Here is a 57,671-nt window from a genome sequence, read left to right on the forward strand (position 1 = left end):
GCGAAACTCAAGACAGATGAGTAGGATGCCATCGATCGCCCAGAAACAGTATTAGGACTTTCACTCAAGACCACTAGCGACCCATGCCATTGGACAGCGGTATCACTGCGATGCCAGCTCAATAATCAGGCTGGTCAGCTCATCGCCCTTCTGGGAGATCTTGTTGAGTTCTACCTGACGTGCTTCTGGCGACAGATCGCGGATCTTGGAGCGCAACGTCTGTGCTGCCCCATGGATCTCCTTATGAAGGAGATCAATTGCCCCAAAGGTCGCGCGGTTGTGGTACCGGGCCGCACCAATACCCTGGTACCAACGGGCAAACTGGCGCTGTCTGACATCGATCTCAGGTGCCAATGAGTCACTAGCGGTCTTGCAGAAACGGCTGAGCTTATCCATCCAAAGCCGATGGCTGAGTATGGCGACATTGAGGTCATAGCGGGCTGTTGGCCCGTTTTGCATGTCGCCTAACCGATGCCAGTCTTGGTTATGTCGCCATTGCTTTAGCCACGACGGAACCCTGTCTGGCGGCATCGGCATAGCGATACCATAACCCTGTGCATATTGGCAGCCCATCTGCAGCAGCATGATAGCGAGTTCAATGCTTTCGACCCCCTCCGCGACCACGGGGCGTCCCAATGCGTCAGCGAGGCGAGTGACCCCTTCGACGATGTCCTGATCGCGGGGATCATCCAGCATCTTGCAGACAAATGTCCGATCGATCTTGAGCAAGTCTATGGGTAGGCGATGGAAATAAGTCAGCGAGGAATAGCCTGTACCGAAGTCGTCAAGGGAGAACTTCACACCTTGGTCAATGCAGGCATACATCGTCTTACCGGTCTCGTCGGTATCCCCCAGGGCGCCGGTCTCGAGAATCTCGAACTCGATAAACTCTGGCACGTCGTCCGGGCAATCCGACAGCAACTCGGCCAGGTACGCAGGGAATGTCGCATCCTGGATCATCTCGGGACTGAGGTTGATGCTGATCGGCACGATAATCTGGTTAGAGCGCCACGCGAGATGTTGCTCAATGGCGGACTTGACTACCCAGCGGTCGAGTGAGATCGCGAGTTCCCGTGTCTCGATGAGCGGAAGAAACTGAGCCGGCAACGCCAGTCCGTTTCGTGGAAGTGGCCAACGCACCAGGGCCTCAAAACCCGCCGGATGTCCATTACGCAGATCAATGCGTGGCTGGTAAAGCAAGACCAGCTCATTGTTCTTCAGAGACGCCTCGAACCGAGTGAGAGCCGCACGGGTAGTCCGCACCTTCAGGTTCTGTGTATGGTCATGCAGCTCGAACGTACTCTTGCCGCGTTTCTTGGCTTTGTACATCGCGTGGTCGGCATGACGGAGCAAGCTGTCCGCGTCAGCGGCATCGAGCGGATAGATGGTCACACCGATACTTGCTGAGACCTTTAGCGATAAGCCCTCAACAAAGTAAGGCTCGCTCATGATGCGCATCAGCCGCTGCAAGATCTGCTCGCATTGCATGCTGCTGCTGAGCCCGTTCAGCGTGATGACAAACTCGTCGCCGCCAAGACGAGCCAGCGTATCTCCCTCGCGTAATTCCTGTTTCACGCGGTTGGCGAAAGCGATCAGCAGAAGATCGCCGGTCGCATGACCAAAGTTGTCATTAATCGGCTTGAAGCCGTCTAGATCGAGATAGCAAACGGCAAGGAGTTGCGACGTACGCCGAGCATGGGCAATCGCTTGATCCAGCCGATCTGCGAGTAGACTGCGGTTCGGAAGCCCGGTCAGAGCGTCGTGTGATGCAAGGCGCTCGATCGCATCCTGAGCTTCGATAATTTCTGAGATGTCCTGGGCAGTGCCGATAGACCTTTCAGGATTTCCCGCGCTGTCGTAGTAGGTGACGCCGCGTGCTTCTATCCACCTGATTGATTCGCCCGCCTTGATCCGGTAGCGGATGTTGTACTCCTGATGGGATTCGACAGAGTCCAGGTATGCGGCTTTAACCTGTTCTCGATCATCATCATGGATCAATCTAACGAAGGTCTCGTAATTGGGCTCTATCGTGCCAGCTTCCAGCGAATAGATTGCGAAGATCTCTTCCGACCAATAAAGGGTTTGTGCTTTGTGATTGAGTTCCCAGAAACCGACGCCCGATAGCCGCTGGGCATCGCGGCGGCGACGCTCCGAGAGGGCTAATGAGGTTGCCAGTTCAGTAGGTTGGTCGTCGCGGACATCAGCAGGGTTCATGAAACTAGAGGATTCAATCAAAGAAATCGCTAAACGAACATGGTGACGATATCGCTGGAATCTGGAATAGAGCGATAATCCAGGTGGGCTTTCCGGGACTTACAGATGAATTGGCAAGAAGATTGGGAGTGGGGCGCATTCGCTTGCCGACGCTAAAATCCTGAAGTCTGGTGTTCGCTGCTGGCCGATTGCTCCCGTTGGGGACGCTTGAACCGACCCAAGACCGTCATCGCTCGCGGGCAACTGCAAGCGCGGTGGGTGAATCCGGCAGAAAAACGTGGCCGACAACAATGCGCCTCACGGTAGTCGCCTATCCTGGCCTGCATGGGTTTACTAAAGTGCGGTCCCGCAGGAATGGCGGAGAAGTCGTACAGCGGGGGTAACTCAGCGAGGTAAGCCCCCCGGCTTTGCAGGGGGTCATCTAACCTTTACGCAAATGAAGCAATCGGAGCCCGTCCTAAGCCCCCCCCCGCAACCGCCTACTGCGAAAAGAGGCTCGGCGAGAACGCCAAACTAGAACAGAAATTTCCCTTTGAAAACATGGAGCTGGCGGACGGATTCGAACCCCCGACCTGCTGATTACAAAACAAAGCTGCAAACTTGCAGTTATTTCAAATCAATAAGTTACGCAAGCCAGTCCCACGCTAACGTGACTAAAACAGACTCTCGCTGACCCAACGTGACTCGCCCGAGTCACGTTTTCGTCACGCCCAAAACCTCGGAACTAACACTGACTCTTTCAGACTCACAGGCATCTACGCCCTTCGCAGATGCGTTCCCCGCGTGTTCTTCGGAGCCTGGCGTCTCAGCATCACTTTACCTGCGCATAACCGACACGTCCAGTCGCGAGAGTCTACCTGAAAATGAGCCCCTGCGCCTGCTTTCGTCGAGCGCGTGTTCGCGGTATCGTCATTGTAGATGAAAGAAGCCGGCTGAGCAGTGCTCAACACATAATTGTCGCATCGGTGTCGCATGGTTGGCACCAGAATGTCGTAACCGAATTTTCGAGAACCCGTCAGAATGTCGTTGCACTTCAACTACAACTCGGATGTCGGGTATGGAAATGAAACTGAATGCTGAATTGATTAAGAGTTTGCGTGGCAAGAAAGCATGGTCACAAGATCAACTCGCCGATATTGCCGGCGTGAGTCTTCGTACAATTCAGAGGATTGAAAAGACTGGAATCGCGTCATTAGAATCAAAGAAAGCCATAGCTTCTGCATTCGAAATGAATTCCACAGATCTTGATGCTAACGATAATGAACCAGATTTCAGGGATGAAGACGAGAAAGTCTACTTTCGCGTCGAAGAGGGATCAAAGCTTGCCGAGCTTGTAGGCGGCGCATACGCATATCGTTTTAACCACGACAATCCGGAAAGTGAGGAGGAAGCCGATCTATTGGCTTCCTCCGCTCAGTCACTCCAAGACTGGGGTGAAATCTGGTCTGATTTAGACGCTGGGCAAAAAATCAAAGTCACGTTCGAGCTGTCGCAACTCATTAAAGAGCTTGAAACTCTTGGTTTCTGGGTGTTTGCTTTGAGAACCTTCGAGGAATACCCTGGCATTAAAGGTGGAAAATGGCCCGTAGCAAGTATTTTTTTAATGCGCTCGGATAATCCAAAGATCATTAAATTAAATATAGGTGAAAAGGACTGACGCTTGGCACAGGGGCTTGGCACAGGGCGCTTCAATCCTAGGCAGTTTCGAAGGAGAGTATTTTAATGTGAGCATGCAACAATTCACATCGGAAGTTATTACACCAAAAACACACAAAGTCGTTTTGTATTTTGTAAACGAAACAGAGCTGAAAATATTGGAACGTGGCAGTACGTCTTCTCTCTACCTGACCTTTGGCTTGGCCTTGCTCTCGACATTTGTTTCGTTTGCCATCGTTTTGTCTTCAACTCCAATTCAATCGGACCGCGTTTTTTATGTCTTCTTTATCATTGCATCAGTTTCATTTGTGTCTAGCTTTGTCTTGCTGGCATTGTGGCGCAGAACCGAGAATGAAACCGCAAGCACAATCAAGGCCATAAGGGATAGATTTCCAGAGGGCGAGCGGTCAGAATCAACCTCTAGGTATGATGTTGAGATCGATGGTGGTACTTTTGATGGAATTACAGGAGAGTAGTTAAATATGAAATTTATCCACACAGATTTGGGGAATAGAAAAGGTGGGGAAATAGTCCAAGTAACTCTATCTGGAAATTCGGCAAATGTTCGCTTGATGGATAGTTCCAATTTTCAGAGCTATAAAAGTGGAAGAAAACACACATACTATGGCGGGCACGCTACAAAATCCCCTGTTCGGCTTAAAATTCCGCGCGCCGGTCACTGGCATGTGGCGGTTGACACTGGCGGATACCCCGGTCAAGTAAGCGCGTCTGTGAATGTCTTGCCAGGGCCGTTACCAGCATTTACAGAAGCCCCTTTATCCTCTATACCGAGTCTCTATCAAGACCACCATAGTCCTAACATCCCAATCGCTGATGATATAGATAAAGAATTTGATGTTTTTATTTCTCACGCATCAGAAGACAAAGATGAAGTTGTTCGCCCATTAGCCACGGCACTAAAAGAGAAAGGATTGTCCGTTTGGTATGACGAATTCGAGCTTAGAATTGGCGACAGTCTGAGGCGAAAGATTGATAGAGGAGTCGCGACTAGTAAGTTTGGCGTGATTGTTTTGTCCGAAATGTTCTTAAGAAAGGGATGGACAAATTATGAGCTAGACGGGTTAGTGACCAGGCAAAACACCGGGGAACAAATATTGTTGCCAATTTGGCATAACATCACCAAGAAGCAGGTAATAGAATACAGTCCATCGCTCGCAGATAAGCTTGCCCGGAGCACGGCTACTCACACAGTAGAAGAAATTGCAGCAGAGATTGCGGAGTTAATTCATAGCAAAGAGTGAATACTCTATGCGACGAAATATTCAGGCCCGAAGCACCTCCTTCAACAGCGTCTCGATATACGTATCCTTGTCCTCTTGCTGAAACAGCACATGATTGCTCGTGAAGTCTTGCTCTGTCGCGCCGCCATCCGCCCACCAGGCAATCTCGTTGCGGTAGGTGTTGGAGACGATGAACGAGCTGAGAACCATGTTCGGATCGCCGAGGCGCTGCTCGATCTCTTTGACCTTGGCATGGAACTGAATCTTGGGGTCATCGAAGCCATGCACGCGCCCTAGACCCTTGGGATCGACGAACGCGACGTATTGCTTCGATCCGACGATGAGCCAGAGGATGAAGTCGGGGAAGAAGTTGCCGGCCTCGAAGAAACCGATGCCCTTGCCCCGGCTTTGATTGCGCAGCAGATAGAGTTCCTTGTCAGCGAAGAAATCGCTGTGCTTGCCGTGGTACTGCTTGAGATCCTGAACGAAGTCGCGCTCGCCCTCGTTCAACGCGACTGGGGAGAGCTTCACCACGTCGTTTTTGCCGAGATAGATCAGCGGCTGGTAGAGATGACGTGAGAAGTCGAAGGCTTCGAATTGGCCGTAAGCCCAACGATCCCGGAAGGTCTGATCCTCCAGCTTCTCGCGCAGCTCGTTGAGCTTCGTGATCCACACGGTCTCGGTCAGATCGACCGTCGCCTTGTATTCGCTGATGAAGTTGTCGTCGGTCTCGTCGAGCGGGTAATACTCCAGGTGGGGCCCCTCGTACTCGGCCTTGCGAAAGGCGACGTATCGCTCGACGTACTTCTTGAGCAGCGCGAGCGCGATCTCTTGCCAAACACGAATGCGCTCGAAGTCGCGCACGTCGAGCAGGTCGGCGGGGATCAGCAGTCGATACCAGCTCGGGTCCGCGAGCAGCGTGGGGATGAGCTGACGATCGAGCCGGAGGTTGTACCAGGCTTTCTCGTTCTTGTACTGCGCGAGCGCGAAGTAGAGTGCTTCGACATCGAGAAACGCGAGATGTCGGCTCTCCAGGCTACCCTCGTGCAGCTCCACGTTCGCCACGCCGGCCGCAGCGCCGGCCGAGCGTCGCGCCTGGATCTTGGGATACCAATTCAGCGTCACGCGCCCCATCGTCGCTGGAGGGGTCTCTAGCGTCGGTCGCTGCGCTTTGCGGAACGACGGAATCTCTTTGTTGGGCCGGATGAGTCGCAGATCGTTGCGCGTCAGCCGTTTCAGCACCGGCAGCACGATCTGCTCGCTCGTCGGATCGCCCACCCCCTCCTCTTCGAGATACTCCTCGAATTCCTTCATATAGTCCGAGCGAATGCCGAAGACGTTCAGCGTCTCCAGCAGCTCGATATGCTTGGGGTGCTTGAGCGCATGCAGATGACGACTGCGCTTGAGACTGAAGTCGTAGCCCTTGAGACGCACTCCGCGCCCGAACAACTGAATGATCTCGGAGCCCTCGGAGCGTCCGACGTTCATCAGCCCCATGGTGCTGACGCGCCATGAACTCCAGCCCTCGGTGAACTTCTTCGCGCCGACGAGTAGATTGATCGTCGAGTCCGGCTTGTTGATGCGCTCGAACAGCGACGCCGCGTAGTTCTGCTCTGTCACGGTGAGATTGTGGTCATGATCGGTGTCGATCTGCTTGACGAGCTTCGCCGCGTCACCGACGTTGATCACCCCGAAGAAGTCGTTCTCGCCGACGCGCAAGCCGATCTCGCCGCCGCTGCCCTTGAGATGCACGACATGCAGCAGCCCCGCCCCAGTTGCGCGAAAAACGACACGCATCAAGTCGTGAAACAGCTCTGCCGCTTCAGTTGTCTGCCAGCGGGTTTGCACGTAGGGAAACGCCTTGCCGAAGATCAGATTGTTGCGCTGATCGCGCAGATCGTCTTGCTGCGTCAGCAGCAACTCCAGGGCTTGCACGGACTCGCCCTGACGGTTCGCGACGAAGCGCCCGATGAATTGCAGGATCGCGTGAATGTCGCTGACGGTGTCGGCATTGGCTTCGTTCTGCGCCGTCACCTTGCCGCCGACGAAGATCCACAGCGGATCAGCGAGCAGATAGGGTTTCAGCGTCTGGGGCTCGTCGGCGAACAGGCGTTTCTGCTGATAGAACGCCAGCAAGCACGCGCTCAGATACAACTGACGCTGGGCTTGTAGCCGCTCCTCGCTCAGATTCAGGATCAGATGATCCTTGCCGTAGCCGTCGGCGTGGAAGAACTTGTAGGAGTAATCGAACAGGATGCAGCGTGCGTACTGCTGCACCAGGCGATAACGCTTCGAGGGCTCTTTCCCGGCCTTTGTGGGCGCGAGATCGCTTCCCGACGCGGCTTTGATCGCTTGCCCGAACGTCGCTGAATACTCGAACGAGAAGCCGTTCTCGCAGAGCTGATTGCGCTTCGCCAGCCAGTCTTCGCCGCCGGCGCCCCGGTGGCCTTCGTCGACGAGCACCAGGTTGTTCGACTCGAACGCATCGACCGCCACCGTGACCTCGCCCGACTTCTCCTTGAGCTTGTGAATGTCGATGATCTCAACCGCGCCCTGCGTCAACAAACTGCCGCCGTCTTTCGTGAACAGATCGCCGTGGATGCCCGCGAGATCCAGCTCGGCTTTATGCTGAAGCGACAAGCCTTCGTTCGGGGTAAGCAGGATCGTCTTGTTGAACTCCCGGGCGCGATTGACGCGCGCAAGGTAGTGCTGAAACTGCAAGATGTTGACTTGCATGATCAGCGTCTTGCCGCCACTGGTCGCGATCCAGATCGCTAGCTTGTTGAGATCCTGCTCGCGAAAGGGCTCGATGCGCTCGCGCACTGGCAGATTCGCGTTGAACGTCTCTAGAAAGGCGTTGAGATCGGCGCATAACGCTGCTCGATCGCTGAAATAGCGATCAAGATAATGCTCGGTGAACAGCAGGGTCAGATACTGGAAATAGAGCGGATAGAGCGTACTTCCCGACTGATTGCGACGCTCGGTGATGCGTCGCCAGTGACGAACGATGTTCTCGTCGTAGAGCCGTAGCCTGTCGTCGCTCACCGAGCGCTCGCGAAACGGCTTGTTGATCAGCTCGTGATGAAAGTACGACGTGTTCTCTTCGTCGAAGCCCACCAGATTAGCGTCCGACAACAACCCCTTGAACGTCTCCAGGGTCTCGACGCCGAATTGCTCTAGCATCCAGCGCCCGAGAACGAGCTTCTCCGTGAAATGCGCCATGGGAATCCTATCGTGTCATTGCCCGTTCGCCGTGGGGCGGTTGTCTGATTGCGCGTCTGCGCTGTGCGTCGGACGTCCGATGCTCGGTTTTGCTGTTGACGCGACGACGCGGCGGCCCTGCTGTCGGCGCAAGGACTCCACCAGACGATCCGGATCGTAATCATGCTCCCTGGCGATCTGATCCTTCGTTTCCCAAAGCTCTTTCAGTGTGGAATCAATCATGATCTTCGACTCCCATCAGTTCGAGTCACTGGCCTGCGCTTCCTGTCTTGTCGGCTTGCTGCAACGCACGCACGGGACGCGCCGGAAACGAGACCAGGCGCTTGCCGGCTTGACCTTGACGCGAACGGATATCCTCGAATATGGCGTCGATGTCATGCGCGAGCGTCCCTGCATACTGCTCACGCAGTTGGCGGGTTTCAGTCACGATCGGATCTTGCCACATGGTCTCACTCCTCCATCAATTCCAAAGGGGTACAGATGATCGGCGGCTCGATCCTTGAGCGTCGGCAGGTGTCTTCGATCTTTGAACGGATCGCGGCGTTGGCGATGTGGGTACAGTTCCAGGTCAGCAGATAATCCATGCCATTGGTGGCCGCCACCGCGATGTGATAGGCATCGACCTCGGCCTTGGTCGGAAGCGGTCCCTCACTGATCAAACGCTTGCCCAATGCTCGTGCGTCCTCGGTTACTTCCAGCTCCGGGACATCGGCAATCGCCGCCAAACGACGCGCGGCGGCGTCCGGGTGTCCGAGTCCAGCCTCAACAATCACGAACTCAGAAACGAAGACATCGAAGCGAGTGCGCCGTGTTTCCCACCATTCGATGGTGGTGTTTTGGTTGGCCGCCGCGCGGAGATCATTGCTCGGCCTGGCGGTCAAGTAACTGATGATGGATGTTTCGACGTACACTTTGGGCTTCACGCATCGTGCTCCAGCTTCTTGACGCGGATCAAAGGTCGCGCACGTCGAACATCAGACGCTTGAACTCGATCTCGGTCATCTTGACCTTCGAGTGCGGGTCTTCGAGGGTGTGATCGCCATTGACGTAGACGTGATCGAACTCGGTGTCGCGGGGGTGGTACTTGCTCTTCTCCATGAAGGCTTCCAGCGTCGTGTTGTCGTGCTCTGCCAGCGTGCGCCAGATCACCAGCACGCTTTCATCCTGGGGATTCGTCCCGGTGACGATCTTGAAGCCTCGAATGGTGTCGATGTGCTTGACGCGCAGGCCGAGCAGATAGTTGAAGGTCTCGACGAGATCGACGCGCGTCGACTTGAAGGCCCCGACACTGCCAGTGGCGATGTTCAGCTTGTAGTCGAAGGGATTTTCGAACTGATCGACGTTCAGCAGCGACGGGCTCTCTGCTGTCTCGACATCGAGCCAGTAGCCGAGCAAGTAGTCCTCGCGTAGCGCCGGGTTGTCGTCGAGCAAGTCAGCTTGCGCCTTGCTGCGGGAGCGAATCAGCAGGTTGTTGAGGGTGTCTTCGTAGGATTCGAGACGCTGATACTTCATTAGCTGCCTCCTTGCCCCAGAACCGTTCGGTTTGCCTTGCTTCCAAGTCGACGAATAGATTGCTTTCTTCATTCGTGGAACAAGCAGATCGTCGAAATGATGGCCCATTTCCACGAGCACCATCTTCCGATTCCCGGAATCCTCACGATTCTGCTGCAAGACAGCATGCCCGCTACTACCTGAGCCACCGAAGAAATCCATGACCCAATCGTCCTTCTTCGCGGCTTGCGCAACAAACTTTTTGACGAACCTTGAGCTTTTCGGAGATAAGAACAAGCCAGACTCGGCGAACATTTCCGTGATTTCACTTTCGCCGTCGTTGTACTCGTAGAAAACGCTTGTTCCAATATTCGTTTCTACTTCGTGCAGAAATCCTTTTGTTCTTGGCAGCTTAGATTCATCGTTTCCCCATGCTATGCGGTCATCCCGGGCGAGCCCTGTAAAACTTTTTCGAGATGGCTTGCTTGGATCTGGCTTGTAAGGAAATTTCCATCCACTTCTCGGGCATGAGCATACTTTCCCTGTAACAGGATGTGGCGGTTTGTAATAACGGAAGTTGAAATGATTTGGATCTTTGGTTGTCGGTGACTGCTTGGAAGCTGGTGCGGCAGCACTGATCTCACTCCATACCCAAATCTCCGCGTTAGCTTCTCTCGCGATCGATTCATCAACAAATGCGCCATTTGAATCCCTGTATTCTGCTTTGTTATATGGATAGATCCCTCTCCAGGGATCTTGTCTCTTTGCTTCGTCATCAAAATTCTTCCCTTCAAGCTCCAGCTCGTTCTTGTATTCTATTATGTGCTCGTTAAAGAGATTCTTAATCTCAACCTGAATCTTGTCGACAGGTGGGTAATCTTTTCCGATGCGCATGATGAGATCCATCATCTCTGCATAGCCAGGTTTTGGCTCGCGAAACATTTCAGCATCACGCTCGACATGAGTTCTGCTGCGCGCATAGACCTCTACATACTCGTGATTAGTCGAATAGTTCGGCAATTGCCCGTTTGCGGTAGCCTGCGTCCAAATGAGTTCTTCGATGTGGTTGTCTTCTCCAAAGACAGCATCAAGCGAGTGCTCCAAGACAGTTCTTTCCGTCTTGTCAATACTGACAAAAATCGCACCATCGAGCTTGAGCGTATGCTTAGCAATTGACAAACGATCTCGCATCATCGTGCACCACGATGAGTGCTTGTAATCGTTTTTGTATAAGATGGCACTCGCGCTGGTATTATACGGTGGATCAATGTAAATGCACTTGACTTGCTTTTGCAGATAGTCAACGAGCAGACCAAGCGCATGGAAATTATCAGATCGAAGAAGAATCCCCGTCAGGCTAGATTCAAAATCTTCGATAGCCGATATTAGCTGATCACGAAAGAAGCTACTAAAATGACTTGTATCTATTGCGATAGTTGGATGAGCCTCCAGAAACGCTTGCGCTTCTGAAGGTGATTGTGTTGAGAGATCGCTAATACCGAAGAGATGCTTCCATTCTGCTAGCTGCTTTTTGTTCTCAAGGATTTCCGACCAGAACTGGTTTGGAACGAGATCCATCGTGACCAAATAATTGGTTTCGACGACGAACTTCTTCTTCAGCCACAGCGTCTTCTGAAAGTCCTCCATCTGCGCCAGCATGCGAATCAGCTTGTGCGCGATGGCGCGCAGCACCTTGATCTTGCGCAGATGCGCTTGCGTGACATCGAAACTCGCGTCGTCGATGTCGTCGAGATACATGACTTCGTTCTTGACGTAGAAATCCAGCTCGCGACGCAGGAAGCCGCCGAGATCCTTGTGAATGAAGTAGTCGAAGGTGTTGCGCGCGGTGTAGTCGCTCAGATGCTTTTCGAGCAGCGTGCGCTTGGGGTTGGCTTCGGTCGGGGCCGGGGTGCGCAGTAAGTCGAGCCAGGCGTCGAAGCCCTTCTGCGCGAAGATCGTCTTCACGGCCTCGGCGTTGAGCGCATCTTGTTTCTTCTTGCCGACGGGGATGTAGTGAAAGCGCACTTGCAGCTCGTCGCTGTCGAGCGCGAGCGGCTGCTCGGCATCGAGTACGAAGCGGCGCTCTTCGTCTTTCTTGGCTTTGACGTTGTCTTTCTCGGTGTCGGCCTCGATCAGCTTGATGCGAACGGTCTTGCCGTCCTTGCCGTGCGCGGTGAAGGCGTAGTCGCGCAGATGCTCGGATGATTTGACGTAATACTGATCGTGATTCGCCCAGTAGAGCTTGACCTCTTCGCCCTCGTAGGGAATCGCGTAAGTGTCTGACTTATAGCGGCGCTGCGAGATGAAGTCGCCCTGGTCGTAGTAACGACTGAAGAAGGTATAGAGGTGCGAGTAGATCTCGTTCTCGACCGCCGTCAAGTCGATGGCGTTCGCGAGCTGCGCTTTGATCGCGAGCACGGCCGGGGTTTGCTCGGGGTTGGGTGCCCCGAACTGCGTCGCCTGCTCGATCGCGTCGTCGAGTTTCGTTTGCAGCTCGGACGTGCCCGAAGTCGCATAGTCGGCGAACGCCGCCTTCACTTGCGGCAACAAATCGTTTTCAAGAAACCGTTCGATCTCGTCGCGCTTCTGATTGAGGATGCGATAGATCCCGAAGTCGAGATCGGCCTTGTCCATCTCGAACAGGGTGCGCAGGGTCTTGATCAGTTTCTTGTAGGCTTCGCTCATGGGGCTTCCTTGTGCGGTCGCGTGATCCTGCTTAGACCACGTTCCAGCGGATGGTGAACAGGCGTTGAATCTCGGTGCGCTGCTGGAGTCGCTGCTCCAGGGCGTCGATGAGCGTGTCGCGCTGATCGTTGATCTCGTCTTCGACATCGAAGATCGCTTGACGTTGACGACGCTGCTCGCGCTCGGTCTCGCGAATGCGAACCTGGAGCGCATGCTGCTCCTCGGTGGAGACCGCCTGGCGTGACTCGCGCTTGAGGGCGCGCAGCTTGGATTTGGTGTCTTGCAGGGCTTGCTCGGCAGCAAAAATCTTGTCCTCGGCCCATTTCTCCAGCTTGTCGCGCTCCTCCTGGAAGAAACGGTTGTTCGCGTCGATGATGCGGCTGATCGTGGCCTCGGCCTGACGACGCGCGTTGTCTTCGAGTGCTCTCGGGGTCGTCATGCCGACGAGCGGGGTCGGGTGATCGGCGGCTTCGCAGTGAAAGAGCTTTTCGCACGTCTCCCGGTCGAGCGATTCGCCGGCATCGGTGGCGGCAGTGAAGACGAGATGCTCTTCGCGTTGCAGCGTCTCGATGGCAAGCAGATCGAGCGCGAGCCAGCCGCGCTCGCCCTTCAACGCCTCGATCACCGAGAGCTTGGTGGGATGACGACTGATGTCGAAGCGCACCTCAGCGAGCGGGGTGATCGCCGACTGACCGGCCGATAGCACATGCTCACCCAAGGGATGCGTGAGTCGATACAGGTGCTCGCTGCCATCGTCGGTGACGTTCGCGGGATCGCGAATGAGCCGATAGCGCCCCTGGGGAATCGCGGGGTCCGGTGGCTCGCGCAGCGTGAAGCGGGGAGCCGTCTCTTCGAAGGTCGCGCGCTCGGCCAGGGCATAGCGTGTCAGTGCCCAGAAGAGCCGGCCGACCGCGTCGAGACGTTCCCGCGCACGATCGAGCTGAAGGCGCAGCAGATCGTGGATGTCTTCGTCGAAGTGCTCGATGAGCAGTTGTCGCGTCTCGTCCATGCGCGCGGCGATATCGGTCTCCATCTCTTGCTGCAAGGCGGCGAACGCTTGCTCGATCTCGGTCTCGGTGCGACAGGATTGATAGATCGAGAGAATGCGACTCTCGAAGTCGATGCCGCTCTCGATGCGTCCTAGCACTTCGTCAGACGCACCGAAGACACCATCGAACAGCTTGAACTTGTCGGTCAGCAGCTCCAGCACGCGCTGATCGGCCTGATTGCGCGTGTTGACGAAGTTGACGACGACCACATCGTGTTTCTGACCATAGCGGTGACAGCGGCCGATGCGCTGCTCGATGCGCTGCGGGTTCCAGGGGAGGTCGTAGTTGATGACCAGGGAGCAGAATTGCAGATTGACACCCTCGGCCGCGGCCTCGGTGGCGATCATGATCTCAGCGGCATCGCGAAAGTGCTCGATCAGTGCCGTGCGCTGATCGACGGGGCGCGAGCCCGTCACTTTGTCGTTACCCTGGTTGTCAGCGAGCCATTGCTGATAGATCGCGGTGGCTTCCGTGTCTTTGTTGTCGCCGTTGAAGGCCACGAGCTTTCCGGCAAACCCGTTCGCGGTCAGGAAGTCACGCAGATAGCTCTGCGTGCGGCGTGACTCGGTGAAGATGATCGCTTTGCGCGCGGCGCCGGTCTGAGCCATGGCCTGAAACCCCAGCTCTAGCGCCGTCAAGAGCTGTGCCGTCTTGCCATCGGTCTGGATCGCACGCGCCCAGTCGATGTACTGCGCTAGCTCGCTGATCTCGTCATCGAGTCGAGCTTGTTCAGTCGCTTCTGGCGTGTCTTGAGCGTCGTCTTCGGCGTCCTCGAGTGCCTCCTGGTAATCGTCGTCGAGATCGTCCTCGTCGATCAGCTCGTCGATGAGCGTGCTCTCGGGCAACTGGCCGTCGCGGAGCGCCAGCAACCGCGCGTGAATGCGCTCTAACGTACCCGCAACCGCTGGCGAGCTGGAAGCAAGAAGCTTGCGCAGGATGAGCGTCGTCAGATGGCGCTGACGCTTCGGCAGCGAGAACGCCTCTTCACGCAGCAGAAACGCCGAGAGCGCGTCGTAGAGTCGCTGCTCGTCATCGCTCGGGGTGAACGGCTGAGTGATCGCGCGGCGCTCGGTATAGCGGATGTACTCCAGAACCTGCTTGCGCAAGTTGCGCTTGATGAAAGGTGTCAGGCGTTGGCGTAGCTCGCCATGATCGGCACCGCTATTGAGGTACTGTTTGCGGAACGCCTTGTCGTCGCCGAACAGGTGCTCATCAATCAGACTCGCCAGGCCGTACAGCTCCATCAGACTGTTCTGCAACGGAGTCGCCGTCAGTAGCAGCTTGCGCCGACCATCGAAGGTCCGGCGCAGGGTCTGCCCCATGCGATGGCTGCGCTGATGCGAGTTGCGCAGCTTGTGCGCTTCGTCCATGACGACCAGATCCCAGGGCACGGCGCGCAGCGCGTCTTCGAGACGACTCGCGTAGTGATAGGAGAGGATTAGCACGGCACGCTGATCGAAGGGGTTCAACGTCCCGGTCTTACGTAGCTGGCGGACGGTCTGAGCGTCGAGAATTTGAACGGGGAGATTGAATTTCTCTGCAAGCTCGGCGGCCCACTGACGACGCAGCGCCGCCGGACAGACGACGATCAGCCGACGCTTGCGCTCAGACCAGAACTGACACAGCACCAAGCCGGCTTCGATCGTCTTGCCCAGGCCGACTTCGTCAGCGAGCACGACCCCCTTGGAGAGCGGCGAGCGCAGGGCGAAGAGCGCCGCTTCGATCTGATGCGGGTTGAGATCGACGCTCGCGTCGAACAGCGAGGTGGACAGGCGATCGACATCATCGCCGCACGCGAGGCGGGTCAGCTCGTGCGCGTAATATTTCGCGTGAAATGCGGTGATGATGGCGACAACTCCTGTCAATTTCTGAGCTAGCTCGATCTCCCCCCGTTCGTCCGGTCGCGTACCGGCACGTCGCGCAGCGAGACCGCTTGCAGAGACGCTGCAGGCGATGCGCTGGAGGACACCAAGAATACCACCCAAGCCCCTTCGTTCGCCTCGTTGTGCGCGGCGTTCCCCTCGAAGGGATCGCGCAACGTTGACACGCAACTCCAGGCTATCGTGGATTACTGATGCGACGTATTGATCATCTGACAATAAGACCCGCAATAATCCTATTTGCTTAAGCACAGAAGTCAAATAGATCCAGCCGCGAGCGAAGAATATCAATGGTCGAGTTCATCGCAATAGCGCACTGACGCTTAGGCAAATGATAGAAGGCGATTGATTTTCACTTATCTAGCCTCTGTCGATGTCGAGTGTTTGAGACTTCTTCATTGTTAGAACGAATAGCTAGCGCCATTCAACGATTCGCTGAATTGTGATAGACTGTACTCAGTCGCGCTGGCGCATGACTGATTCCGGTTTTGCTCATAGTCCAAGTTCAGCGACGCTCATCTGTTCAGCTCGCTCTATTCCCCTCTTAGACAGATTTACTCGATGAGGTCATCGCCTCAGGGATGCGTGCGCCTGCTTTTCGGGCAAGCGCAAGCGAGCATGTCTGTTTGCTTGAAACTCGACGAGCGAAACAGGAGGAAGACTGAGCCTAGCGCCTTCACGTCAACACTCGCTCAATCAGGTACAGGATGAAGACGGATAAGACATTGACCTCGAGTGGCGTCTCGAAGAAGCCGACGCCCAAGACAACACTCAAGCCAGCCTACCCCGCACATGTCATCACCATGATCTATAACCCGCTCGCCGCTCAGAAGATGGGTGACGATCCCCCGCACACTGATGTGTTGCCGTTTACGGTGCCGGTGAAACTGGCAATGGATCGCACCTTCATTCAGACGATCAACCGGATTCAAGCGGTGCGGTTGGCGGTCTACTACCCGGACAACTTCTATCTGCACTTCACCAAGAAGGTCTTACGGATGAAGCGCCCGGTGCGCAGCCCCGAGATCATGACGCTGCCGCGCATCGCACGCTTGCTCGCACGCGCTAACACGAAGCTGCTCGCCTGGTGCTGGTTCTATGCGGTGCACTGGCTCTTCGTCACGGACACGATGGTCGAGTGCCGCGGGAGTGACTTCAACGACGCAGACGGTCTCATGATCAAGGGGGATGCGGGTCAGATCATCCCGGTCTCGACCGGGATCACCTTCGATGAGCGGGTCGAGGGGCTGTTCTTGATCGAGGACGAGGCGATTCAGCTCCTGTTCAACCCGCTGCACTTCAGCAGGGATTGGCTGATCGGGGATCTGGTCGATCTCGTGGTGCATGAATGCGCACACTGTATCGTGCGCGGGCATAACGAGCCGTTCATCCAGATCGAATCCCGGCTGCGCAAGGAGCTGCGACGCCTCGTCGATGCGCAACGCATCCTCGAGGACGCGCATGACATGCTGTCGGTCTTCAAGTAACGCCCCGCGTCAGGCCATTTCGCCGGCCTGCGCCCTTCGTCTGCTTTCTCGTTCTCTCTTTCGCGCGGCGATCCCCCAGCCGGGATCGGAGCGTTTCCCTGCGCCGTGCAAGCGGTGCTTCATCAACCCAGGAGGTTCTATGTCGTTATCGCCGTTGTTTACCGAGGCGGATGTCATTCACGTCTACACGCGCGCTCAGGCGCTCGCTGACGGCGTGCTGATGGATGTCTCGGTCATGGCCCGTGAAGCGGGCTTCAAGGTTCCGGTCGCTGTTACCGCGGCGGTCTGGAGTGACTGTGTTGCCTGGCCCCGCGAAGACGCTGGTCAAGACGAGCAGGGGCGACTCTGGGACGTGCTGACGATGGCGCGTCTCGAAGCCGGTCGCCACGGCAATCTGCAAGTCGTGCCCTTCAAGGTGCTGCGCGTTCCGCGTGATGGCACGACGCCGCAGTTGACGCAGCTCACGCTGCACATCGGCCCCGGCGACGACGCCGAGCCGGTGATCACGATTCTGTTACCCGGAGAGGATTGAGCCATGTCGATGCAAGTCAGTCTGCATCAAGTCGAGCGCATTGAAGTGACCGCCAACGGGGCGCCGCTGAGCGACGGCAGTCAGCGGATGTGCTGGTGGCAAGAGTTGCAGTTCTTCGACCGCGACGATGCATTGATCGGGCGCGTCGTGCTGTATCTGACGAGCCCGGAAGTCGCGCTGCCGATCGGTGATCAGCCGCCGTACTGGGGTGTCGATCCCCGGCGTCTCGGGGCACTGATGGTCGTCGACGGCGAGTCACCCTTCTGATGAGTGAGTGCTTGGGGACTGGTACTCCCCAGGCACTCGGTTCCTAAACGCAGTGAGCACAACACTTAGGAGAAAACAGTATGTTCCGAAAAGCTGAACGCCGCCAAGCGAAACTGCGCCTGGCGCTCTGCGGTCCCTCGGGATCGGGCAAGACGTTTAGCGCGCTGCTGATCGCGCAGGGGCTCGCACCCGGTGGCCAGATCGCGCTGATCGACACCGAGCGCGGCTCCGGCGAGCTGTACGCCGATCTCACGCCCTATGACGTGGCCCCGCTGTCGCCGCCGTTCACGCCCGCGCGCTATGTCGAGCTGGTGCAGCAAGCTGAGCAAGACGGCTATGACGTGCTGATCATCGACTCGCTCTCGCACGCCTGGAGCGGTGACGGGGGCATTCTCGATCTGCACGACAAGGCCACCGCCGCGAGCCGCTCGGGCAATTCGTTCATGGCCTGGCGCGAAGTAACGCCGAAGCATAATCAGCTCGTTGATACGCTGCTCGGGTGCAATCTGCATGTCATCGTGACCATGCGCACGAAGACAGCCTATGACTTGGTCGAGGACAACGGCAAGAAGAAGCCGGTCAAGATCGGACTCGCCCCGGTGCAGCGCGACGGGCTCGAATACGAGTTCACGACGGTGATGGATCTCGCGGTCGATAGTCACGTCGCGACGGCGACGAAAGATCGCACGCAGCTCTTCGACGGGGAGCACTTCGTGCCGACCGTCGCAACCGGCGAAGCACTCCGCGCGTGGCTCGACACCGGGTCTGATCCGGTCGCGGACAGCAAGAAGGCGCTGCGCTCGCTGAAAGCGGCGGTCAGCAAGATCAAGAGCGTGCCTCAGCTCAATCAGTGGTGGCGGCAGCAGAGCGCACAGATCGCGCGCTTGACGCCGGCGGATCTCGAAGCCCTGACGGAGCACTGCGGGGATCGCAAGCTCGCGATTCTGGAGCGCGAGGCCATCGCCGCCGAAGGACAGCCCAGCAAGAAGGGCAACAGCCGGCGTCAACCCCAGACCTCGCTCAACGATGCGGAGCCGGACGACGCGAGCGCCGGTTCCGAGATCGTCAGCCACTAGCCCACCCCACCAAACAGCACGGCTCGACGCTGAGCCGTGCTCAGGAGATTCCCCCGATGTTGCACTTCACCATGAGTGAGGACGGCTTGCGCGCGTCGATTGGCCCCTGCGTGGGTGGCTCAGTGCGTCTGTCGATCATCCGTCTCTGTCGTCAACTGGCTATCGAGATTCCAGCGGAGACGCTCGATGAGACCACGGATATCGAGACGCTGAGAGATTTGAACCTGGAACTGCTGATTCGCCGGGGTCAAGAGCGCCGGGCGCAATCCGAGCACGCTCTTGCGTGTCAGGGATCCGAGTTGTCCCCGGAGATCGTCGAGCAAGCCGCCGCGTTACGCGAGCGTGCCCGGTCAGTCCGTACCCAGGCGAACTATGCCGACGACTACAGCGCCTATCAGCGTGAACTCGCGACCGCGCAACGCCTGGAGCATGAAGCTAACGCCCTGCTACGGCCTGTCTCCGTAACCCCGCTCTAACGCCCCTCAGGCGCGCTGTACGCGCTCAGACAGCGCGCCTATACCCTGGAGTCAATCATGTCTGCGAAAGCCACACTGAAGCTGTACGAACTCTCTGACGACTATCTCGAAGCGATGGAGGCTCTGGCCGAGATCGACGATCTGCCCCCGGAAGCGATTGCTGATACCCTTGAGGGGCTGGCCGGGGCCTGGGAAGACAAGGCGCTCAACGTCGCGCGCTACGTGCGCAATCTCGAAGCCGAGGCCGAGGCGATTATCGAAGCGCGGGATCGCATGGAGCGTCGCGCGAAAGCGGCGCGTGCTCAAGCGTCGCGTCTCAAGGCTTATCTGAAGGGGGAGCTTGAGCGCACGGGTCTCAAGCCCAAGGCGCCGGATCTTGCGGTTCGCCTGCAGAACAACCCGCCGTCGGTCGTGATCGACGATCCGGCTAAGATCCCTAAGACGTATCTGCGTACTGAACCGGTGACGACTGTTCTCAAGGCCGACATCGGGGCAGCGTTGAAAGCCGGGAAGCGGGTGCGTGGGGCGCATTTGGAGCAGAGCACGCGACTGGTGATTCGCTAGACTGCAAGGACACTCGTCCCGGCGACTTCGACAGGGACGAGTGTCAATAACACCTACACTAGCTCCGTCCTGCCCGTTGCGCAATGAATGGTCTATACCAGCATTCTCAAGCGAGCAATACCAGACATAGATCATCAGAAAATCTAGTGTATGTATACCCACTATCACACTATAAACACTACATGCACTATACAGGCATACTATAGAGTCGCTACAGCTCTATTCAGTGATAGACTGTATTGACATTCATGCAACAAAAATTAAGTGCCTTCCCCTTCGATATGACTTGCATTTGTGCAGGAACAACTTCTTTCTCATACCCAATCGATCTAATGCCAACAAAGCATTGACAAGTCGCTCGCCAACCAGTCGTTGTGTAGTATAGCGTAACCCCAGAACTCTCGATGGCTTCTGCTTCCACTCTGACTTAAACAGATATCCGATGGCAGCAACAGGAGTTTTTGTGATAGGGATTATATGCAACGGTGCTGTATTGCGGGGATGTTTCTGCTTCTGAAGATAGACTCTAAAATGCTCCAGTACATCCCGATTGCCGCAGGATGTAACGGCATGAAAGTGCGGACGCCACGAATCTTTTTCTGGCAGGTATGCCATCTCAAAGCTGCCAATAATCGGGTATTCCACATTGAGGCGCTTAAATTTCTGGAAGTTCCGATTCTTGATTCTTAGCAAATCTAAGCCATCGAACTCTGGGAGCTTGTCGTTTGGAATATCGTCTGACGAGCACTGCCAGGTCACTAACAAAAGATTATCCAGACCCAATAAAGCGTGAATTGTTTGATAGATCACGTTCTTTCTATAGCGACGATTGCAGACTGGACAAGCCCCGCTTTCGCATCTGCCGCCTCTCCCGCAGCGGCTTAGCCTAGTGGCAAGTACCTGGGCGTCTTCGTTTCGACTCTCCCTCAAGGCTACGATGTTAGCTTTCCGCCTAGCTTTAGCTTGGTCTAATGTTTCAAATTCTTCAAAGACACTGCCAAGCCCCTGCGTCCTAATCTGCCTCAGTATCCTGGCGCGCTTGTATAGGTCTTTCCTCACGATACCGCTCATATCTACTACCTCCAACAGAATCTTGACGAGTGACCAGGTTTGTCGCCATTGGCGACAAACCTGGGATTAGCAAAACGCCTACGGCAGAATACGCAGCAGCCCCTGACGCTGATAGAGATCGAGACCTTCGACTCGCTCAATCAGATCAGGATTAGCGTAGCTTTGCTGGAGGTACATCCTAATCCACTTTGTACCAGACCCAATTGAGTCAATCTTGGCGAGAATCTTCTTGAACTCGGGGTGCTTTTTTAGTTCACGCTCAAGTTCCCGGATCGCGTCTGAATGATTTGAAACGGTGTCACTCCAATGACGATCGCCAGTCCTTTTAGACTGTTTCTCTTGCTGCATTTTATGGTCATTCAACCGATTATTGCCGTCTCGCCAATTCTCTTTTAGACGCCCATTTTGTTTTACGACCTCCAACACAATAGTAGAAGTGATCTTCTCATAACTACCTGCTACTGCAAGGGCGCTCTCTATATTGACCCGCCAATGAAGAGAATCAGAGACTCTCCGCATGACTCTTATGACACTCTCTTTGATCCGGCCTTGCGGAGTCCCTGTTAGCAATTCCAATCTAGCGCACATCAAATAGCGGCTAATCAGGGAACGGTTACAACCACTTGCTTTACTTATGTGCTTACTGATCTGCCGATCGGTTAGGCGAATCATATTATCTTTCTTCGCTTTGCTAAGATAGTAGATTGCCTTACGAAGCAAAGCATTGTTCCTTGTCGTCCTCTTCGCAAGGTCCGTACATCTTTCAATCTCGGGCAACATTTCGCTTGCATCTTCTCCATCTATAAATAGCTTATCCTCCTGGATTTCTGATCTCTTCGCGAGGCTACTCTTTTTCATTTCTCGTCTTACCATCTCTATGCCTATTTGTTTCGTTGGCGATTACGTACTAACTACTTGTGAAGTTTTGCAGGATCTTCAGGAGTCAATGGCGATTGAGTGCAGAACCGCGAACGCTCATAACTTAGTCAACTGAAGATTAAGCGCAGTTTTTTCACGATTGCGTTATGACCTCTTCTCGCCACGATTCAGCTTATGCCGGAACATCGACCGCGCTGAGCAGCGAGTCAAGGAGCACCTTGAATGCCTGTAGGCAGGCAGCAAAAAGACACCTTGCATAAGAATTGACTATGCCAGCCGAAGGCTCTATAAAGACCACCTACCAAAGAGCCGAAGACATCCAAGTGAAAAGCATTGTGGATACTTAGGTGGTTACTTAGAACTCTTGTTATTTGAGCGTTTCCAAGTAGGAGAGCCCCATGACAGGCATCTTGCCCGACAACGATTATGCATTGATTGCCGAAGACTTATTGGAAAGGCTATATTGGCTTTTCAGCGAGCTTAATACATTAGATGTCGATAACAGTGATGACTATTCGATTTCACATGAGAACACCGATCTGCTTCGACTAACGCAAAAGTATCTGGAGGTTTCGAGCTGCAATATAGGATCAAGCAAAGAATGCGTGGTCTCGTTACTGTTTGCGCTAATGGCTGTACAGAGACTCGCCAAGTATGATGAGAAGAAAAAGATGTCGTTAATCGATAAGAAGGCAGAATTTCGCTCCCGCAAAGCTAGATACGATAAGGCAAAGAAGTGCTTAGACGATGCGGCTGGCTTACTGGGGCTTCCTGAAGGATACTTCTACAAACACGTACAGGAAAAACACCCCAGCTTTGGCCTATTTGACAACGACGGAAATCTTCAAGAAGTTTTTTGTACAAATTATATCGAAGCCGAGGAGACTGATCATTATAAGTGGATATGCAGTGTCCCTAGGTTCTTAGGTGAGTCGCATGAGTTCTATAATAGACGCCTACCTCCTGATGAACGTGATATTTCTCCACGTGATCGTCCTGAACTAGACCTTCTGGAGTATTACGGAGAGAGCGGTGGAGGCAAGATAGATCAAGCGCATGAGCGACGCCTACAAGCAGCATCTAGTATTCTTATTGGGACTTTTGTGCCGAAGGATATTCCGCAGCCGTATCAATTGATTGCAAATTTACTGAAGCTATGCGGAATTGAAAGAAGTGGAAAAGATGTTCGAAGTACCATCGACGATAGAGATAGGCGTAGCGAAGTGATGATACTTGGCTCGGCTCGATGTCTGAGTGAACTAAGACGAGTCGCTCGGAACACTAGCAATTGAAATGACAGCAAGGATACCTCGTATCCGAGTGACAGGTGACTCGGCAAGCGCCTCAAGTGAATAGCGTTTATCGCTAGTTTAGTCAGATTTTACTACTGCAGGTCGACTACTGGGAATCATAGTAGACACACGATTTCTCAGTATCGAAGAAGCTCGCTAGTGTTTGCGTTGACTTGATAAACACGAGCAAACGCAAGCCTAGCACCATGTCATCTCTTCCTTTTCCCCATCCTTATACGCTTTTGACGCTCAAAGATGTGGCGGCTCATCTCAAGATCAGCCTGCGCACCGTGCAGCGACTCGTGGATTCCGACGAGCTTCCCTCGGTGTACATTCGAGGTGCCAGGCGCGTGCGGGAAGGCGATCTGGCTAACTATATTGATGGGCTTTTTCGAAGCCGCTATGATGGGAATGGCGTGGGACTGGCTGTGCGTAGCCCCGATACGGGAGACAGCACATGGCCAAACGCAGAGACAAAGACGGTCTCTATAAGAGGGAAGACTCGCCCTACTGGTGGGCAAGCTACACGGACGCAAGCGGCAAGAGAGTTAGATGCTCTACTGGCACCCAAGACCGCAAAGAAGGGGAAGCGCTCCTAGCGAAGTGGAGACTGGGCGCGCATCAAGAGAGGCAATGGGATGCCCCCAAACCCGTGTTCTTTGAAGACGTGATGTTGATCTTCTTGAAGGCAACAGCCGAGGTCAAGCGCAGCCATCGGGACGACAAGATCCATGCCCGGCAGTTGACGATCAGTCTTGCTGGTGCCGACATGCGCACGCTGACGCCTCTAGCGATCCGGCAGCACATTCAGCGACGACAAGACAACGGGAAGACGAACGCGACGATCAACCGGGAACTCGCCTTGCTCTCAGCCGCGATCAACTACTACAACAAGGAGTACCTTGACTCGTTGCCGAATCCGACACGGGGGCGCAAGCTGAAAGAGCCTGAAGCCCGTATTCGGTGGCTGACTCGCGAGGAAGCGCAGCAGCTCATCGCGGCCGCCGGGCAAGAGGTGAAAGCGCAACAACATCTCCCGGATTTCATCCGGCTAGCACTGAACACGGGCTGCCGGGCCAACGAGATGTTGGGGTTGGAGTGGTCGCGAGTCGATATGCAGCAACGGCTGTTCTATCTCGCCGGGATGCACACGAAAGCAGGGAAGCGCAGAAGCGTCCCGCTGAATAACGAGGCTTACAAAGCGTTGCAGTCGCGTCTCGACTTCCGTGAACAACATTGCCCAAGCGCCCCTTGGGTGTTCTGCAACGAAGAAGGACAGCGCATTGCGAGTGTCAAGCGCAGCTTTAACACCGCATGCAGACGGGCGGGCATCGACGACTTTCGCATTCACGATCTTCGTCACACTTGTGCCGCCTGGCTCGTCAGCGCCGGGGTTCCGCTCCCAGAAGTCAAGGAGCTGCTCGGGCACAGCACTGTGATCATGACTGAGAAGTACGCGCATCTCGCTCCTGACAACGTGCGTCGAGCTGTTCAGAGGCTCGACTTCGAAGTCACGTTATAGTCACGCTGGGTAACGAGAAGCCCGCGAGATGCGCCTAAGTTCTTGATTTAATGGAGCTGGCGGACGGATTCGAACCCCCGACCTGCTGATTACAAATCAGCTGCTCTACCAACTGAGCTACGCCAGCGTAATGTGGGCCGAAGACGGTTTGGCGGACCGACGTCTTCGTAGGCGGGCGAGTATAGCCTTGAGGGCTTGTCTGCTCAACTGTCAGACAGAGGTCGGCGCCTGCAGACTCGTCCTTTACGGCGAGGAGCACTGGCCATAGTCTCAGGGGTCTGGAGCAACTTCCTGACTTGAGGATACCGCATGAGCCTCCTTCAACCCGCTCAGATCGCCTTTGACGATCCTGGGCTCGCCGCTCGACGCACTGAGCTGGTCGCGGCCTTGCGCGCCTTTTTGCCCGAGGACGCTGTGCTGCAGCAGCGGGAGGAGGTCCAGCCCTATGAGTGCGACGGGCTCTCGGCCTACCGGCAGCTTCCGCTGCTTGTCGTGCTGCCGCGCACAGTCGAAGAGGTGCAGCGGATTCTTCGGCTCTGCAACGAACGAGAGGTGCCGGTGGTAGCGCGTGGTGCCGGGACGGGACTCTCGGGCGGTGCACTGCCTCTGGGCGATGGCATCGTGTTGAGCCTGGCGCGTTTCAATCAGATCCTCGACCTAGACCCGGTGGCGAGGACGGCGCGCGTGCAGCCTGGTGTGCGCAACTTGGCGATCACGGAGGCGGCAATGGTGCACGGGCTCTACTATGCGCCCGATCCTTCCAGTCAGATCGCCTGCACCATTGGGGGGAATGTGGCCGAGAACTCGGGTGGCGTGCATTGCCTCAAGTATGGCCTCACGGTTCACAACGTCCTCTCCGTGACCTTCGTCACCATGCAGGGCGAGCTGGTGCAGCTCGGCTCCAACGCGCTCGATTCCGCCGGCTACGACTTGCTCGCGCTCTACATTGGCTCCGAAGGCATGCTTGGCGTGACGGTCGAGGTCACTGTCAAGCTGTTGCCTGTGCCTGAGCGGGCCCAAGCGCTGCTCGCGGCCTATGACGACGTCGAGAAGGCAGGGCAGGCGGTGGGAGAGATCATTGCGGCCGGCATCATCCCGGCAGGACTCGAGATGATGGACGGGCCTGCCATTCAGGCGGCTGAGGACTTCGTTCATGCCGGTTATCCCACGGACGCGGCGGCAATCCTACTCTGCGAGCTGGACGGGACGAATCAAGAGGTCTCGGAGCAGATCATGCAAGTGCGCGCGCTGCTGCTCGCGAGTGGCGCGACCGAGGTTCGGACGTCTCAGAACGATGCCGAGCGCATCCGCTTCTGGCAGGGCCGCAAGTCGGCCTTTCCAGCGGTCGGACGCATCTCTCCGGACTACTACTGCATGGACGGGACCATTCCTCGGCGCGCCCTGCCGGAGGTCCTGCGGCGCACGGCGGAGTTGTCGAAGGAGTACCACCTAGCCGTCGCCAATGTCTTTCACGCCGGTGACGGTAACATGCACCCACTCATCCTCTTCGACGCCAACAAGCCCGGCGAGCTGGAGCGCACCGAGGAGTTGGGTGGTCGCATCTTGGAGCTGTGCGTCGAGGTCGGCGGCACCATCACGGGTGAGCACGGCGTTGGTATCGAAAAGATCAACCAGATGTGTGTCCAGTTTTCCCCGGAGGAGCTGCGCCAGTTCCATGCCGTGAAGGAAGCGTTCGACCCCAAGTCCCTGCTCAATCCGGGCAAGGGCGTGCCCACACCCCGACGCTGCTCCGAGTACCGTCAGCTGCCGGATCGCGCGCATCGGCATTGATCCGGTCGAGCTCTGGTACCCGGCGGCACCCACACCTGGGTTGTGCCGGATTCGCCAGTGCTAGGTTGCAACGTCAGTCTTCAAGCTGCGGTGTCGACGCGGTTGGGGTTAGGATGTGGCGCGTCACATGCCCCTTTTGAGCCAGGCCCCGATGAATAGCCCCGACCGACTGATTAGCCCAGATGTTGCCTCCGACGACCAAGCCTTGGATCGCGCGATTCGCCCACGGCGACTGGAGGACTATGTGGGGCAGCCCGCGGTCCGCGAGCAGATGGAGATCTTCATCGGCGCTGCGCGGGCGCGCGGCGAGGCGCTGGATCATGTCCTGATCTTCGGCCCGCCCGGACTGGGGAAGACCACGCTCTCGCACATCATTGCCCATGAAATGCAGGTCAACCTGCGTCAGACCTCGGGTCCAGTCCTCGAGAAGCCGGGCGATCTCGCGGCACTGCTGACCAATCTGGATGCCGGCGACGTGCTCTTCGTCGACGAGATCCATCGCTTGAGCCCCGTGGTGGAGGAGGTCCTTTATCCGGCGATGGAGGACTTCCAGCTCGACATCATGATCGGTGAAGGGCCGGCCGCGCGCTCCATCAAGCTGGATATCCCATCCTTCACGCTGGTCGGTGCGACGACTCGGGCCGGCTTGCTCACATCTCCGCTGCGCGATCGGTTCGGGATCGTGCAGCGCCTCGAGTATTACTCGGCAGAGGATCTCACGCACATCGTGCGGCGTTCGGCCCAGATCCTCGCCATCGAGACCGAGCCGAGCGGTGCCGCCGAGATTGCGCGCCGCTCACGGGGCACGCCCCGCATCGCAAACCGGCTGTTGCGGCGGGTGCGCGACTACGCCCAGGTCAAGGCCAACGGCCGCATCACGGTGGAGGTCGCCGACAAGGCCCTGTCGATGCTGAAAGTCGATGCACGGGGCTTCGATCACATGGATCGGCGCTTGCTGGAGGCGGTGATCGAGAAGTTCGACGGCGGCCCCGTCGGGGTAGAGAGCCTGGCGGCAGCCATTGGCGAGGAGCGCGGGACCATCGAGGATGTGCTGGAGCCCTTCCTCATCCAGCAGGGCTACTTGATGCGAACACCGCGAGGTCGCATGGCAACCCAGTCGGCCTATCAGCATTTTGGGCTCAAGCGCCCCAGCTCGACGGCGAATGGTGCGACACCCGATCTCTTCGATACGGCAGGGGAGTGAACTCAACGTCCTTGAAGCCGGCTGCCGCACCATTCAGCAAGTGTCCATCAATTACCCATCGCAACGCGCAGATCGCCCTGCGGATCATTGCTGGTCAAGCGTAGATCGAACTTCTCTTGGAGGATCTTGAAGACGTTCGGGGTCACGAAGCCCGGCGGATTCGGGCCAAGCGTAATGCCCTTGACGCCGAGGCTCAGGAGCGTCAGCAGCACGGCGACGGCCTTCTGCTCGAACCAGCTGATCACCAAGGTCAGTGGTAGATCGTTCACACCACAGTTGAAGGCCTTGGCCAAGGCGACGGCGACTGCAATCGCGCCATAGGCGTCATTGCATTGCCCCATGTCCATGAGGCGCGGCAGTCCAAGGTGCTCGCCGTAGTCGTAATCGCGGATGCGGTACTTGCCGCATCCAAGGGTCAGGATGAAAGAGTCAGGCGGTGTGCTCTGCGCGTAGTCGCTGAAATAGTTGCGACCCTTTTCCGCGCCGTCGCAGCCGCCGATGACGAAGAAGTGACTGATGTTGCCCGCCTTGACGGCGTCCACGATGGTCTGGGCCTGATCCAGGAGGACGCTGCGGTGGAACCCGATTGTTGACTCGCCCACGAACTCGTCTTTGCAGGGCGCGCAGCGGCGTGCTTCTTCGATCACTGGCGTGAAGTCGTCGTCGAGCAGGCACTGGCTACCGGGAACCGCTGTCGCCCGCATCGTGAAGAGCCGGCCCTTGTAGCTCTCCGGCGGGATGAGCACGCAGTTGGTCGTGCCGACGACGGGACCAGGAAAGACGGCGAACTCCTTCTTCTGATTCTGCCAAGCCCCGCCGTAGTGACCCGCCAGGTTGGGATGCTCGCGCAGCTTCGGATACATGTGCGCGGGGAGCATCTCGCCGTGCGTGTAGACCTTGATGTCGGTCCCTTCCACCTGCTGGAGCAGGTTCCAAAGATCGACGAGATCATGCCCGGTGACCAAAATGCCAGGCCCGGCCTGGGTACCCTCCATGACCTTGGTGGGGGAGGGCTTGCCGAAGGTCTCGACATGGCCCTCGTCGAGCAGTTCCATCACGCGCAGATTCGCCTGCCCGCATTTGAGGCAATAGTCCAAGAGGCTCTCGGTGTCGAAGTTCACGTTCGTCATGGTGGCGAAGAGCGCCTCTTCGATGAAGGCAGAGACGTCTTCATCATGCTTGCCCATACGCCGCGCATGGTGGGCGTAGGCCGCCATGCCCTTGAGCCCATAGAGCAGAATCTCTTGGAGTGACTGGACATCGGCATCCTTCCCGCAAACGCCGGGAGAGTTGACGCAGGCAGTTTGATGGAAGGTTTGCTCACACTGATTGCAGAACATGGCGACCTCAGGGTTCGAATGGTTGGACTGTGAGGCAGGATCTCGCAGGAAGCCGCTCAGCCGTCCCTGCAGATCTCTGCGCTGGCGACAGTTTCGCGACGCGGCTTCAGCGCGGCCTTGACTGAGGTCAAGACCGAAAAAGCAGCGTCCGGAGCGCTCACCAGACGCCTTTCCCGTGACTCTCGCAGAGAGTTACCAGGTTGGTGGACGGGCTTTTGATTTAAAATCAAATGATTGTGATCTAAAAGTCATAAAACACACGAGGAAGAGTAGAGGCTTGTTCCCTCTTGGGCGCCTCACCCTGAAGCTGAGCGCCTAGCGTCTTGACCCGGCGTCGAGACCCTTTGTGCGCTTCGCGCGCCTTGCGCTTAAGCTGGTCCTTTTAGGTTAGAATCTTGTTCCAAGATCCAGTTTAAGCGACCTTTTTTCGTACCGAATACGCAACAAATCAAGCGATCCCTCGCGCGATACGAAGCCGCTCTCGAGGCAGTCAAATGCCCTTGCGTACGGCTTAGGGTGATGCCTGGACGGCCGCGAATCGACCGCTGGCTAGGCATTGGTCGTCAGTTGGATCGGTAGGGCGGACGCGCGAGCGCGAAGTCCCCCGAATCCCGCGCCGGCGTTGGTGGACTGCGCTGCGCTTGTCCACCCTAGAGAAGACGACTGGCCGAAAGGATGATCGACGCCGCTGGCCACAACCCTTGCGATCCGAAAAGAAGCCAAGATTTTGAAATCAGATTCGGAAACTGGAGCCGAGAGCGCGATAAATAAATATATAAAACATAATCTTAATATTTAAACCTGATTTATTTTCTAGAAGCCGGTCCGCGTTGGGATGAATCGACTCCTTGGTGACGGTGGCCAACTCCACAAGAGATTGAGATTTCCTGCGTTTCCTTTGTGGCTCAGCTGCGGCTTCCAGTTTGAACGGAGGCGATGCCTGGAGCCTTAAGCCCTTTTCCTCTTCCCTGTAGACAAGGAGCGCGCTCGCGCATGGAGCTAACCAACCAGATCATCCTCATCGGCGCCGCCGTGCTCTTCGTCAGCGTCCTCGCGAGTGTGGTGACGAGTCGACTCGGCGCACCCTTGCTGCTGGTCTTCCTGGTCATCGGCATGCTGCTCGGGGTCGACGGCCCCGGCGGAATCGCATTCCACGATGTCCAGCTCGCCCATCTGCTCGGCAGCTTGGCGCTTGCGCTCATCCTGTTCGATGGTGGCCTGGTGACACCCTACAAGGACTTCAGGGTAGGGCTTCGACCGGCACTCGGCCTGGCAACCATTGGCGTCGGCATCACAGCGGGCATTACCGGCCTCTTCGCGGCCTGGTGGCTTGGGTTCGGTTGGCTGGAAGGGCTGCTGCTCGGCGCCATCGTCGGATCGACGGACGCTGCTGCCGTCTTTTCGCTGCTGCGCTCGCAGGGGCTTGAACTCAAGCAGCGTGTCGGTGCGACACTGGAAATCGAGTCCGGTAGCAACGACCCCATGGCCGTCTTTCTGACCATTGTCCTCATCGAGCTGCTGCTCACCAGTGACGGCAATGCGGGGCTCGTCATCCTGCAGGCCTTCCTGCGTCAGATGGGTCTGGGTGCGCTCATTGGCATCGCCGGCGGCTTTGGTTTGGTCTGGCTGATAAACCGGCTCGAGATGTCGCCCGGCCTCTATCCGCTCGCCGCGATGGCAGGTGGACTCAGCCTCTTCGGCATCACAGCGGTGTTGGACGGCAGTGGCTTCTTGGCCATCTATCTGGCCGGCCTCGTCATCGGCAATCGGCCGCTGCAGCAGCGGGTCGAGATCAAGCGTTTTCATGACGGGATCGCCCGTCTGGCTCAGATCGGCATGTTCCTCATGCTCGGGCTACTGGTCGCACCCTCCGAGCTTCTGCCGGTGGCCGGCGATGCGCTCTTGATCGCGGCCGTCCTCATCCTGGTCGCGCGCCCGGCCGCGGTCTGGCTTTGCCTGCTGCCCTTCCGTTTCCCGTGGCGCGAGCAGCTCTTCGTCGGCTGGGTTGGCCTGCGCGGAGCGGTGCCCATCATCCTCGCGCTCTTTCCGCTGCTCGCCGGCTTCGACGCGGCGCAGACCTACTTCAACATTATCTTCTTCGTCGTCTTGATCTCTCTCTTGATCCAAGGCTGGACCCTGACCTGGCTTGCCCGCGTGCTGCAGTTGGAGGTTCCACCGACCACGCACCTGGTACAGCGGGTCGAGCTGGACATCCCCGGGCAGCGTGAACTCGAGCTGGTTGGCTATCGACTCGCCGAGAATGCGCCCATCATTACCGAGCGGCACACTGAGCCTCATCTGCCCAGTGACGCGCGGCTGGTGGCCCTGGTGCGTGACAAGCATCTCATGGAGAGTCTCAGCCCCCTCGATCCGAGGCCGGGCGACTACCTCTATCTGATCGCCGATCCTAAGCACCTCCCTGAACTGGACAGGCTTTTCGTGCCTGAGCCCGTTTCGGAGCACCTGTCGGAGCTTGCCTTCTTCGGTGAGTTTGTCCTCAACGGCGACGCCAAGCTTGGCGGCCTGTGCGCCGTCTATGGCATCGAGCTGCCGGAGCTAGAGCCGGAGCTAACGCTCGACGCGCTGATCCGACGGGGCCTCTATGCCCACCCGGTTGTCGGCGACCGCGTCCAGCTTGGGAGCATTGAGCTAGTCGTCAGAGATGTCCAAGACGACATCGTGACTCAGGTGGGCCTCAAACTACCGCACACGACCGAGCCGACGTCCAGCTGACATCATTCCCTAAGAGGCTGTCTGGAAATCATGGTAGAGGCCCCTAGGATCCTTGAGGGCGCAAAATGCTCGCAGATGACTCAAATTTCGATGAAGCGTCCGACCATCCAAGGCCGTCGGGATCGGGATCGGGATCGGGATCGAACCGACGATAGCGATTCCGATCCCGATAGCGATCCCGATGGCATGACTCGTCGGTCTGAGGCGAAGCCTCCCTAGGAGTTTCCAGACAGCTTCTAAGAAAGTGTCCATCAATTGTTTCCCGATGCGATCCGATGCCACCCGAAATCCCCCCTGGCCCCCCTTTGCGAAAGGGGGGAAGTTGTTGATGGACGCTTTCTAAGTCTCGAACGAGTTCTGCGTTCAGCGACGCGGCGGATGGTGGCTTTGGCATTCAAGCGTTTTCTCACAACCGACTGGTCCAGTCTTGAGACGGCGGCCCGAGAATAGGATCAAGATCATCACCTAAGCATCTGTTCCGAGAATGAGGTCGAGATCAAGCTGTCAATGATTGATTCATCCTATGACGATCTCGATCGAGATCTGTGTCGCCGCTAATTGTTGCGCAAGTGAAACAGTCCGCCGAACACGGCGCGAGGTCAAGATTATAGGTCATTGTTTTTAATAGAAACATTTTCGTGACAAATCAGAACATCAGGGAAATTCTGAGGTATATAAGGGACATCCAGTATCGACAGATGGCCTTGTTCGGGTCATCCTTAAGCCATGAGATGTTTCGCGAATCGGTTCAGGATCTGATTTAAGCGAAGGTTATTGCCGAGTTGCCCTATAGCCAGCCAGGTCAGCAATCGGGATAACCAACCAGTACCTCATTGAAATTAAGTCACTATTAAAGAGTTAAGCCCATGTCAGATGCTCCTTTCGATTTGGTCGATACCAAAGAAAGCTTTACGGATACAGACTGGTTCGAGACTTGCCGTAAGACTCAAACGCCTTATGTGGTCGTGCGCAGCGGTGAAGCCCGGGCCGACGTGCTTTGGGACTTCGTGACCCTGCCGCCGTCCTGCGACACCGCGCTCCGCGCCGACTTCGCCGCGCTGGAGCGAAACGCGCGCGCCATCTTCGAGCGCTTCGCCGTCGATGATTCCTATCTGCGGGTGAAGCCGACGATGATCTGCTTCGACCACCTGCCGGTCGATGACGCCAAGCGCGCCGCGCAGGAGCTTTACGGCCTCATCGCCTCCTACCTCCCGAGCCGCCAGCGCATCAGCCGCCGCCCGGGACCTGTCACCAAGTTCAAGGGGCAGAAAGTCCACGACATCAATCTCGGCAAACAGGCGCAAACTGCCATGGCGAAGCGCAGGCTTTGGGTCGAGAACAACGGCCTATCCGCCAGCGTTGCCTGATCTTCTCCCGCCTCCTGACCGGTGCCGCCTTATAGGTGGCATCGGCTAGTCGGCTCCCTGGCGCCTGCGTCCGGCGGCCGAGCATCCTTGCTCTAGCCCAGTCCTCCACTGCTGCCTTTTCAGTGCTCGAGGCGCACCTCCGAGTAGGCTCGAACAGCAAGCTTCGCCTGGTAGAAAGCCCGCATGAATGCACCATATGAAGGGCGTTTTGTTGCGCGCAAACACAAGATCTTGTGGTTCTGGGTCTTGGACTGGGCTTCATGATGCCCTACACTCTGACCCGTCGGCGCACTACCGATCAGCGCAGCAACCCCAACTCGAGGACATCAGCATGTTGAACTGGGACGACCCTCTCGCGGCCGCGGGCCGAAGCTCAAAGGGCCAGACAGCGAGCGAGCGAGTGCCGGATCATCTTTCCGGGCAGCCGGAACTCGAGTTCGGGGAAAGGGCTGCGTTATCGCCTAACCGGCTGCAGCCACACCTGACCCAGGAGCACGTCCGTCCCGGACAAGGCATTGTCGGCAACGCCTCTCTGATGGCAACCGCAGGGGCTGCGCCCGTGGTCGATCCAGACCCATTCGCTGCTTCGGATACGGCGCAGGACTCCCTGGCGTTTGAGGACACCTGCATGCCTGCGCCGTCTCCAAGGCCGAACGCGTCGGTTGCGCCTGGCGCTCAGGCGCCCATCGATGCCGTCGCGGGCGGAGCAACCGGCCTGGAAAGTCTCGAAATGGGTGCAGGTCGGGTGCGAGTCGATGACAAGAAGATCATCAACTGCCACGCCGACCTCAATCAGCTCGTCCCCTTCAAGTACGACTGGGCTTGGCAGAAATACCTCGACGCCTGCGCCAACCACTGGATGCCGCAAGAGATCAATATGAACGCGGACATCGCGCTCTGGAAGGATCCGAATGGTCTCACTGAGGACGAGCGCACCATCATCAAGCGCAATCTCGGCTTCTTTTCGACGGCGGACTCACTGGTTGCCAACAATCTCGTCCTCGCCGTTTATCGTCATATCACCAACCCAGAGTGCCGTCAGTATTTGCTGCGTCAGGCCTTCGAGGAGGCGCTCCACACCCACGCTTATCAGTATGTGGTCGAGAGTCTGGGGTTGGACGAGGGTGAGATCTTCAACATGTACCGCGAGGTGCCGTCCGTCGCGCGCAAGGCCGAGTGGGCATTGCCCTACACCCAGTTCCTGGCCGACCCGCATTTTGCCACGGGCACGCCGGAGAACGACCAGAAGCTTCTGCGCGAGCTGGTCGCCTTCTATGTCATCTTCGAGGGGATCTTCTTCTACGTCGGTTTCGTCCAAGTGCTGAGCATGGGCCGGCGCAACAAGATGACAGGCACCGCTGAGCAGTTCCAGTACATCCTGCGCGATGAATCCATGCACATGAATTTCGGCATCGATGTCATCAATCAGATCAAGGTCGAGAATCCACATCTGTGGACCTCCGCCTTCAAGCAGGAACTGGTCGATATGATTCGCGACGCCGTCGCCATGGAGTCCCAATATGCACACGACACCATGCCACGCGGCGTGCTGGGACTGAATGCGCCAATGTTCGAGGAGTATCTGCAATTCATCGCCAACCGGCGCTGCGCCCAGATCGGCTTGCCGGAGCAGTACCCTGGCGTTGGCAATCCCTTCCCCTGGATGTCAGAGGTGCTGGATCTGAAGAAGGAGAAGAACTTCTTCGAAACGCGAGTCACCGAATATCAGACTGGCGGGGCACTCAAGTGGGATTGAGCGGGCGATTCCTGCAAGGAGGCCCTCGACCGGACACGCCCTTTTTCAAGGCGGCCGCTTAAAGGCCGTTTGGCTTTGGGTCGTTGCGCTGTTTGGCGTCGATTATGGTTCCAGCCGGTCGCCTTCGCTCTCCCCACCTAGCCGGCTTTTGTTTAACCGTTACCGTTGAACAGCGGCGCAGCCGCTTGACTTCGTGGGAGCGTCGCCCCGCCGCGGCGGCCTTGCAAGGCCGCTACGACGGCTGTTCCATACTCCGGGGTGTCACAATCACGGCATGAGCCTTAGCTCCGCAGGACTTCTCTGGCCCCATGCGTCACCCGAGACTAATGATGCGGCACTATATTGGGGACGAGCAGCACGGGAATATGACTGTGTTGTATGACCTTGCGTGCCGTTGAGCCGACGGAAGACCGCCCCATGAGTGAGTGGGTGCAGGTTCCCATCACAATGAGTTCTGCGTTGCGTGCTTCCGCCGTCTTCATGATCTCCTCGGAGGGTAGGCCGCTCCCGACCTCCAACGCCTCAACGATGTCGGCCTCAATGTCCGCGGGCGCGGCATTCAGCTCATCTTCACAGAACTTGCTCAGCCGCTTGTGCATGGTCGCGAGGATGTCCTTCAAGGCATCTTGCTCGATTCGCCTAACGTCCATGTTCGGTAGATAGGCGCCAATCACTGCCCGGCCGGTATTCCCCAGAGGCTCGACGACGTGCAGCATGGTGATACGTGCTTTGCTGTACTGCGCCAGGGCGACGGCGTTGCGAAAGACCGGGCGCGTATAGCGGCCCAGGTCCGTCGCATAGAGGATGTGGCTGTAGGTCGGCATCATAGGTCAGTTGTAGCCCTGGAGTTTGTCAATGTATTCAGGCAGGAAGAGCGAGATCTGCGGGATGTAGGTAATCAACATCAGGAAGCCGAGGAGCAAGAGCATCCAAGGCAGCACTGACTTGATCACCCAGCCCATGCTCTCCCCGGTAATGCCGGCGGTCACGAAGAGGTTCAGACCGACTGGCGGCGTCAGCATGCCGATCTCCATATTCACCACCATGATGATACCGAGATGGATTGGATCAATGCCCAGCTGAGTCGCGATCGGGAAGAGGATGGGCGCCATGATCAGCAAGATTGCCGAGGGCTCCATGAAGTTCCCGGCCATCAGCAGCAGGATGTTGACGACGATGAGAAACATCCAGGGCGACAGGCCCCACTCGACGATGGCCTCGGCGATCTGGTGCGGGATGCGCTCTGTCGTCAGCACATGCGCGAAGAGCATGGCGTTGGCGATGATGAACAGCAGCATGATGGAGACCTTGGCGCCGTCCAGGACCACCTTGCGGACTTCGGGGTGCGTGAAGCTCCGAGGAATCGCGAGCGGGACCTGCCAGAGATTCCGAGTAAGAACGCCGCCAAGCCCTTCACCTTGCTTGCGCCAAGGCGTGTTCTTCAGCGGTCCCATGTCGCGATAGCCGATGACGGCGACCAGGAAGGCGTAGACGGCCGAGACCGCGGCGGCCTCCGTCGGGCTCGCGATGCCGCCGTAGATGGATCCCAGCACGATGACGATGAGCAGAATGCCGCCGGATGCGCTGAAAGCAGCGCTCAGGATCTCCCTGAAGCCTGGCCAAGGTTGTGACGGCAAGTTCTTGATCCGCGCCGTGATATAGATCGCGATCATCAGGAAGAGGCCCATCATGATCCCAGGAATGAAGCCGGCCATGAACATGCGCGCGGCGGAGACCTCGGTCGCAGCCGCGTAGACCAGCATGACGATGGACGGCGGGATGAGAATGCCCAGGGTCCCTGCGTTGGTGATGACACCGGCGGCGAAGGATTTGGGATAGCCGGACTTCACCATGCCGACGATGACGATGGTCCCGATGGCGGCCACGGTGGCCGGCGATGAGCCCGACACGGCGGCGAAGAGCATGCAGGCCAGCACGGAGGCCATGGCGAGCCCGCCGCGGATGTGTCCGACGACGCCCGTCGCAAAGCGAATCAGCCGTTTGGCGACGCCGCCCGTGGACAGGAAGGCGGACGAGAGAATGAAGAAGGGAATCGCGAGCAGGGTGTAGTGCGCCGAGAGCGCCTCGAAGAGCTTGAGCGCGATGGAGGCCAGCGAGTCGTTGGAGAAAATGAGAATGGTTACGATGCTGGAGAAGCCGAGCGCGATGGCGATCGGCATACCAATGAGCATGCAACCGAACAGCAGCAGGAAGAGGGTTGCGGTGGTCATTGGCCGGCCACCTCGCGCTTGAGTTCTTCGGCCAGATGCATGCTCTCCTTCGCCTCGTCGGTGCGCTGGAAGCCCGCGACCTTACCCGTTGCGACCTGCCACAAGAGCACGAGCAGTCGGATCGTCAGCATCACTAGCCCGATCAGGAGAATGCTGTGGGCGATCCAGGTTTGGACCTCGATGTCTTCCAGCTCGATCCCGATCATGTGCATCTTGCTGAGGTAGACCCAGGAGCCGTAGATGAAGAGGCCGCAGTAAGCGAGCGACAGGAGCACGGCAATGATGGTGATGAGGCGCTGGCCGAGTGGCGAGAGCAGTTGGACGAAGGCATCGACGCCGATATGTGCCCCGACCTTGAGGCCGTAGGAGACACCGAAGAGCACGAACCATGCGGAAAGATGCAGGGTCGCTTCCTGCCCCCAGCTCAGCCCGGTATTGAACACGAAGCGGAGAATGACCTCCCAGAATACCAAGAGGGTCATGGCCACCAGCAGCAGCGAGATGATGGCTTCCTCGGCCTTGTCGATGAGACGGAAAAACATAGGCAATGCCGCCTGTTTGTTAGCGTTATTAAGAAAGGGCGCGAACTCGGCAGGCCTGAGGTGCTCTCGGGGAATTCTTATACCTCGATGCCCTCGATGCCCTCGATGCCTCGGATGATCCTTGTCGTTGTAGGGGCGAATTCATTCGCCTTTACAGATCCTGCGGGTATCTCCTTTCCCGGAAATCGCCTGAGATGATCGTCCCGCTTGCGGGCGTTGATCATCGGACCGCCCAGTCGGTTGAGTCGGCACAGCGCATCCGTCATGCAAAGTGGCGTGCGAGCGGCGCCCCGCGGCGATCGCGCACCCGTCACCTCGGGGCGCCGCTCTCACCGACCTCACCTGATCTGGCTATCGAGCTTAGGATATCGGCGCAGGGTTTGTCGGCCAAGGTGCTCGCAAGCGCCGGCAATGCCGGTGCTTGCGCGCCTCATCAGTCCTGATTCGCCGCGTAGGCCGCGTCGATCAGCTCCGCGCCGATCTCCTTCTCGAACTTTTTCCACACCGGCTTCATCATCTGCACCCACTGGGCGCGCTCTTCCGGCGTCAGCTCGATGACCTCGGAGCGTTTGGATTCGATGATGAGCTGACGGTCCTCATCGGCTTTCGAGCGCGCAATCTCGTTGCCGTAGGCAACGGACTCGTCGAGCGCGGCCTTGAGCTCGGTGCGCACGTCATCCGGCAACCCGCTCCAGAACTCGGCCGAGGTCACGACCAGATAGTCGAGCAGGCCGTGATTGGACTCGGTGATATAGGGCTGTACTTCGAAGAACTTCTTCGAGTAGATGTTCGACCAGGTATTCTCCTGACCGTCGATCGCCTTGGTCTGGAGCAGCGTGAAGACCTCGGAGAAGGGTTTCTTGAGCGGGGTGGCGCCGACGGCCTCGAACTGAGCCTCGAGGACATCGGACGACATGATGCGGAACTTGAGGCCCGAGGCGTCTTCAGGCACGCGCAGCGGTTTGCTGGAGCTGAGCTGCTTCATGCCGTTGTGAAGATAGCCAAGACCGATGAGTCCCTTCTTTTTCATCGACTCCATCATGGCCTGACCCTTGTCGCTCTGCTGGAAGCGGTCGACGGCGTCCAGGTCCTCGAAGAGGAATGGCAGGTCGTAGAGTGCAAGTTCGTCGGTGTAACGGCTGAACTTCGAGAGCGCGGGGGCAGCGAGCTGAACGTCGCCCAGTTGCATCGCCTCGAGGACCTTGTCATCGCCGAACAACTGCGAGTTCGGATAGACCTCGACCACGACCTTGTCGCCCATGCGCTCCGCGACCAGCTCCTTGAACTTGTTCGCTGCGAGCCCTTTGGGTGTGTTCTCCGCGACCACATGGGAGAACTTGATGACGATGGGGTCCGCGGCGCTGGCGATGCCGGTGGCAAGCACTGAGGCGGCGGTTGCCGCCAGCGTGAGTGCGGCTAGGGTGCGTTTCATTCTTGTCTCCTCGCGAAAATGTGTGGTGATTCGCCGATCCGGCTGGATCGGAGCACAGTAGGCAAGGTATGGGCCATTGGTGGAATAGCGTGCTATGTGATTGAGTAAAAAGTATTTCTTGCAGGCTTGCAGTCACTCTGTGTGAGAGCTATGGGTGGAAAGCTACCCATTCCGAGCCCTGCTGCGGTACGGTAATCCGCCCATTCCTTGTCGAGCTTCATCCGCTGCCGGCCAGGGCAGCGCGAGGCCGGGAGTCGGGTAGCCGGGTGACGTTACCGTCACCCGGACCGGGGAGCCGAGTCGTCGCATGACAGAGGTATTGTGGCACCGCCGACAAACCAGGCGGCAAACTGAGCACACAGGGGACGAGCACAAAGGGGACGGATTTATTCGCAACAAACCAGATTTCGGGTCAGAATGCGGGGTCGGTTCGATATTCGAGGTCTCTTGGAAGAGACCAATTGGAAAATGGATTCACCCCCTTTTTTTGCTGATCGCTGATCGCATGCAATGGATGACGCAATCAATTTGCCGATCCCAGATAACGCAATGGCCGGAGTCAGCTCGCTGGCGTTGCCTGCTCCAGATCCTGTTCTGGAGCGCGCTGATCTTCGCGGGTTACTGGTTGGCGAATCTGTTGGCCGCTGTCTTCGAGGTCAACCATTACATCAGCGCCATCTATTTTCCGCCCGCTGTGACGGTGGCGGTGTCCATGATGCTCGGCGCGGGCTATTGGCCGGTGATGTATCTGGCCATCGCGAGCATGGCGGTCGTGATCTATGGCCTACCGTTCGCGGGATTGGGTTACCTTGAGGTGCTACGAGAGCTGGTTGTCTATGGGCTCACCGGGCTCGCCCTACGACCCGCCTGGATGGCCAAGGATCGACGCCCGACACTGAACAACACGTCCCGATTCATCGGTATCGCCTTCCTGGCCAGCCTCGTCTCGACCCTCCTCGTGCCCTATACGCTGCCGGAACCCCTGTTAGAGGATGGAGAGCGCCTGCTCGCCTTCCTCGGTGGGGATTTCGCGGGCATCATGATTGGCGTACCCCTGATCCTGCTGCTGCGCCGTCTGGTGCTGTTGCTCTTCGGTCGGGTGACGCTGGAAGCGGATTGGAGGCTGGTCGCGGTCGGGAGCCTCCATGGCTTGGTCTCCTGCGCGCTGGCGGTCTTCGTCGCCTGGCTGCCGACCGCGCTGGGCGTCGAGACACGCATGCTCGCGCTCCTCATGGTCGTCCCGATCATCCTAACGGGGCTGTCGAGCGGCATCCTGATCGGCCTGATGGCGGCCATCCTGTCGAGCCTCGTCTACTTGGCGGCGGATCATCAGTGGAGCAGTCAACCCATCACGGCGATCGAGATTCAGATGATCTTCACCATTTCGGCCGCAGCGGCACTGCTGTCGGGCGCGGCTCAGAGTGACCGGCTCCATGAATGGGAGAAGGGGAATTTCGACGCACTGACCGGTCTGCCGAACCGCCGGATGCTGAGCGACCGGATGGAGCGCGAGTGGCTGCGCGCGCAGCGCAATGGGGGCCGCATGGGCATCCTCTACATCGACCTAGACCGCTTCAAGCAGGTGAACGACACACTCGGGCATGACGCGGGCGATCAACTGCTGGTCGAGGCGGCCGAGCGGATCCGACAGTGTGTGCGCGCATCGGACACGGTCGCGCGGATCGGTGGCGATGAATTCCTCGTGCTGCTCTCTGATCTGGCCGATGCAGCGAGCGCGGATCATGTTGCCACGAAGATCCGCCGCGCCGTCGCCATCCCCTTTGCCTTGGGCCAGGCACGCGCCCCGGCCCAGGTGTCGGCGAGCATCGGCATTGCCATCTACCCCGATCACGGCGCGGACCCCGAACTCCTGAAGCTCTACGCCGACGCGGCCATGTATCAGAAGAAGATCGGAGAGCGGGAGCAGGCGGACGGCGTTGATGCGGCGCCGGAATCGTCTCCTAACGCGATGGGGGCAGTGAGTTTGAGGGGGGAAGGTAGGAGTTGACATCGGCAAGCCTGGACTGGCGCGCCGTCTTGGTCCGTAGGATTTAGGGTCAGGTGATTTCCGGGAAACAACAGACCCGCAGTTCCGGATCCCGTAGGATGGGCAAAGCCCTGACGATGAGCTTCTTTCGGAGTGCCGAGGGTCGAGGGGCGTGCCCATCATCCCAGCTCAGCGCTTTGCAGGATGGGCACGTCCGTCCAGCGCCGAGGTGACGCTCAAGCCCCGAGTGCGGACTTTGCCCATCCTACCGCCCCGCACCTTTTGGGTAAGGTCATTTCCGGAGTTCGCCTCAGGTCTCGTATTGTAAGAAAGCGCTCATCAATTGTTTCCCGATGCGAGCGATCCCGCCCGAAATCCCCCCTGGCCCCCCTTTGCGAAAGGGGGGAAGTTGTTGCTGGCCACTTTCTAACGATCAGGCCGGCCGGTCGTCTTTTGTCGGCTGGACATGACCGCGTTGAGCGGAGCCGAAGAGGGCAGCTCAGAGGCTGTCTGGAAATCATCGTAGAGGCCCCTAGGATCCTTGAGGGCGCAAAATGCTCGCAGATGAGTCAAATTTCGATGAAGCGTCCGACCATCCAAGGCCGTCGGGATCGGGATCGGGATCGGGATCGGGATCGGGATCGGGATCGAACCGACGATAGCGATTCCGATCCCGATTGCGATCCCGATGGCATGACTCGTCGGTCTGAGGCGAAGCCTCCCTAGGAGTTTCCAGACAGCTTCTCAGTCCACCAACGGCGAAGCGGGATTCGGTGGACTTCGCTCTTGCTGGTCCACTGGACGGTTTGATGATCGAGGTCTTGCTGCGCCTTGAGCGGAGGGGGGTGGTGAGTTGTTGCCTGACTGGCAACACTGACCGCAGGAGAGTGTTGACCTGGCCAACAGGTTCCCCGCTGGAAGATTGGCTCGACTGACCCTGGAATTACCCGCTATTGCTTTAAAATTAGCTCATTACGCTTTTCTTGTCGGAGACGAATCTTGGCTGGCACAGAAACCGCATACCTCACCATCGTGGTACGACGATGAGAGCCAAGTGCTGTCATTCGATGTCTTAGAACTCACTACGAATAGGTGGACGCAATGGCAATTCAAATCAAAGATCAGGCGCATGAGACCAAGCTCGATGAGAAGGAGATGCAAACGACTGTCGGTGGGGCAGATCGTTCTCGCTTAGGCGTGAGCGGTGCAAGCTACCTGAAGGGTGACGCCTTGGCTGCAACCAATGCCAGCCCTTCAGGCTTCGTCTCCCGAGATGCTGGGGCGATGGCGCCAGAGTCGACAACCACACTCAGCTGTATCGACACTGACGAAGGCACCTTGTGGGGCTGCGCAAAGCTGACGTCCTAGCGCTTGCCCGAGGTTCGCCGCTGGGGGGCGGCTCCGGCGCCCCCAGCGGCCCATGCTTGATCCGAAGACGAGGCGCGCGACTGCGGTGACTGAAATGCTGACCCCAAACCAGCTCATACCCTATCTGACTCACCGCAGGCTTCTTAATCCCGCGGCGGTATTCGGGGATGGCTTTCAAATCGAATACTCAGGCCGCCGCAATCACATTCTTCATTTGAGAAGTCACGAGGAGACGGCGTTCTTCGTGAAGCAGAGCCGAAGGTTCTCCGAAGACGTCGGCTCTCTGGCCAACGAGGCGAAAACTTACGCCGCTTTCGGGACATTGACAGACGCGTGCGTGCGTCGATATCTGCCGCGCTCCTTCGGTTACGATCAATCGAATCAGGTCCTTGTGCTCGAATCGGTCCCCCACTCGGAAGACCTCTTGCAATATCACACACGCATCGGACGTTTCCCGAAAAGCGTGGCAAGGGAAACGGGGCGGGCGCTCGGAGTGCTGCACGAGGAAACCAGATGCTGGCTGAGCATCGAGCGGCCCGCCGGGCTTCTCAATGCGCCTCTGCCATTCGTCTTTCAGCTCTCCCATCCGCCGACCGACATCTTCGTGAATGTCAGCGCGGCTGGACTCAAGCTCATCAAGATCCTTCAGGAGGATCCTCGGTTCGCCGAGGCGATGGGCAGATGTGCAGAGGATTGGCGCATCGAAACGCTGATCCACGGGGATATCAGGCTGCGCAACCTACTGATGCACCGCCATGGCAGAAAAGGGGCTTTTAAGGGCATTAAGCTGGTCGATTGGGAGTTCGCCAGCCTGGGAGATCCGCGCTGGGACGTTGGCGCACTCTTCAGCAGCTATCTCTCCCTGTGGGCGACTTCGATACCCATTGTTCGAAACGACCAGCCTGACCTTCTCATCCATATGGCGCGATTTCCACTCGAGCGCATCATGCCGGCAACTGAGGCCTTCTGGAGCGGTTATCGGGAGACACGCAGCTGGGATGCCCGGGAAGAGGGGCTGTGGCTTACACAAACGCTGCGTATCGCGGCGCTGCATCTGGTCCATACAGCCTACGAAATGGCGCAACGGGTCAATGAGCTGACCTCAGACATCGTGGCGCTGGTGCAAATCGCCGCCAACATGCTCGATCGTCCGGAGCGCGCGATCCCGGATCTGTTGGGCATCGAACTTAAAGGCGAAGGCTAGGCGCCATGTCGGTCTATCGCGAGAGCCTTCACACGGCGGTCGACGCCGTTCGACTGGAATCCGGCCTGGCATTCTCCTGGTTAGGGACGCGCTCGTCGTCTTCGCTGCGCGGTTTGCCGAAGCTCGTCGACGAGGCATCGGCGCACGCATTGCTGCTCCGCCAACTGCAGCAAAGGCTCTACCTTTCGTTTTTCTGCTCGGGCGGCGTCAGACCCGCACAGGACGGCGAGCATGTGATGCTTCCCGATGTCCGCAAAGATGCGGATTTCGTAAACACCTTATCGGAGGCCAATAGCGGGCGCGGCAGCTGGAGAAAAGGACATGAACTCCATGGCTCATCGGAGCGCTATGCCATCCTTTCCTATAAGGGGCTGATGCTGCGCGCAGGCGAGGGGAAATTCAGGCTTGTTTCGAGTGACTCGCCCAGGGAATCTCCAGGGGTGGAGCTACTCTTCCCGAAGGAGCAGTTGGGTATCTCACCTGGATACTACATGGCGCACAGTGATACGGAGTTCTTGTGTCGCAGCCCGGCGGAGATCCTGCGGCTCTACTGGAACCTGGCTGGCGAGACGTCGGCGCACCTCATGGCCAGCGTTACCGAAAGACTCAATGGGCTGCGGCTTCCCTTCGAGCTGAAGGTCATGCACCCTGCCTTGGATTCCCAACGCTGCGACCGGGCAGTGCTCTACTTGCATAAGGCCGATTTCGGGCGGGCGTCAGCCGAACTCGGGGCGATCTATGCTGCCGTGGCGCCGGGGCTCAGGCAAGGTGTGCCGGCCTTCGTCAAGCGCCTGGCCCCCGGGCTGGGACTGGCGGAGAACCCTGAGGCGGGAGGCAGCTTTGGGAAGCATCGTGCCCTGATCCTCGCGCAGGGCATACTCGCGGCAAGGCACCGCGACAAGTCTGAGCGTCTGTCCGCGATCGAAGCTCACTTCGAGCAAAGAGGGATCGATCTCGAGCGCCCCTACATCAATGCCGGCTCGCGCGACGAATATGCCTTGCCATCGGCCGGGCTTGCCACGTCTGCTTTGCCTCCATGCTCCGTGGCGAGGAAAGAGGCGGATTTCCAGACTGCTGAATCTGCGCTGGAGATTGCGGGGGAGATTGCGCTTGGTCTCTCGCGAGAGGCCCTGTGGCATCGCGGTCACTGCACCTGGGTCGCCCCCGAGCCGGCCTCGACACAGGGCGAGGACATGCTTTACACGACCCTCAATGCGACCCTCTACCGAGGCAACACTGGTGTCGCGATCTTTCTTGCAGAGGCGGCACAGTTAGTGGACGACCCCGTATTGCGCCAGACGTCGCTCGGCGCGATGCGCAGAGCCTTGAGGATCGTCCGCGAAGATCCGAACGCCAAGAATTTCGGTCTCTATTCCGGTGTTCTGGGCGTCGCCATGTGCGCCGCGCGGATCGGGGTCTTACTCGACGAGCCGGGATTGATCACAGAGGCGCGGCGATTGGTGTGTGGGGCGAAAGGCCTGGGCGATGCGAACGGGGAATTCGACATCATCGGCGGAGCGGCAGGGGGCATTCTTGCGCTGATTGTGATCGATGCGCTGACCGCGGATGCCCTGTCCCTGGATCTTGCCACGGAGCTTGGGCACTGGCTCTGCGGGACTGCAGAGTATACTGAGAACGCCTGCTCCTGGAAGTCGCCGACCGTGCAGGCGCAGAACAACCTGACGGGATATTCCCATGGTACCGCCGGCGTAGCCCATGCCCTTGCCGAACTCTTTGTCAGAACGGGAGAGCGGTGCTTCGCGGACATCGCCCGCGCAGCGCTGGAATACGAGCGGAGCTGGTTCGACATCGACCTAAAAAACTGGCCGGACTTCCGCTTGGGCGCAGGCCGATCCCGCTCGGGAAAAGCGGCAGGAACGCCGAGACACTACTGTTCCACTTGGTGCCACGGTGCCCCCGGGATCGCCTTGTCGCGTGTGCATGCCTATGCGCTCTTGGGTGATCAGTCTTCGAAAGCAGAGGCGGTCGATGCGCTGACGACCACGCGCGCATCGGTTCAGAAGTCGCTCGCATCCGAGACTGGAAGCCTCTGTCTCTGTCATGGCTTACTCGGAAATGCGGACATACTCCATAGCCTTGCCGGAACACTCGAAGACGCGCGTGAGATCAACCAGCATGTCGCCGCTAGCGCCATTCGCGATGCCGGTCGATCGGTTAGGAAGGGCCTGCACAACAAGGGGCAAGCGGACGGCGACCCAGGGCCGGGTTTGATGGTCGGCCGGGCAGGAATCGGCTACGCCTTTCTGCGCTTCGCAAACCCCGGCACACCCTCGCTCCTGGCTGTGAACCCCCGAGATTTCTCAGCCTGTTGAGGATCCCGCGCCGATGTCCGGTCGCGAAAGTCCGGATAACCCTTGAACTCCCCTCCGCAGATGCTTCCCTCGCGAAAGCAGAAGCGGTCGCTTCCGCAGGGACCGGCTAGGATTGGTGCAGGGGCGGAAGGTTGACGGGGTAGGCTCGGGATACGTGTAATTTCTTATCACTATGGCTGTGGGTCGTCGACGACGATGGGCAGGGTCCACAGGTGCAGCGCCGGAGGCAAGTCCTCCATATCCAAAGAGTAGTGTCCGAAGCGACGGAGATGCTCGCGCAGATAGGGGCTGAGGCACGCGATCAGCTCCCGCGTGACTGGCAGACCCGCCTCGACCATGTCCGACAGCACGGTCGTCAAGTCGACGACGTTGTGCAGCATGATGGCGTTGGCGATCAGGTCCATGTACTTGACCTGCTTGACCTGCTTGACCTGCCTGACCTGCTTGAGCTGCTCAACGGGATCGCCGCTCTTGAGCACGGGTCCGCCGAAGCCGATCCAGTCGAGGAAGTCGTTGTAAGACTCGATCTTGGTGGTCTCGGCGCGAATGCTCTGACGGAGATCCCCATCGGAGACGAAACGCAGCAGGAAGAGCGTCCGTGCCACGCGTCCAAGCTCGCGGAAGGCCCGATAGAGCCGGTTCTGGCGGCTGTGACGACCGAACTTGCGCAGCAGCATCGAAGGCAGCACCAAGCCAGCTTGGATCGACAGGACCACCTGCATCATGTCCGGCCAGTGGGTCTCGATGAGCGTCCAATCCACACGCTTGGTGAAGAGTGCGTCGAGGTGTCGGATGGTCGAGCAGGCCATCGAGGACATGGCGTTGCGTCTCGCTCAAGGCGGCATCGATCCCGGCATAGAGCTGCTCATGGATGTCTTGGCGTAGCGTGCCGATCAGACGATCCAGGGTGCTGAAAGCCGGGGGCTCGACGTGCTCCTTCACTAGGGCTTCCACCGAGGCACTGATCAGATCGGCGGGGTCACTCATCGTCTGGGCCGCACGGTGGACCGTGACGATGACGATCTCGCGGCCGCCATGAGAGAACGGGCGGCTCCCAAAGCGCTGACGGATCGCGTTTCGATAGCGATGCACCGTTGCCGGCCGACTGGCCGGATCGACCAGACGGGTCTGTTCTACCAGGCCGAGTGTCTTGGCGATGTACAGCCGGATTTGATCCGGGACCTCCGAGATGGCCAGGAAGTACCCCAAGCGTTGTCGCGTCTTGAGTAGAACCGCGAGCGACAACCGCCCACGACCGCCACGGGCCTGTCGGCGAACAAAGGACACTTCGTCGTCACTGAGGGCGTAGTCGGCCGAAAGCTCCTTGTCGGTCAGCGGGGACCGCAGCCGTGGATAGGCGGTTCTTTCGATCGCGGCCATAGCGACGCTCGGACGTGTCCGAAAAAGGGGTTGCTCACGCGTGCAGGAAGTGCTTGATTGGCCAAGTCTCCTATGGCCGAATTCGGTCGACAGAAACGGTATACACTCTCGGACGTTCGATCCAGACAGAGATGCGCCAGAAGAACCGCGCCGCGCTCTACCTTCGGGACTCGACGGCGGATCAGAAACCGGATCTACAGTTCGACGGACTACGCGCCTACGCCGAACGCGCCGAGTTAGAGATCGTACGGGACTACTTGGATTTGGCGGCATCGGGTCGGCGCCAGGGGCGCCCTCGGCTCGACGCCCTGATGCGGGATGCGCGCAATCGAGCCTTCGATTGCGTTCTGGTGTGGAAATTCGACCGCTTCGCGCGCTCGACCAAGTATCTGCTCAGCGCATTGGAGGAATTTGACCACCTCGGTATCCGGTTCGTGAGCGTGCAGTACCAGATCGACACTACCTCGCCCATGGGCAAGGCGATGTTCACGCTCATCGGTGCCATGGCGGAGCTGGAGTTCTCTTTGATCAGCGAGCGCGTTTCGGCCGGGATGCATGCCGCCAAGGCGCGCGGCAAGCACCTGGGGCGACCGCGAACGTCAGCGAGGATCGTCACAGAGGTTGAGGAATTGGCGAGAACGACGAATCTGAGTGTGGGCGAGATCCAGCGACGCCTCGGCGGCAAGACCGGGCGCGGCGGCGTCGGAGCCATCGTCAAACGGGTCCGGCACGAACCGGCGCCGGACACCGCTAGAGGGCCTAGAGAGACCCAAGGGATCGCCCACGCGCCTCGAGAGACGCTCTGAAACACAGGTTACTCAGAACGATGAATGCGATCGAATTCCAGGCCGTCGCCCACGACGGTGTTCTCGACATTCCGCCGGAGCATCGCGGCGTCCTAGATGGCAAGAAGGTGCGCGTCGTCCTGGTCGATGCCGAGCCGCAGAACAGCGATGCCAACGAGACCATCTTTTCCCGGCTGCGAAAGGTGAAGATCCAAGGGCCAGCCGATCTCTCGACCAATCACGACGCCTAAGTCGTCGGTGAAAGGGATGCCTGAGTCTGTCTTCGTCGACACCGGCTACATCCTCGCCCTGGTCAACGAGAACGCTTTCGACCAACACTTCGTCCAAGCCGGGTTCCTCACACCACGAGCCTGAGCGGATCGTTCGGGACGAAGTGATAAAAATTTACACGTATCCCGAGCCTACCCCTTGACGGCCTGGGCATTGAAGCCTGTCTGCCGGACTGGACGGTAGCGCTTCACGGATCAAGTCAGCGCCATCGTCAACCGTCGGATCGAAAACCGCAGGCGCGGTCGACCTCGCAAGGACCTTCCCGAGGGCGACGCTGTCGAATCCGTCCGTCCCCTGGTCGTCCTTTCGGTCAACTGGTTATTCATCTTCTATGAACATCATTATTCTCGGTGCGGGCATGTCTGGTTTAAGTGCTGCGATTCGTGCTGCACGAAAGGGTCATGAGGTGACCGTTATTGAACGGCAAAAGACGCCTGGCGGAAAGCTTTGGCAACATAAAGAGGGTGGTTTTACCTTCGATATGGGGCCTTCCATGATGATCGAGACAGACATTATCAACGAGGTGCTGGATACGCCAATTCCTTTCGAGAAGGTTTCTCCAACTTGCACCTTGGTCTATGATGATGAAAAACCGATTGTCCTAGGTGACAATTACCTGGAGGTCTTGCAACAAGAAGCACCGCAAGATCTTGAGAGATTCTTAAAACTAAAAAAGCGGATGCAGCCTGTTATCAAGGCAGTGCGTCAATCGCTTTTTCAAAAACCCTTTGTAAAGCCGCTGGATTTTTTCCGCGTCTCCTTGCTGCGTATCGCGTTTACGATCAATCCAAACACCTCAGCAGGTGCGTTTGCGCAAAAGTATTTCGAGAGTCCGTTACTGCAAGGGCTGTTTTCTACATTTCCAAGTTATACAGAGCATCCCGTCAACAAGTCTCCGGCAGTTTCAATATTCGTGCCTTTTATTATGCTTGAAGGGATTTACTATCCGCGAGGGGGCATCTATAGGATTGCGACTGCTTATGAAGCGCATGCAAAGAAATTAGGGGTGACATTCAAGTATGATGAAACGGTCACTGCCATCTCACAGACTTCCGTGGTTACGGGGAAAGGCACCTATGCTGCCGATGCCATTATTAGCACCATTGACTATACGACAACGCAAGCACTCAGAGGAAGCGCTGAGCAAAAAACTGCGGCTCATGCCTACTTCGCCGTTGCCGTGGGTTTGAACCGAACTTTACCTGAATATTCTCATCATACCTTTCTCATACCAAAGTCGTACAATGAAGCGCACGCCTTGATCGATGAGGGAAAGCTCCCTGATGAAGTCCCTCTCTATTTGTGTATTGCATCGAAAACGGATCCTGAGTGTGCGCCGAAGGGTAAAGAAAACGTCTTCGTCGTGGCTGTGCTTCCTTCAACTCAAGAGATTGATTGGAAAGCAGAAAAGGAGCCTGTTGCAGATCGACTGTTGAAGCAAGCAGGCATTAGCCCAGAGATGGTTGAGGTTCGTCGTGTCCTTGCGCCTGATGAATTCGATTCAAAATTTATGAATCTAGGAGGGAGTGTCTTTGGTGCTTCTGGAGTTCACAATCCTTTTGTGGGTTTTCGGCAGCCAAACGCCGATGGGAAGCAAGAGAATCTCTTTTATGCGGGAGCAACAGTGCAGCCAGGAAGTGGCGTTCCTTTAGTGATTCGTTCAGGGAAATTTGCCGTGGATATGATGGAAAGGTATTTTGCCAAGCGTAAGGAACTGTCCATCAACAACTTCCCCCCTTTCGCAAAGGGGGGCTAGGGGGGATTTCGGGCGGCATCGCTCGCATCGGGAAACAATTGATGGACACTTTCTAAGCGTTGATGTGCTTGTCAAGGGCATCGCCTTACCCACCTTGTGTTACGCGATTCCTGTTCGGCATTGCGACCCCCTTGATGGGCGTCGATCATCGTCCGGTCTGTCGTCTTCTGTAGGGACAAGTCTGCCCCGATCGGAGTCGAGCCCAGGGGCGCAGCGCAGTCCGCCAGCGGCGCGGGATTCGGTGGACTTCGCGCTCGCTCGTCCACCCTACCGCTCCAATCGATGATCGAAGCCTCCTTGACGCAACTCCTGGGCGCCGAGGATCGCTGGGTTCACGGGGTCGGAAACCGGCGCTGTTGGTGCTTGAGCGGCCTAGCTGGTTGAGCTGATGGCTAAAGCTCTGATTCAAAGGGCGTTCCCTCATTCGAATGACGAAGAAGCGCAGCAATCCTGCGCCGATCCTTTGTAGTCGTCTTTGTCGAGGCCGTGCTTCTGCATCTTGTCGTAGAGGGTTTTTCGCGGTACGCCGAGCGTGGTCATGGTGTCTTTGATACTGCCTTTGTTGGAGGCGAGTGCTTGGACGATCAGGCTCTTCTCGAAGCACTCCACTTGTTCGGGCAGGGTTCGCGGCTGGCCGGATTGGCTGCCGTCGTGCAAGCCGTCTAGAGACCAGCCGCACTGCGCGCCGAGCAAGACGTAGCGCTCGGCGAGATTGCGCAGTTCGCGCACATTGCCGGGCCAGTCGTGGCTTAGCAGCTGGGTGATCTGGTCTTGATCGGGGAAGGGTGCGTCACGCTGAAAGCGGTCCTGCGCGACGAGGAGAAAGTGGTGGAAGAGCAGGGGAATGTCGTCGCGTCGATCGCGCAACGGGGGGATATGCAGGGTGAGGACATGGAGGCGGTAGTAGAGATCCTCGCGAAAGCTGCCGTTGGTGGCCGCCTCGCGCAGATCCACTTTGGTTGCGGCGACGACCCTGAAGTCGAGCGGGACGAGCTGATTGGACCCGAGCCGCTCGATAGCGCGCTCCTGGAGTACGCGCAGAAGCTGCACCTGCGCGGAGGCGGGCATGCTCTCGATCTCGTCGAGGAAGAGGGTGCCGCCATGGGCGTGCTCGAACTTGCCGATCCGGCGGGCCTTGGCGCCGGTGAAGGCACCGGCTTCGTGACCGAAGAGTTCGCTTTCGATCATGCTCTCGGGCACGGCCCCGCAGTTGACGGCGACGAAGTTGCGGTCGCGTCGACGGCTGTGCTCGTGCAGGGAGCGGGCGACCAACTCTTTGCCCGTGCCCGTCTCGCCCAGGATGAGGACGTCCGCGCCGGTGTCCGCGACTTGGGCGATGGTCGCGCGCAGCTGTCGCATCTCGGGGCTGTGACCGATGATGCGCGGGCCGAGCGCGGTGTTGGCCATGAGTTCGACGCGGAGGTTGCGGTTCTCCATCACCAAGGCCCGTTTGTCCAGCGCCCGCTGGACGGTGTCGATGAGCCGGTCTGACGGGTAGGGTTTTTCGATGAAGTCGTAGGCGCCGGCACGCATGGCGTTGACGGCGGTGCTGATGTCGCCGTGGCCGGTAATGAGGATGACGGGAAGTTCAGGGTCGACCGCATGCGCCTGCTTCAACAGTTCGAGGCCATCCATGCCGGGCAAGCGGATATCCGTAATCAGCACGCCGGGCCATTCCTTGGTCAGCAACGGCAGGACAGGTTCGGCGCGCTCGAAGACCTGCGCTTCCAGACCTGCTAGACCCAGTGTCTGCTGGTTGGCCGCGCGGATGTGCTGCTCGTCGTCGACGAAGATGACCTGGGGGCTGTTGCTCATGGGTGGATTTCCGCCGCTGGTAAACGAAGCTCGAAACAGGCACCGGTTGGGCGGGGGACGGCAGTGAGGGCTCCGCCCATCTCGGTTGCGATGCGCGCGGAGATTGCTAGACCCAGCCCGAGACCTTCGCCCGCGTCCTTGGTGGTGAAGAAGGGCTCGAAGATGCGGTCGAGATCCGCGCTCGGGATGCCGGGACCCGTGTCCTCGACGCAGGTCATGACGCTGTCGTCCAACTGGCGGGCTGACAGCTCGATCCAGCGCTGGGGACGTCCCGCAATGGCCTGGCAGGCGTTGCCCAAGAGGTTCACCAGGACCTGCTGGAGCAGGACATCATTGGCGCGGACCGTGAGGTTGGGTGGAACCTCGACCTTTAGCTGGCCGTCGCTCTTGGCGAGCAGGGGGGCCGCGATGCGCGCGGCGCCTTCGATGACGGGGGCGAGCGGCAGGTCGGTCAGCTCGCCAGAGGTCTTGCGGGCGAAGAGCTTGAACTGCGAGCCGATCTTGGCCATGCGGTCGGTGAGGGCGAGGATCTGCTCGAGGTTGTCAGCGACCTCCGGTGCACGCCCCTTGCGCAGCAAGAGCCGGCCGTTGTCGGCATAGGTGCGGATTGCGGCGAGTGGCTGATTCAGCTCGTGGTTGATGCCGGCCGACATCTGGCCGAGCGTCGCCAGCTTGGCCGATTGGACGAGCGCCTGCTGTGCCTCGCGCAGGGCCTGCTCTGCGCGCAGGCGCTCATCGATCTCGTCGCGCAGGCGCTGGTTGGTGCGCGTCAGCTCGGCCGTGCGGCTCGCGACGCGCTCCTCCAGCGCTGAGTTGATGCGCTCCAGGGATGCCCGGGCCCGCTCCGCGAGTGCGGTATGCGCGCGCCTCGCGCGTTGGTGCTGGAAGAGCAGGGCGGCGATGAGGGCCGACATGATGATCAAGGCCGCGGCGAGCATGGTCAGCCGGAGGCTTTCGCGCAGGGCCTCGCCTGTTCCTGTCAAAGCGTGTACCTGCCAGCCGGCCGAGGACATGCTTCTGGTCTGGAGCAGGTGACTTTGATGGCTGGGCCATGCCCTGTCGGCCCGCAGTCGAACCACTTGGCCGGCTGGCAGCTGCGCGCCCAGGCTCATGTCCAAGGGCTCCAGTTGCGCCTCCGGGTAGCGGTTGCTGCGCTCGATCCTGGCTCGGGTCTCCGCATCGATCGGAAACAGGGTGTGAAAGCGCTGCTCGGGCCGGGTCGAGATGAAGATGACGCCATCCGGGTCGGTGACCAGAAAGCTGCGGTCTGGCTTGGTCCAGCGCCGTTCGGTTGCGGCGATGTCGATCTTGACGACGACGGCGCCGAGGATCTCTTCCGCCTCTCTAACGGGATAGGCGAAGTAGTAGCCGCGCTGTTTGGACGTCGTGCCCAGGGCGAAGTAGCGCCCGAGCTGGCCTTCCATGGCATCGCGGAAATAGGGGCGGAAGCTGAAGTTGCGCCCCACGAAAGGGCGCTCCGCGTTCCAGTTGCTCGCCGCGATGGTCAGCCCGGTGGCGTCCATCAGGTAGGTGTCGCCCGCATCGCTGATGCGATTGATGGTCTCCAGGTAGCGGTTGAGCGCCTCGATGCTCTCCCGGCCGCCTGGGGCGCGTATGAAGTCGATGAGGCGAGGGTTGGTCGCCAAGAGTTCGGGCAGGGGCTCGTACTTGCCGAGCAGTCCCTGCAGGTGCGCGACGTAGAGGTCGAGATCCGTGCGGCCCTGCTCGGCCAGGTTTGCGACAGCATCTCGGTAGGCCCAGGCTGCCAAGCCCCAGAGACCGAGACAGAAGGTCGCAAGCAGCGTCGTCCAGAGGAGCGACTGCTTCAGGCGGCTGCCGGGCTCGGGTGCGACTTCGGGGATATCGCCGACCTCGGTCTGGCTGTCCTAGGCGGACATCCGCGCCTTGTAGCCCGAATCTCCCGTCCAATAGCCATCGCAGAGGCCGGAAGGTGCCCACTCGCGCAGCTTGGCGGTGCCGACGCTCGGCTCCAGATCGCCGCTGAGACAGTCCGCGAACACCTTGACGACGTCCGCCGTGTGCTGGGACTGCGGGCTGATGCGCAGCACGTCGACACCCATGGCGGTGACCTCGGCGAGTGCGGGCAGCAGGTTGTGGGTGTTGGCGGACTGCGTTTGGATGCCGTTGAGGTCGAGGAATTCGTTGCCGTCCTGGGTGGTGACGACCAAGCCGTCCGGATAATCGCCGCAGCAGAACTGGCAGTCGTCCTTGCCGAGGTTGCGGTTGTACGCCGTAAAGCAGCGTGCGGAGTAGGCCAGCGGCAGACGCCCATAGGCGAACAGCTCGCACTCGACACCCTGAGGACGTGACGCGAGCAGCTTGGTGGCGGTCTCACGGCCGAGTTCGACCGGGAGCACCCAACGCTTGAGTCCCTGCTTGGCGAGAAACGCCAGGGTGCGATGGTTGTACAGGTTGATCGAATGACCGGTAACGAAGGGCCGGCCCTCGAGGAAGTCCAGCGCGGCGAGGTCGTTGGCCTCGATCATGAACCGCTCGTCGGCGCAGATGCGTTTGAGTGTCTTCAGCTCACCGTCCGACTCGATCAGCGCGAGCGTCGAGATGACGGCCTCTTTGCCCGCGGCAACCGTGCGTTCGGCGATCTCCCAATAGTCCTCCGGGCGCAACTGGCGGCGCTTGGAGCAAATGGTCTCGCCGAGGTAGAGGATGTCAACGGGGGTTTCGAGCATCTCGGCGTAGAAGTCGAGGACCTGCTCGCGCGGCCAAAGGTAGGTGACGGGGCCAAGCGAGAGACGGGGGCGATGCGAGGTTGTGGTCAAGGGTGCCATGGGGTCGATCAAGGTTTCATCGAGGTAAGGATTGCAGCGCTGGAAGCTGGTGGCTGGAAGCTGATCGCTTGTCCTAGCGAGGCTTCGCCTCAGACCGGCGAGTCATGCCATCGGGATCGCTATCGGAATCGGGATCGCTATCGTCGGTTCGATACCGATACCGATACCGATACCGATACCGACAGCCTTTGGGTGGTCGGGCGCTTCATCGAAATTTGACTCATCTGCAAGCATTTTGCGCCCTCAAGGATTCTAGTGCCAGGTCCGCTCGTAGGGGCCGATGGTCGTCTGGGCGCCTTCGGAGACCTGCGCCAGGATTTGGTGCCAGCTGTCCTTGGGGCGGAACGCCTGCGGATTGCGCTGGCACATGTCGAGCGCTTCGCGCCAGACCTTGGTGACCTGGGAGACGTAGCGGGTGCTGCGCTGGCGGCCCTCGATCTTGATGGCGCTGACGCCGGCGGCGAGGATCTGCGGCAGGACGTCCAGCGTATTCAGGCTGGTCGGCTGCTCGATGGCGTGACGCAGCTCGCCGTCGACCTCGTAGCGGCCCTTGCACAGCGTCGGATAGCCGGCCGCCTCGGAGTGGGAGCGCCGCTCGATGAGGACGCCGCCGAGGCGGGTCTCCTGACCCTCGGGCGTGTCGCGCCATTCGACGTGCGCCGCCGGCGAGCAGGCACCGAAGGTGTTGGGCGACTGGCCGCTGGCGTAGGAGGAGAGCAGGCAGCGGCCCTCGACCATGACGCAGAGGCTGCCGAAGCCGAAGATCTCGACCGGGACCCTGGTCTCCTCGATGAGATGGGCGACCTGGGCGAGCGAGAGCACGCGCGGCACCACGACGCGCTTGATGCCGAAGTGCCGCTGCATGAAGCCGATGGCCGCCGGGTTGGTCGCGGAACCCTGCACCGAGAGATGCAGGTTGACGTTGGGGTGGCGCTCGGCGGCATAGTCGAGCACGCCCATGTCGGCCAGGATGATGGCGTCGACGCCGAATCCGGCGGCGCGGTCCACGGCGGCGGTCCAGCGCTCCCAGCCGTCCGGCTGGGCATAGGTATTGATGGCGACGAAGACCTTGACGCCGCGGTCATGGGCGTACTGTACGCCTTGGGCGATCTGCTTGTCGTTGAAGTTCAGGCCGGCGAAGTGACGGGCGTTGGTGTCATCGCGAAAGCCGATGTAGACGGCATTGGCGCCATTGTCGACGGCGGCCTTGAGCATCGGCAGATTGCCGGCGGGACAGACGAGCTCCATGGTATTTCGATCTCCTGCGGACTACGCAGTTTTGACGAGTTGGTGATGAGAGGCGGTGTCGGCCTTGTCACCCTGGCGGGTGTCGCGGCGATAGAGTTCGGCCTCGATGCCGTTGAGCACGGCCCACTTTTGGCTGCACCAATCGGGCGCGAGCAAGATGTCTTTCGAGGCTGTGCCCGTGAGCCTGTGATAGATCACGGCCGGGGGCGTGCGCTCGACTAAGTCGGCGCAGATTTGGATGTAATCCTCGAGGCTCATGGGCGCATAGTCGCCGCGGCGCCATTGGATGGCGAGCTGAGTATGGCGCACGATGTGCAGCGGGTGGAGCTTGAGTCCCTCGACGCCAAGTTCCAGGACGCGCTCGAGCGTGTTCAGCGCGGCGGCGTGGCCTTCGCCAGGCAATCCGATGATGAGGTGGGTGCAGACCTTGATGCCGCGGCGGTGCGCTGCGCTGACGGCCGCGCGGTATTCCGCGAAACCGTGCCCTCTGTTGACCCGTTCCAGGGTGGCGTCGCTCGCCGACTGCAGTCCAAGCTCGAGCCAAACCTCCTTACCCTTTGCACGATAGCCGGCGAGCAGATCCAGCACCGCCTCGGGGACGCAGTCCGGCCGGGTGCCGACCGAGAGACCCACCACGTCCGGATGGGTGAGGGCGCTATCGTAGCGCTCGCGCAGGACCTCGACCTCATCGTAGGTGTTGGTGTAGGTCTGGAAATAGGCCATGAAGCGCCGCGCGCCGGTGCGTTTTGCCAGCACCTCACGGCCGGCCTCCAGTTGCGGATCGATCTGCGGCGAGCGCTTGGCGTTGGGCCCGAAGGAGACGTTGTTGCAAAAGGTGCAGCCACCGTGTCCCTTGGAGCCGTCGCGGTTCGGGCAGGTGAAGCCCGCATTCAAGGCGAGCTTATGCACCCGCTGGCCGTAGCGCTTCAGCAGGTACTGACCGAAGGTGGTGACGCGATCACTGAGGATGCGATGTTGAGCGGGCGGGTAGGGCATCCGATCAAAGCTAACTGGGCTTTCTCTTCAAGTGTTTGATCTGAATCAAATAAAGGTCAATCGGCATTGCGGAAGATCCGTTCCCAAGGGACCTCCAGGTCCAGGCTCTTCAATCGCAAGGGAGCCTCCGGCGCAATGTCTTCCAACTCCCAGAGGCCGCACTCGCCCCGCCGATAGCATTCGACACGCTGCTTCTCGGGGTCGATCAGCACGAATTCCTTGAGAGATGCGATTTGCCGATAGAGCGCGAACTTGTCGCCAGGGTCGAAGGCCGAGGTCGAGGGCGACAGGACTTCGATGACGACTCTTGGAGCCGTCATGACATGATCGGCGCGATTGTCGGCCGGGTCGCAGGTGACGAGGACATCTGGGTAGAAGTAGGCCTCGTCCTCGAGCACGCGGAGTTTCATGTCCGCCGCATAGACATCGCAGGGCGAGCCTTCCAGACAGCGCATCAATTCGGCCGCAAGATTCAGCGTGATCCTGACGTGCTTCCGCGATGCCCCGACCATCGCGAAGATCTCGCCACGGACATACTCCGACTTCTCGGGCTGTTCCTGCTCCCAGGCGAGATAGTCGGCAGCCGTTATCGGAGACTGGATCTGTGGTAGGCCCACTTGCGTTCTCCGTCAGTTGAGTCGGTGTAGCCCCGAAAGATCAATGCGTTCAGGCCAATGTATCAGGCCAACATAGAGCGAAAG

The 57,671-nt window shown here is 58.5% G+C and carries 45 protein-coding genes, 1 tRNA gene and 2 pseudogenes; 24 read left to right on the top strand and 24 right to left on the bottom strand.

All coding sequences use genetic code 11. The features are described 5' to 3' along the window. Window positions 1-102: 102 nt before the first annotated feature. Window positions 103-2,214, bottom strand: coding sequence for an EAL domain-containing protein (locus G3480_RS06125; protein WP_164652794.1), 2,112 nt, complete (start codon window positions 2,212-2,214; stop codon window positions 103-105). A gap of 1,057 nt (window positions 2,215-3,271) precedes the next feature. Between G3480_RS06125 and G3480_RS06130 the strand changes: the two genes are divergently transcribed. The 3 genes from G3480_RS06130 (at window position 3,272) to G3480_RS06140 (ending at window position 5,132) form a co-directional block, all read left to right on the top strand. Continuing rightward, window positions 3,272-3,871 carry a helix-turn-helix transcriptional regulator gene (locus tag G3480_RS06130; protein WP_240905627.1) on the top strand — a complete coding sequence of 200 codons (600 nt, stop codon included), beginning with the start codon at window positions 3,272-3,274 and terminating at the stop codon, window positions 3,869-3,871. Between the two features lie 67 nt (window positions 3,872-3,938). Continuing rightward, window positions 3,939-4,346 (top strand): hypothetical protein, encoded by a 408-nt coding sequence (locus G3480_RS06135; RefSeq protein ID WP_164652795.1) that lies wholly within the window; start codon window positions 3,939-3,941, stop codon window positions 4,344-4,346. 6 nt (window positions 4,347-4,352) lie between these two features. Continuing rightward, the gene (locus G3480_RS06140) at window positions 4,353-5,132 is read left to right on the top strand and encodes a DUF1883 domain-containing protein (protein WP_164652796.1); all 780 of its coding nucleotides are present in this window, start codon (window positions 4,353-4,355) and stop codon (window positions 5,130-5,132) included. Between the two features lie 21 nt (window positions 5,133-5,153). Here the strand turns inward: G3480_RS06140 and G3480_RS06145 are convergent, their stop codons facing one another. From G3480_RS06145 to G3480_RS06170, 6 genes are read right to left on the bottom strand one after another with little or no spacing between them, the layout of a single operon-like run. Next, window positions 5,154-8,333 carry a DEAD/DEAH box helicase family protein gene (locus G3480_RS06145; protein WP_164652797.1) on the bottom strand — a complete coding sequence of 1,060 codons (3,180 nt, stop codon included), beginning with the start codon at window positions 8,331-8,333 and terminating at the stop codon, window positions 5,154-5,156. Window positions 8,334-8,348: 15 nt separating this feature from the next. After that, a complete protein-coding gene (locus tag G3480_RS06150; RefSeq protein WP_164652798.1) occupies window positions 8,349-8,555 on the bottom strand; it encodes a hypothetical protein in 207 nt (68 codons plus the stop codon). A 25-nt stretch (window positions 8,556-8,580) separates the two neighbouring features. After that, window positions 8,581-8,778, bottom strand: a complete 198-nt coding sequence (locus tag G3480_RS06155; protein WP_164652799.1) for a hypothetical protein — start codon at window positions 8,776-8,778, stop codon at window positions 8,581-8,583. Between the two features lie 4 nt (window positions 8,779-8,782). Then, window positions 8,783-9,256 carry a PIN domain-containing protein gene (locus G3480_RS06160; RefSeq protein WP_164652800.1) on the bottom strand — a complete coding sequence of 158 codons (474 nt, stop codon included), beginning with the start codon at window positions 9,254-9,256 and terminating at the stop codon, window positions 8,783-8,785. Window positions 9,257-9,284: 28 nt separating this feature from the next. Further along, a complete protein-coding gene (locus tag G3480_RS06165; protein ID WP_164652801.1) occupies window positions 9,285-12,509 on the bottom strand; it encodes a site-specific DNA-methyltransferase in 3,225 nt (1,074 codons plus the stop codon). A gap of 31 nt (window positions 12,510-12,540) precedes the next feature. Beyond that, a complete protein-coding gene (locus G3480_RS06170) occupies window positions 12,541-15,423 on the bottom strand; it encodes an SNF2-related protein (RefSeq protein WP_206171517.1) in 2,883 nt (960 codons plus the stop codon). A 722-nt stretch (window positions 15,424-16,145) separates the two neighbouring features. Between G3480_RS06170 and G3480_RS06175 the strand changes: the two genes are divergently transcribed. The 6 genes from G3480_RS06175 to G3480_RS06200 all read left to right on the top strand — a co-directional run bounded on the left by G3480_RS06175 (window position 16,146) and on the right by G3480_RS06200 (window position 19,840). Continuing rightward, on the top strand, window positions 16,146-16,925 hold the full coding sequence (locus G3480_RS06175; protein WP_164652802.1) for a hypothetical protein: 780 nt from the start codon (window positions 16,146-16,148) through the stop codon (window positions 16,923-16,925). A gap of 139 nt (window positions 16,926-17,064) precedes the next feature. Continuing rightward, window positions 17,065-17,457 carry a DUF6573 family protein gene (locus G3480_RS06180; RefSeq protein ID WP_206171518.1) on the top strand — a complete coding sequence of 131 codons (393 nt, stop codon included), beginning with the start codon at window positions 17,065-17,067 and terminating at the stop codon, window positions 17,455-17,457. A gap of 3 nt (window positions 17,458-17,460) precedes the next feature. Beyond that, window positions 17,461-17,724, top strand: coding sequence for a hypothetical protein (locus G3480_RS06185; protein ID WP_164652803.1), 264 nt, complete (start codon window positions 17,461-17,463; stop codon window positions 17,722-17,724). 80 nt (window positions 17,725-17,804) lie between these two features. Beyond that, complete coding sequence (locus G3480_RS06190; RefSeq protein ID WP_164652804.1) at window positions 17,805-18,800, top strand: ATP-binding protein; 996 nt, start codon at window positions 17,805-17,807, stop codon at window positions 18,798-18,800. A 56-nt stretch (window positions 18,801-18,856) separates the two neighbouring features. Further along, window positions 18,857-19,276: a hypothetical protein gene (locus G3480_RS06195; protein WP_164652805.1), complete on the top strand. Its 420-nt coding sequence runs from the start codon at window positions 18,857-18,859 to the stop codon at window positions 19,274-19,276. A gap of 57 nt (window positions 19,277-19,333) precedes the next feature. Then, on the top strand, window positions 19,334-19,840 hold the full coding sequence (locus tag G3480_RS06200) for a siphovirus Gp157 family protein (protein WP_164652806.1): 507 nt from the start codon (window positions 19,334-19,336) through the stop codon (window positions 19,838-19,840). 246 nt (window positions 19,841-20,086) lie between these two features. Here G3480_RS06200 and G3480_RS06205 read toward each other — a convergent pair whose 3' ends face one another. Together G3480_RS06205 and G3480_RS06210 are read right to left on the bottom strand one after the other, a co-directional pair. Continuing rightward, on the bottom strand, window positions 20,087-20,911 hold the full coding sequence (locus tag G3480_RS06205; RefSeq protein ID WP_164652807.1) for a hypothetical protein: 825 nt from the start codon (window positions 20,909-20,911) through the stop codon (window positions 20,087-20,089). A gap of 78 nt (window positions 20,912-20,989) precedes the next feature. Then, complete coding sequence (locus G3480_RS06210; protein WP_164652808.1) at window positions 20,990-21,769, bottom strand: hypothetical protein; 780 nt, start codon at window positions 21,767-21,769, stop codon at window positions 20,990-20,992. A gap of 419 nt (window positions 21,770-22,188) precedes the next feature. Here G3480_RS06210 and G3480_RS06215 point away from each other — a divergent pair, with 419 nt between their 5' ends. The 3 genes and pseudogenes from G3480_RS06215 (at window position 22,189) to G3480_RS06225 (ending at window position 24,604) form a co-directional block, all read left to right on the top strand. Further along, entirely contained in the window at window positions 22,189-23,082 is an 894-nt protein-coding gene (locus G3480_RS06215) for a hypothetical protein (protein WP_164652809.1), read from the top strand. Window positions 23,083-23,288: 206 nt separating this feature from the next. After that, a pseudogene (locus tag G3480_RS29435) lies at window positions 23,289-23,453 on the top strand (helix-turn-helix domain-containing protein); the annotation flags it as partial. Window positions 23,454-23,539: 86 nt separating this feature from the next. Continuing rightward, window positions 23,540-24,604, top strand: coding sequence for a tyrosine-type recombinase/integrase (locus tag G3480_RS06225; RefSeq protein WP_164652810.1), 1,065 nt, complete (start codon window positions 23,540-23,542; stop codon window positions 24,602-24,604). A 51-nt stretch (window positions 24,605-24,655) separates the two neighbouring features. On the opposite strand, the gene G3480_RS06230 is transcribed toward G3480_RS06225, so the two are convergent. Beyond that, window positions 24,656-24,731 (bottom strand) — tRNA-Thr (locus G3480_RS06230). Window positions 24,732-24,913: 182 nt separating this feature from the next. Between G3480_RS06230 and G3480_RS06235 the strand changes: the two genes are divergently transcribed. Together G3480_RS06235 and ruvB are read left to right on the top strand one after the other, a co-directional pair. Next, on the top strand, window positions 24,914-26,395 hold the full coding sequence (locus G3480_RS06235; RefSeq protein ID WP_164652811.1) for an FAD-linked oxidase C-terminal domain-containing protein: 1,482 nt from the start codon (window positions 24,914-24,916) through the stop codon (window positions 26,393-26,395). Window positions 26,396-26,546: 151 nt separating this feature from the next. Continuing rightward, the gene (gene ruvB / locus G3480_RS06240) at window positions 26,547-27,599 is read left to right on the top strand and encodes a Holliday junction branch migration DNA helicase RuvB (protein WP_164652812.1); all 1,053 of its coding nucleotides are present in this window, start codon (window positions 26,547-26,549) and stop codon (window positions 27,597-27,599) included. A gap of 47 nt (window positions 27,600-27,646) precedes the next feature. On the opposite strand, the gene hcp is transcribed toward ruvB, so the two are convergent. After that, window positions 27,647-28,939, bottom strand: coding sequence for a hydroxylamine reductase (gene hcp, locus G3480_RS06245; protein ID WP_164652813.1), 1,293 nt, complete (start codon window positions 28,937-28,939; stop codon window positions 27,647-27,649). A 993-nt stretch (window positions 28,940-29,932) separates the two neighbouring features. Here hcp and G3480_RS06250 point away from each other — a divergent pair. The 3 genes from G3480_RS06250 (at window position 29,933) to G3480_RS06260 (ending at window position 34,795) form a co-directional block, all read left to right on the top strand. Continuing rightward, a complete protein-coding gene (locus tag G3480_RS06250; protein WP_164652814.1) occupies window positions 29,933-31,672 on the top strand; it encodes a potassium/proton antiporter in 1,740 nt (579 codons plus the stop codon). 866 nt (window positions 31,673-32,538) lie between these two features. Beyond that, entirely contained in the window at window positions 32,539-33,039 is a 501-nt protein-coding gene (locus tag G3480_RS06255) for a hypothetical protein (RefSeq protein ID WP_164652815.1), read from the top strand. A gap of 331 nt (window positions 33,040-33,370) precedes the next feature. Next, a complete protein-coding gene (locus G3480_RS06260; RefSeq protein WP_164652816.1) occupies window positions 33,371-34,795 on the top strand; it encodes a ribonucleotide-diphosphate reductase subunit beta in 1,425 nt (474 codons plus the stop codon). A gap of 323 nt (window positions 34,796-35,118) precedes the next feature. On the opposite strand, the gene G3480_RS06265 is transcribed toward G3480_RS06260, so the two are convergent. From G3480_RS06265 to G3480_RS06280, 4 genes are all read right to left on the bottom strand, one after another. Next, window positions 35,119-35,622 (bottom strand): universal stress protein, encoded by a 504-nt coding sequence (locus G3480_RS06265; protein ID WP_164652817.1) that lies wholly within the window; start codon window positions 35,620-35,622, stop codon window positions 35,119-35,121. 3 nt (window positions 35,623-35,625) lie between these two features. Further along, complete coding sequence (locus G3480_RS06270) at window positions 35,626-37,026, bottom strand: TRAP transporter large permease (protein WP_164652818.1); 1,401 nt, start codon at window positions 37,024-37,026, stop codon at window positions 35,626-35,628. Further along, on the bottom strand, window positions 37,023-37,568 hold the full coding sequence (locus G3480_RS06275) for a TRAP transporter small permease (RefSeq protein ID WP_164652820.1): 546 nt from the start codon (window positions 37,566-37,568) through the stop codon (window positions 37,023-37,025). Before G3480_RS06275 ends, G3480_RS06270 begins: the two co-directional genes overlap by 4 nt. Before the next feature lie 433 nt (window positions 37,569-38,001). Next, window positions 38,002-39,000, bottom strand: a complete 999-nt coding sequence (locus G3480_RS06280) for a TRAP transporter substrate-binding protein (RefSeq protein WP_164652822.1) — start codon at window positions 38,998-39,000, stop codon at window positions 38,002-38,004. A gap of 514 nt (window positions 39,001-39,514) precedes the next feature. Between G3480_RS06280 and G3480_RS06285 the strand changes: the two genes are divergently transcribed. From G3480_RS06285 to G3480_RS06305, 4 genes are all read left to right on the top strand, one after another. Beyond that, window positions 39,515-41,008, top strand: coding sequence for a GGDEF domain-containing protein (locus G3480_RS06285; protein WP_164652824.1), 1,494 nt, complete (start codon window positions 39,515-39,517; stop codon window positions 41,006-41,008). Window positions 41,009-42,088: 1,080 nt separating this feature from the next. Beyond that, on the top strand, window positions 42,089-42,355 hold the full coding sequence (locus tag G3480_RS06295) for a hypothetical protein (RefSeq protein WP_164652825.1): 267 nt from the start codon (window positions 42,089-42,091) through the stop codon (window positions 42,353-42,355). A gap of 52 nt (window positions 42,356-42,407) precedes the next feature. Further along, complete coding sequence (locus tag G3480_RS06300; RefSeq protein WP_164652827.1) at window positions 42,408-43,559, top strand: phosphotransferase; 1,152 nt, start codon at window positions 42,408-42,410, stop codon at window positions 43,557-43,559. Between the two features lie 5 nt (window positions 43,560-43,564). Further along, a complete protein-coding gene (locus G3480_RS06305) occupies window positions 43,565-45,892 on the top strand; it encodes a lanthionine synthetase LanC family protein (RefSeq protein ID WP_164652829.1) in 2,328 nt (775 codons plus the stop codon). A gap of 170 nt (window positions 45,893-46,062) precedes the next feature. Here G3480_RS06305 and G3480_RS06310 read toward each other — a convergent pair whose 3' ends face one another. Continuing rightward, window positions 46,063-46,710, bottom strand: a complete 648-nt coding sequence (locus G3480_RS06310) for a Tn3 family transposase (protein WP_206171519.1) — start codon at window positions 46,708-46,710, stop codon at window positions 46,063-46,065. 82 nt (window positions 46,711-46,792) lie between these two features. Next, window positions 46,793-47,272 (bottom strand): annotated as a pseudogene (locus tag G3480_RS29440) (DUF4158 domain-containing protein); the annotation flags it as partial. 131 nt (window positions 47,273-47,403) lie between these two features. Here G3480_RS29440 and G3480_RS06320 point away from each other — a divergent pair. The 3 genes from G3480_RS06320 (at window position 47,404) to G3480_RS06330 (ending at window position 50,104) form a co-directional block, all read left to right on the top strand. Further along, window positions 47,404-48,078 carry a recombinase family protein gene (locus tag G3480_RS06320; protein ID WP_164652831.1) on the top strand — a complete coding sequence of 225 codons (675 nt, stop codon included), beginning with the start codon at window positions 47,404-47,406 and terminating at the stop codon, window positions 48,076-48,078. A 20-nt stretch (window positions 48,079-48,098) separates the two neighbouring features. Further along, on the top strand, window positions 48,099-48,308 hold the full coding sequence (locus tag G3480_RS06325) for a hypothetical protein (RefSeq protein WP_164652833.1): 210 nt from the start codon (window positions 48,099-48,101) through the stop codon (window positions 48,306-48,308). Between the two features lie 371 nt (window positions 48,309-48,679). Further along, window positions 48,680-50,104, top strand: coding sequence for a phytoene desaturase family protein (locus G3480_RS06330; protein ID WP_164652834.1), 1,425 nt, complete (start codon window positions 48,680-48,682; stop codon window positions 50,102-50,104). 420 nt (window positions 50,105-50,524) lie between these two features. On the opposite strand, the gene G3480_RS06335 is transcribed toward G3480_RS06330, so the two are convergent. From G3480_RS06335 to G3480_RS06360, 7 genes are all read right to left on the bottom strand, one after another. Beyond that, window positions 50,525-51,919, bottom strand: a complete 1,395-nt coding sequence (locus G3480_RS06335) for a sigma-54-dependent transcriptional regulator (protein WP_164652836.1) — start codon at window positions 51,917-51,919, stop codon at window positions 50,525-50,527. After that, entirely contained in the window at window positions 51,916-53,688 is a 1,773-nt protein-coding gene (locus G3480_RS06340; protein WP_240905628.1) for a sensor histidine kinase, read from the bottom strand. Before G3480_RS06340 ends, G3480_RS06335 begins: the two co-directional genes overlap by 4 nt. Before the next feature lie 117 nt (window positions 53,689-53,805). Further along, window positions 53,806-54,726 (bottom strand): ubiquinone anaerobic biosynthesis protein UbiV, encoded by a 921-nt coding sequence (gene ubiV / locus G3480_RS06345; protein WP_164652838.1) that lies wholly within the window; start codon window positions 54,724-54,726, stop codon window positions 53,806-53,808. A gap of 102 nt (window positions 54,727-54,828) precedes the next feature. After that, window positions 54,829-54,960 carry a hypothetical protein gene (locus tag G3480_RS28915; RefSeq protein ID WP_276611681.1) on the bottom strand — a complete coding sequence of 44 codons (132 nt, stop codon included), beginning with the start codon at window positions 54,958-54,960 and terminating at the stop codon, window positions 54,829-54,831. An 18-nt stretch (window positions 54,961-54,978) separates the two neighbouring features. Then, window positions 54,979-55,974 carry a ubiquinone anaerobic biosynthesis protein UbiU gene (gene ubiU / locus G3480_RS06350; protein WP_164652840.1) on the bottom strand — a complete coding sequence of 332 codons (996 nt, stop codon included), beginning with the start codon at window positions 55,972-55,974 and terminating at the stop codon, window positions 54,979-54,981. 21 nt (window positions 55,975-55,995) lie between these two features. After that, window positions 55,996-56,970: a tRNA modification radical SAM protein MnmL/YtqA gene (mnmL, locus tag G3480_RS06355; protein WP_164652842.1), complete on the bottom strand. Its 975-nt coding sequence runs from the start codon at window positions 56,968-56,970 to the stop codon at window positions 55,996-55,998. 56 nt (window positions 56,971-57,026) lie between these two features. Continuing rightward, entirely contained in the window at window positions 57,027-57,587 is a 561-nt protein-coding gene (locus G3480_RS06360; RefSeq protein ID WP_164652843.1) for a Uma2 family endonuclease, read from the bottom strand. Window positions 57,588-57,671: the final 84 nt, after the last annotated feature.

Source organism: Thiorhodococcus mannitoliphagus (assembly GCF_010915725.1).
Taxonomy (GTDB): Bacteria; Pseudomonadota; Gammaproteobacteria; order Chromatiales; family Chromatiaceae; genus Thiorhodococcus; species Thiorhodococcus mannitoliphagus.

Bases quoted from the DNA above. Each gene is read 5' to 3' on its own strand.
- G3480_RS06305 (WP_164652829.1), top strand. From the start codon at position 43,565: ATGTCGGTCTATCGCGAGAGCCTTCACACGGCGGTCGACGCCGTTCGA.
- G3480_RS06195 (WP_164652805.1), top strand. From the start codon at position 18,857: ATGTTGCACTTCACCATGAGTGAGGACGGCTTGCGCGCGTCGATTGGC.
- G3480_RS06310 (WP_206171519.1), bottom strand. From the start codon at position 46,710: ATGTCCTCGATGGCCTGCTCGACCATCCGACACCTCGACGCACTCTTC.
- G3480_RS06225 (WP_164652810.1), top strand. From the start codon at position 23,540: ATGGCCAAACGCAGAGACAAAGACGGTCTCTATAAGAGGGAAGACTCG.
- G3480_RS06270 (WP_164652818.1), bottom strand. From the start codon at position 37,026: ATGACCACCGCAACCCTCTTCCTGCTGCTGTTCGGTTGCATGCTCATT.
- G3480_RS06300 (WP_164652827.1), top strand. From the start codon at position 42,408: ATGCTTGATCCGAAGACGAGGCGCGCGACTGCGGTGACTGAAATGCTG.
- ubiU (WP_164652840.1), bottom strand. From the start codon at position 55,974: ATGGAGCTCGTCTGTCCCGCCGGCAATCTGCCGATGCTCAAGGCCGCC.
- G3480_RS06330 (WP_164652834.1), top strand. From the start codon at position 48,680: ATGAACATCATTATTCTCGGTGCGGGCATGTCTGGTTTAAGTGCTGCG.
- G3480_RS06215 (WP_164652809.1), top strand. From the start codon at position 22,189: ATGACAGGCATCTTGCCCGACAACGATTATGCATTGATTGCCGAAGAC.
- mnmL (WP_164652842.1), bottom strand. From the start codon at position 56,970: ATGCCCTACCCGCCCGCTCAACATCGCATCCTCAGTGATCGCGTCACC.
- G3480_RS06320 (WP_164652831.1), top strand. From the start codon at position 47,404: ATGCGCCAGAAGAACCGCGCCGCGCTCTACCTTCGGGACTCGACGGCG.
- G3480_RS06265 (WP_164652817.1), bottom strand. From the start codon at position 35,622: ATGATGCCGACCTACAGCCACATCCTCTATGCGACGGACCTGGGCCGC.
- G3480_RS06275 (WP_164652820.1), bottom strand. From the start codon at position 37,568: ATGTTTTTCCGTCTCATCGACAAGGCCGAGGAAGCCATCATCTCGCTG.
- G3480_RS06235 (WP_164652811.1), top strand. From the start codon at position 24,914: ATGAGCCTCCTTCAACCCGCTCAGATCGCCTTTGACGATCCTGGGCTC.
- G3480_RS06155 (WP_164652799.1), bottom strand. From the start codon at position 8,778: ATGTGGCAAGATCCGATCGTGACTGAAACCCGCCAACTGCGTGAGCAG.
- ubiV (WP_164652838.1), bottom strand. From the start codon at position 54,726: ATGGCACCCTTGACCACAACCTCGCATCGCCCCCGTCTCTCGCTTGGC.
- G3480_RS06180 (WP_206171518.1), top strand. From the start codon at position 17,065: ATGTCGTTATCGCCGTTGTTTACCGAGGCGGATGTCATTCACGTCTAC.
- G3480_RS06130 (WP_240905627.1), top strand. From the start codon at position 3,272: ATGGAAATGAAACTGAATGCTGAATTGATTAAGAGTTTGCGTGGCAAG.
- G3480_RS06260 (WP_164652816.1), top strand. From the start codon at position 33,371: ATGTTGAACTGGGACGACCCTCTCGCGGCCGCGGGCCGAAGCTCAAAG.
- G3480_RS06185 (WP_164652803.1), top strand. From the start codon at position 17,461: ATGTCGATGCAAGTCAGTCTGCATCAAGTCGAGCGCATTGAAGTGACC.
- G3480_RS06140 (WP_164652796.1), top strand. From the start codon at position 4,353: ATGAAATTTATCCACACAGATTTGGGGAATAGAAAAGGTGGGGAAATA.
- G3480_RS06255 (WP_164652815.1), top strand. From the start codon at position 32,539: ATGTCAGATGCTCCTTTCGATTTGGTCGATACCAAAGAAAGCTTTACG.
- G3480_RS06190 (WP_164652804.1), top strand. From the start codon at position 17,805: ATGTTCCGAAAAGCTGAACGCCGCCAAGCGAAACTGCGCCTGGCGCTC.
- G3480_RS06200 (WP_164652806.1), top strand. From the start codon at position 19,334: ATGTCTGCGAAAGCCACACTGAAGCTGTACGAACTCTCTGACGACTAT.
- G3480_RS06165 (WP_164652801.1), bottom strand. From the start codon at position 12,509: ATGAGCGAAGCCTACAAGAAACTGATCAAGACCCTGCGCACCCTGTTC.
- G3480_RS06280 (WP_164652822.1), bottom strand. From the start codon at position 39,000: ATGAAACGCACCCTAGCCGCACTCACGCTGGCGGCAACCGCCGCCTCA.
- G3480_RS06250 (WP_164652814.1), top strand. From the start codon at position 29,933: ATGGAGCTAACCAACCAGATCATCCTCATCGGCGCCGCCGTGCTCTTC.
- G3480_RS06145 (WP_164652797.1), bottom strand. From the start codon at position 8,333: ATGGCGCATTTCACGGAGAAGCTCGTTCTCGGGCGCTGGATGCTAGAG.
- G3480_RS06150 (WP_164652798.1), bottom strand. From the start codon at position 8,555: ATGATTGATTCCACACTGAAAGAGCTTTGGGAAACGAAGGATCAGATC.
- G3480_RS06205 (WP_164652807.1), bottom strand. From the start codon at position 20,911: ATGAGCGGTATCGTGAGGAAAGACCTATACAAGCGCGCCAGGATACTG.
- hcp (WP_164652813.1), bottom strand. From the start codon at position 28,939: ATGTTCTGCAATCAGTGTGAGCAAACCTTCCATCAAACTGCCTGCGTC.
- G3480_RS06335 (WP_164652836.1), bottom strand. From the start codon at position 51,919: ATGAGCAACAGCCCCCAGGTCATCTTCGTCGACGACGAGCAGCACATC.
- ruvB (WP_164652812.1), top strand. From the start codon at position 26,547: ATGAATAGCCCCGACCGACTGATTAGCCCAGATGTTGCCTCCGACGAC.
- G3480_RS06285 (WP_164652824.1), top strand. From the start codon at position 39,515: ATGACGCAATCAATTTGCCGATCCCAGATAACGCAATGGCCGGAGTCA.
- G3480_RS28915 (WP_276611681.1), bottom strand. From the start codon at position 54,960: ATGCTTGCAGATGAGTCAAATTTCGATGAAGCGCCCGACCACCCAAAG.
- G3480_RS06325 (WP_164652833.1), top strand. From the start codon at position 48,099: ATGAATGCGATCGAATTCCAGGCCGTCGCCCACGACGGTGTTCTCGAC.
- G3480_RS06175 (WP_164652802.1), top strand. From the start codon at position 16,146: ATGAAGACGGATAAGACATTGACCTCGAGTGGCGTCTCGAAGAAGCCG.
- G3480_RS06210 (WP_164652808.1), bottom strand. From the start codon at position 21,769: ATGAAAAAGAGTAGCCTCGCGAAGAGATCAGAAATCCAGGAGGATAAG.
- G3480_RS06295 (WP_164652825.1), top strand. From the start codon at position 42,089: ATGGCAATTCAAATCAAAGATCAGGCGCATGAGACCAAGCTCGATGAG.
- G3480_RS06125 (WP_164652794.1), bottom strand. From the start codon at position 2,214: ATGAACCCTGCTGATGTCCGCGACGACCAACCTACTGAACTGGCAACC.